The 57,671-nt window shown below is 70.5% G+C and carries 42 protein-coding genes and 3 pseudogenes; 23 read left to right on the top strand and 22 right to left on the bottom strand.

The genetic code is table 11. The annotated features are described in order from the left end of the window. Positions 1-279: 279 nt before the first annotated feature. A complete protein-coding gene (locus tag NPS70_RS27025; RefSeq protein ID WP_256527072.1) occupies positions 280-1,209 on the bottom strand; it encodes a MurR/RpiR family transcriptional regulator in 930 nt (309 codons plus the stop codon). 108 nt (positions 1,210-1,317) lie between these two features. Here NPS70_RS27025 and NPS70_RS27030 point away from each other — a divergent pair, with 108 nt between their 5' ends. The 8 genes from NPS70_RS27030 (at position 1,318) to NPS70_RS27065 (ending at position 10,469) form a co-directional block, all read left to right on the top strand. After that, positions 1,318-2,457, top strand: coding sequence for a C45 family peptidase (locus NPS70_RS27030; protein ID WP_256527073.1), 1,140 nt, complete (start codon positions 1,318-1,320; stop codon positions 2,455-2,457). Positions 2,458-2,497: 40 nt separating this feature from the next. Next, positions 2,498-4,144: an ABC transporter substrate-binding protein gene (locus tag NPS70_RS27035; protein ID WP_256527074.1), complete on the top strand. Its 1,647-nt coding sequence runs from the start codon at positions 2,498-2,500 to the stop codon at positions 4,142-4,144. A gap of 6 nt (positions 4,145-4,150) precedes the next feature. Then, positions 4,151-5,104 carry an ABC transporter permease gene (locus NPS70_RS27040; protein WP_256527075.1) on the top strand — a complete coding sequence of 318 codons (954 nt, stop codon included), beginning with the start codon at positions 4,151-4,153 and terminating at the stop codon, positions 5,102-5,104. After that, positions 5,101-5,955 (top strand): ABC transporter permease, encoded by an 855-nt coding sequence (locus tag NPS70_RS27045; protein ID WP_256527076.1) that lies wholly within the window; start codon positions 5,101-5,103, stop codon positions 5,953-5,955. Before NPS70_RS27040 ends, NPS70_RS27045 begins: the two co-directional genes overlap by 4 nt. A 6-nt stretch (positions 5,956-5,961) precedes the next feature. Continuing rightward, on the top strand, positions 5,962-6,981 hold the full coding sequence (locus NPS70_RS27050; RefSeq protein ID WP_256527077.1) for an ABC transporter ATP-binding protein: 1,020 nt from the start codon (positions 5,962-5,964) through the stop codon (positions 6,979-6,981). Next, a complete protein-coding gene (locus tag NPS70_RS27055; RefSeq protein ID WP_256527078.1) occupies positions 6,978-7,808 on the top strand; it encodes an ABC transporter ATP-binding protein in 831 nt (276 codons plus the stop codon). Before NPS70_RS27050 ends, NPS70_RS27055 begins: the two co-directional genes overlap by 4 nt. Positions 7,809-8,071: 263 nt before the next feature. After that, positions 8,072-8,749, top strand: coding sequence for a macro domain-containing protein (locus NPS70_RS27060; RefSeq protein WP_256527079.1), 678 nt, complete (start codon positions 8,072-8,074; stop codon positions 8,747-8,749). Between the two features lie 85 nt (positions 8,750-8,834). Beyond that, the gene (locus tag NPS70_RS27065; protein ID WP_256527080.1) at positions 8,835-10,469 is read left to right on the top strand and encodes an ADP-ribosyltransferase domain-containing protein; all 1,635 of its coding nucleotides are present in this window, start codon (positions 8,835-8,837) and stop codon (positions 10,467-10,469) included. Between the two features lie 48 nt (positions 10,470-10,517). Here NPS70_RS27065 and NPS70_RS27070 read toward each other — a convergent pair whose 3' ends face one another. Beyond that, positions 10,518-10,664 (bottom strand): hypothetical protein, encoded by a 147-nt coding sequence (locus NPS70_RS27070; protein WP_256527081.1) that lies wholly within the window; start codon positions 10,662-10,664, stop codon positions 10,518-10,520. 454 nt (positions 10,665-11,118) lie between these two features. Between NPS70_RS27070 and NPS70_RS27075 the strand changes: the two genes are divergently transcribed. Beyond that, entirely contained in the window at positions 11,119-12,234 is a 1,116-nt protein-coding gene (locus NPS70_RS27075; protein ID WP_256527082.1) for a sugar ABC transporter substrate-binding protein, read from the top strand. Positions 12,235-13,391: 1,157 nt separating this feature from the next. After that, positions 13,392-15,008, top strand: a complete 1,617-nt coding sequence (locus NPS70_RS27080) for a sodium:alanine symporter family protein (protein ID WP_256527083.1) — start codon at positions 13,392-13,394, stop codon at positions 15,006-15,008. A 99-nt stretch (positions 15,009-15,107) separates the two neighbouring features. Here NPS70_RS27080 and NPS70_RS27085 read toward each other — a convergent pair whose 3' ends face one another. After that, positions 15,108-16,757 (bottom strand): CdaR family transcriptional regulator, encoded by a 1,650-nt coding sequence (locus NPS70_RS27085; RefSeq protein WP_256527084.1) that lies wholly within the window; start codon positions 16,755-16,757, stop codon positions 15,108-15,110. Between the two features lie 318 nt (positions 16,758-17,075). On the opposite strand from NPS70_RS27085, the gene NPS70_RS28795 reads away from it, so the two are divergent. Next, positions 17,076-18,557 carry an NAD(P)-binding protein gene (locus tag NPS70_RS28795; RefSeq protein ID WP_256527085.1) on the top strand — a complete coding sequence of 494 codons (1,482 nt, stop codon included), beginning with the start codon at positions 17,076-17,078 and terminating at the stop codon, positions 18,555-18,557. A 193-nt stretch (positions 18,558-18,750) separates the two neighbouring features. Here the strand turns inward: NPS70_RS28795 and NPS70_RS27095 are convergent, their stop codons facing one another. After that, entirely contained in the window at positions 18,751-19,257 is a 507-nt protein-coding gene (locus NPS70_RS27095) for a methyltransferase domain-containing protein (protein ID WP_256527086.1), read from the bottom strand. On the opposite strand from NPS70_RS27095, the gene NPS70_RS28800 reads away from it, so the two are divergent. Beyond that, the gene (locus tag NPS70_RS28800) at positions 19,211-19,315 is read left to right on the top strand and encodes a CGNR zinc finger domain-containing protein (protein WP_256527087.1); all 105 of its coding nucleotides are present in this window, start codon (positions 19,211-19,213) and stop codon (positions 19,313-19,315) included. The genes NPS70_RS27095 and NPS70_RS28800 overlap by 47 nt on opposite strands. Before the next feature lie 207 nt (positions 19,316-19,522). Here the strand turns inward: NPS70_RS28800 and NPS70_RS27105 are convergent, their stop codons facing one another. The 10 genes and pseudogenes from NPS70_RS27105 to NPS70_RS27150 all read right to left on the bottom strand — a co-directional run. Continuing rightward, complete coding sequence (locus tag NPS70_RS27105) at positions 19,523-20,677, bottom strand: S1 family peptidase (protein ID WP_256527088.1); 1,155 nt, start codon at positions 20,675-20,677, stop codon at positions 19,523-19,525. A gap of 91 nt (positions 20,678-20,768) precedes the next feature. Continuing rightward, complete coding sequence (locus NPS70_RS27110) at positions 20,769-21,728, bottom strand: glutathione synthase (protein WP_256527089.1); 960 nt, start codon at positions 21,726-21,728, stop codon at positions 20,769-20,771. Then, positions 21,725-22,570: a hypothetical protein gene (locus tag NPS70_RS27115; protein ID WP_256527090.1), complete on the bottom strand. Its 846-nt coding sequence runs from the start codon at positions 22,568-22,570 to the stop codon at positions 21,725-21,727. The genes NPS70_RS27110 and NPS70_RS27115 overlap by 4 nt, the downstream gene beginning before the upstream one ends. An 8-nt stretch (positions 22,571-22,578) precedes the next feature. Continuing rightward, entirely contained in the window at positions 22,579-23,616 is a 1,038-nt protein-coding gene (locus NPS70_RS27120; RefSeq protein WP_256527091.1) for a hypothetical protein, read from the bottom strand. A 60-nt stretch (positions 23,617-23,676) separates the two neighbouring features. After that, positions 23,677-27,495 (bottom strand): hypothetical protein, encoded by a 3,819-nt coding sequence (locus tag NPS70_RS27125; RefSeq protein WP_256527092.1) that lies wholly within the window; start codon positions 27,493-27,495, stop codon positions 23,677-23,679. A 3-nt stretch (positions 27,496-27,498) separates the two neighbouring features. Further along, complete coding sequence (locus NPS70_RS27130) at positions 27,499-31,086, bottom strand: hypothetical protein (RefSeq protein WP_256527093.1); 3,588 nt, start codon at positions 31,084-31,086, stop codon at positions 27,499-27,501. 59 nt (positions 31,087-31,145) lie between these two features. Further along, complete coding sequence (locus tag NPS70_RS27135; protein WP_256527094.1) at positions 31,146-31,868, bottom strand: N-acetylmuramoyl-L-alanine amidase; 723 nt, start codon at positions 31,866-31,868, stop codon at positions 31,146-31,148. Beyond that, positions 31,865-33,001, bottom strand: a complete 1,137-nt coding sequence (locus NPS70_RS27140; protein ID WP_256527095.1) for a ferritin-like protein — start codon at positions 32,999-33,001, stop codon at positions 31,865-31,867. Before NPS70_RS27140 ends, NPS70_RS27135 begins: the two co-directional genes overlap by 4 nt. Positions 33,002-33,067: 66 nt before the next feature. Next, positions 33,068-33,805, bottom strand: a complete 738-nt coding sequence (locus tag NPS70_RS27145) for a BTAD domain-containing putative transcriptional regulator (RefSeq protein WP_256527096.1) — start codon at positions 33,803-33,805, stop codon at positions 33,068-33,070. A 711-nt stretch (positions 33,806-34,516) separates the two neighbouring features. Then, positions 34,517-35,155, bottom strand: a pseudogene (locus tag NPS70_RS27150) (transposase family protein); the annotation flags it as partial. A 186-nt stretch (positions 35,156-35,341) separates the two neighbouring features. On the opposite strand from NPS70_RS27150, the gene NPS70_RS27155 reads away from it, so the two are divergent. The 7 genes from NPS70_RS27155 (at position 35,342) to NPS70_RS27185 (ending at position 41,622) form a co-directional block, all read left to right on the top strand. Then, positions 35,342-35,911 carry an SRPBCC family protein gene (locus NPS70_RS27155; protein ID WP_256527097.1) on the top strand — a complete coding sequence of 190 codons (570 nt, stop codon included), beginning with the start codon at positions 35,342-35,344 and terminating at the stop codon, positions 35,909-35,911. Positions 35,912-36,697: 786 nt separating this feature from the next. Further along, the gene (locus NPS70_RS27160; protein ID WP_256527098.1) at positions 36,698-37,153 is read left to right on the top strand and encodes a MauE/DoxX family redox-associated membrane protein; all 456 of its coding nucleotides are present in this window, start codon (positions 36,698-36,700) and stop codon (positions 37,151-37,153) included. Beyond that, complete coding sequence (locus tag NPS70_RS27165; protein ID WP_256527099.1) at positions 37,150-37,455, top strand: mercury transporter; 306 nt, start codon at positions 37,150-37,152, stop codon at positions 37,453-37,455. Before NPS70_RS27160 ends, NPS70_RS27165 begins: the two co-directional genes overlap by 4 nt. 31 nt (positions 37,456-37,486) lie before the next feature. After that, positions 37,487-39,058 carry a radical SAM protein gene (locus tag NPS70_RS27170; protein ID WP_256527100.1) on the top strand — a complete coding sequence of 524 codons (1,572 nt, stop codon included), beginning with the start codon at positions 37,487-37,489 and terminating at the stop codon, positions 39,056-39,058. Beyond that, positions 39,055-39,876 (top strand): methyltransferase domain-containing protein, encoded by an 822-nt coding sequence (locus NPS70_RS27175; RefSeq protein ID WP_256527101.1) that lies wholly within the window; start codon positions 39,055-39,057, stop codon positions 39,874-39,876. The genes NPS70_RS27170 and NPS70_RS27175 overlap by 4 nt, the downstream gene beginning before the upstream one ends. 85 nt (positions 39,877-39,961) lie before the next feature. Beyond that, positions 39,962-40,555, top strand: a complete 594-nt coding sequence (locus tag NPS70_RS27180; protein WP_256527102.1) for a hypothetical protein — start codon at positions 39,962-39,964, stop codon at positions 40,553-40,555. A 668-nt stretch (positions 40,556-41,223) separates the two neighbouring features. Next, positions 41,224-41,622 (top strand): hypothetical protein, encoded by a 399-nt coding sequence (locus NPS70_RS27185; protein ID WP_256527103.1) that lies wholly within the window; start codon positions 41,224-41,226, stop codon positions 41,620-41,622. Positions 41,623-42,194: 572 nt separating this feature from the next. Here the strand turns inward: NPS70_RS27185 and NPS70_RS27190 are convergent. Then, a complete protein-coding gene (locus NPS70_RS27190) occupies positions 42,195-42,452 on the bottom strand; it encodes a hypothetical protein (protein ID WP_256527104.1) in 258 nt (85 codons plus the stop codon). Between the two features lie 980 nt (positions 42,453-43,432). On the opposite strand from NPS70_RS27190, the gene NPS70_RS27195 reads away from it, so the two are divergent. Then, positions 43,433-45,205, top strand: a complete 1,773-nt coding sequence (locus NPS70_RS27195) for a S8 family serine peptidase (RefSeq protein WP_256527105.1) — start codon at positions 43,433-43,435, stop codon at positions 45,203-45,205. A gap of 602 nt (positions 45,206-45,807) precedes the next feature. Here the strand turns inward: NPS70_RS27195 and NPS70_RS27200 are convergent. Continuing rightward, positions 45,808-45,957, bottom strand: coding sequence for a hypothetical protein (locus NPS70_RS27200; RefSeq protein ID WP_256527106.1), 150 nt, complete (start codon positions 45,955-45,957; stop codon positions 45,808-45,810). A gap of 794 nt (positions 45,958-46,751) precedes the next feature. Here NPS70_RS27200 and NPS70_RS27205 point away from each other — a divergent pair. After that, positions 46,752-47,060, top strand: a complete 309-nt coding sequence (locus tag NPS70_RS27205; protein ID WP_256527107.1) for a hypothetical protein — start codon at positions 46,752-46,754, stop codon at positions 47,058-47,060. A 12-nt stretch (positions 47,061-47,072) separates the two neighbouring features. Here NPS70_RS27205 and NPS70_RS27210 read toward each other — a convergent pair. Next, positions 47,073-48,614, bottom strand: a pseudogene (locus NPS70_RS27210) (ISL3 family transposase). A 187-nt stretch (positions 48,615-48,801) separates the two neighbouring features. On the opposite strand from NPS70_RS27210, the gene NPS70_RS27215 reads away from it, so the two are divergent. Beyond that, positions 48,802-49,587, top strand: coding sequence for a S1 RNA-binding domain-containing protein (locus NPS70_RS27215; RefSeq protein WP_256527108.1), 786 nt, complete (start codon positions 48,802-48,804; stop codon positions 49,585-49,587). Positions 49,588-50,328: 741 nt separating this feature from the next. On the opposite strand, the gene NPS70_RS27220 is transcribed toward NPS70_RS27215, so the two are convergent. The 5 genes from NPS70_RS27220 to NPS70_RS27240 all read right to left on the bottom strand — a co-directional run bounded on the left by NPS70_RS27220 (position 50,329) and on the right by NPS70_RS27240 (position 57,082). Then, on the bottom strand, positions 50,329-51,015 hold the full coding sequence (locus NPS70_RS27220) for a hypothetical protein (protein ID WP_308315055.1): 687 nt from the start codon (positions 51,013-51,015) through the stop codon (positions 50,329-50,331). Next, a complete protein-coding gene (locus NPS70_RS28805; RefSeq protein WP_256527109.1) occupies positions 50,957-52,552 on the bottom strand; it encodes a ricin-type beta-trefoil lectin domain protein in 1,596 nt (531 codons plus the stop codon). The genes NPS70_RS27220 and NPS70_RS28805 overlap by 59 nt, the downstream gene beginning before the upstream one ends. 386 nt (positions 52,553-52,938) lie before the next feature. Beyond that, positions 52,939-54,222 carry a hypothetical protein gene (locus NPS70_RS27230; protein WP_256527145.1) on the bottom strand — a complete coding sequence of 428 codons (1,284 nt, stop codon included), beginning with the start codon at positions 54,220-54,222 and terminating at the stop codon, positions 52,939-52,941. Positions 54,223-54,227: 5 nt separating this feature from the next. Then, positions 54,228-55,040: a hypothetical protein gene (locus NPS70_RS27235; RefSeq protein WP_256527110.1), complete on the bottom strand. Its 813-nt coding sequence runs from the start codon at positions 55,038-55,040 to the stop codon at positions 54,228-54,230. Beyond that, positions 55,037-57,082: a right-handed parallel beta-helix repeat-containing protein gene (locus NPS70_RS27240; protein ID WP_256527111.1), complete on the bottom strand. Its 2,046-nt coding sequence runs from the start codon at positions 57,080-57,082 to the stop codon at positions 55,037-55,039. Before NPS70_RS27240 ends, NPS70_RS27235 begins: the two co-directional genes overlap by 4 nt. A 67-nt stretch (positions 57,083-57,149) precedes the next feature. Here NPS70_RS27240 and NPS70_RS27245 point away from each other — a divergent pair. Beyond that, positions 57,150-57,451 (top strand): annotated as a pseudogene (locus NPS70_RS27245) (transposase); the annotation flags it as partial. Positions 57,452-57,671: the final 220 nt, after the last annotated feature.

Consider the following 57,671-nt stretch of genomic DNA (forward strand, 5'->3'; position numbering starts at 1 on the left):
CCGGTGAAGGTCCACTCGTGTCCATCGGTGCTGCCGGGGGCGGGACGCCCCACAGGATGCGCCGCCGAGCGCCGAGCTCGTAGCGGATGGAGCGATGGACAGGCCCGCGGTCACCCGGCGGAAGGTGCTGCCGGGGGCGACGGGGTCATCCAGCCGGGCCTCGGGCGCGGCGCCGCACGTGACCCCTTGGGGCGCAATCAGAAGGGGGGCTTCTCCGGCCGCCTCCAGCGGATGAGGCCGCGGGGACGGAGGTGGGCCCGCCAGGGCCGCCGGCCGGGGTCACCCGCGTCTGTTCCGCTGCTCCCCGGACGCCAGCAACTGCTCCCGCAGCGCGTTCAGCTGGTGGGAGTGTTCGACCGCCGAGGTCTCGTCCAGGGTGGTCAGGGCCAGCAGGAGGGTGTCCGCCATCAGCAGGCCGGTCAGGGCATCGTTGGTGTTGCCCGTGGGGGTGTCGGGGGCGAGGAGCACCGCGTCGGCGCGGTCGCCGAAGGCCTCGCTGAGTTCGTCGGTGACGAAGACGACCCGGGCGCCGACCGCCCGCGCCCGCTCCACCAGCAGGCTCAGCTCGTACAGCTGCCGTCCGGGCTGGAAGATCACCACCGCGTCGCCCTGGCCGAGTGCGAGCATCGGGTCGGCCAGGGCGAAGCCCGTGGCGCCGACGAAGCGGGCGCGGCGGCCGATGCGGCCCAGTGAGCGGGCGAGGTGGCGGGCGGCCAGCTCGCAGGCGGCCACCCCGTAGCAGAAGACCTCACGCGCCTCGGCCAGCGCGTGGACCGCCCGTTCCAGGGGCTCGGTGTCGGCGAGGCGCCTGCACTGGTCGATGCGTTCCCGGGCCTCGTCGAACACCTCGTCGCGGATCTTGGCCAGGTCCTTGCCGACATGGGCGATGCGCTTGGCCAGCCGGACGTCGGGGGCCTGCCCGGCGGTGAAGTCGGCCGCCAGTTCCCGTTTGAGGTCGGGCAGGCCCGCGTAGCCGAGGCGCTGCAGGGCCCGGACGACCGTGGCGTTGCTGGTGCCGGTGGACGAGCCGAGGGCCTGTGCGCTGGCGAACATGATCTGCTCGGCCGGCGCGCTCACCAGGTACCGGGCGACGTCGCGCTCCGAGGCCGACAGGCCGTCCCACAGGTCACGGACCCGTGCGCGCAGGCGGGTGATGCCTCCGGGGGCCGCGCTGCCCGGCACGCCACCATCCGCTTCTGAAATCTCCATTACAGCTCTTGACTCCCACGGTTCCGGCGTTACTCTCTGAACATCGCATTCCAGGAATCAAAATTCCTGAAACAGAGGTTACCGCACGTCTTCGCGAGGAGCCCCTCCATGAACACCACCCTTCCGGTCGTCGAGATCTCCGGGACCCCGTCCCAGCGGGGCCGGCAGTACGGAGAGGCCGTCGCCGTCCAGCTGGAGGCCGCCCTCGGCTACTACGCGGAGGCGTTCGGCCTCTCCTCCGGCCTCACCTGGCAGCAGGTCACGGCCCGGGCCGCCCGCTGGCTGGAGCCCGTCCGGGACCACGCGCCCGACCTTCTCGAGGAGATGCAGGGCATCGCCGACGGAGCCGGGCACGACCTGCTCGACATCCTCGCCCTGAACGCCCGCGGCGAGGTCATCTACGACGACTCCTTCATGCGGATGCGCGCCGAGGAGGAGGCCCCCGAGGGCTGCACCTCCTTCGCCGCACTGGGCGAGGCCAGCGGCAACGGCCATGTCTGGGCCGGCCAGAACTGGGACTGGCGCGCCGGAGTCGCCGACACGGTCGTCATGCTCCGGATCGTCCAGCCGCCGAAGCCCACCCTGCTCATGCAGGTCGAGGCCGGCCAGATCGGCCGCCAGGGCGCCAACTCCGCGGGTCTCGCCCTCAATGCCAACGGACTCGGCGGACGCTTCGACGACGCCGTAGGACTCCCGCAGACCGTGATCCGGCGCAGGGTCCTGGACCAGTCCACCGTCACTGACGCGCTGGACGTCCTGTTCCGAACCCGCGCCCACATCGCCAGCAACGCCCTGCTCACCTGCCGGGAGGGCTTCTCCATCGACGTCGAGACCACCCCGGCCGGGCACGGCTGGATGTACCCCACCGACGGGCTCCTGGTGCACGGCAACCACTACCAGGCCGGCGTCCCCACCGCCCTGGCCGCCGGCTACCGGCCCATCGCCCCCGACTCCCTCGTGCGCGTACCGCGCGCCGAGGAGGGCCTGCGCGCACTGCGCGAGGCCACCGGACCCGACGAGTCCCGCAAGCTGATCAAGCAGGCGCTCTCGGACCACCTCGGTTTCCCGGGGTCGCTGTGCACCCACAGCGACCCCCGACAGCCTCCCGTCAAACACTGGGAGACGCTCGTGTCCTCCTGCGTGGACCTCACCGCGGGCGACTACCACGTCACCGCCGGCACTCCCTGTGACCGCGAGTACCAGCACCTGCCCTGGAACCTCTACGACGGCCCCCACGCCCCGAAGTGATCGAGCCACGTCCCTGTACTTTTTGCTCAGGAGTACTGCCATGAACCTCAAGTCCTGTATCGCAGCCGCCGGCGTGGTCGCGGCCATGACACTCACCGCCGCGTGCAGCGGCGCCGACACCGGCACGTCCGCCGGGGGCGACGCCAAGGTCGACGTCACCAAGCTCAAGCTGACCCCGACCACCCCCGCGGCCCACGGCGAGGTGGACACCGTCGACTGGATGCTCGAGGACGAGCCCGAGTCGCTCGACCTCGACACCCGGGGCGGCAGCGCCGGCCGAGCCGTCCTCACCAACGTCTGCGAACGCCTGTACCGGCTCCAGCCGGACATGTCGGTGAGCACCTTCCTCGCCGAGAAGGAGAGCAGACCCGACGACCGGACGCTGGTCCTGACCCTGCGCGACGGCGTCACCTTCCACGACGGCTCCCCCATGACCGCCGACGACGTCCTCTACAGCCTGCGGCGCCACGCCGAGCCGGAGATGGAGCAGTCGGACGAGTTCCAGCACGTCTCGAAGATGTCCACGACGGGCCCCGGCGAGATCACCATCAAGTTCAAGCAGCCCGACGCACTCTTCACCAAGGCCCTCGCCGGCGACGCGGGACTGGTCTACAACCGCCGGCTCGTCGAGAAGGCGGGCAAGGACTTCGGCACCCCCGGACAGGGCGACGCCTGCTCCGGACCGTACGAGCTGACGAGTTGGAGGTCCGGCGACTCCGTCACCATCACCCGCGCCGACGACTACTGGGGAGAGAAGCCGCTCACGAGGAAGGTCGTCTTCCGCTGGGCCGCCGACAGCGCCCTGGTCAACGCGCTCACCACCGGAGCGGCCGACGGCACCTACGCCGACTCCGTCAACACCGCGGCCGCCCTCCACGGCAAGGACGGAATCGACGAGTACTTCGGCCCGAGCACCGCCACCCTCGCCCTCATCCCCACCGAGCGCGGCGGTCTCGCCGACCCCGACATCCGCCGGGCCCTCTCCCTGGCCCTCGACCGCCAGGGCATCGCCGAGTCCGGCTACGGCGGACTCGTCGAACCCTGGGGCACCCCCGTCGGCTCCGGATCATGGGGCTACGAGAGAGACACCTTCGCCGCCGCCCAGAAGAAGATCACCGAGGCCCCCGCGAGTCCGGACGCCGAGGACATCGCCAAGGCGAAGGGCCTCGTCGAGAAGGCTGAGAACGCCCCCGACGGCCCCATCGTGATCGGCACCGACAGCACCCAGGGCCGCCTCGTCATCGCCAACGCCGTCCGCGCAGCCCTCGCCCGGATCGGGCTGAAGGGGGAGATCAGGACCGTGCCCTCGGCCGAGTACGGCGAGTTCTACGGCGACAAGGCCGCCCGCGCCGACATCGACGTCCTCGTCGCCGACTGGTACATCTCCAAGAGCGACCCCATCGGCCTCTACGACAACGCCCTGTCCGGCAGCTCCGACAACTGGGTGGGCTTCCGCAGCGCCTCCTACGACCGCAAGGTCGCCGAAGCGCAGGCCGCTCTGGACGACAAGCAGCGGGCCGCCCTCGTCGTGGACATCCAGCAGGAGTTCAGCGACGCCAAGGTGTGGATCCCCATCGCCCAGCAGCCCACCGCCCTGGTGATCAATGACGAGCTGACCGGCCCGCCCGCCTCCATGGCGTACCTGTACTACCCCTGGGCCGCCGACCTGGGCGCGAAGAGAGGCTGACCCACCATGATCGTCGCCATCGGCCGACGGCTCGCGGGGATCGTCGCGACACTGCTCGCCTCGTCCTTCGTGATCTTCGCCGCCGTGTACGCGGCCCCGGGTGACCCCGCCGTCTTCCTGGCCGGGGGCCGGGACAAGCTCACCCCCGAAAGGCTGGCCGAGGTCCGGGCCCAGTACCACCTGGACGAGCCCATGGCCGTCCAGTACGGCCGGTGGCTCTGGGACTGCCTCCACTTCGACCTCGGGCGCTCCCTGAAGTACAGCGACCAGGTCTCCGACCTGCTGGCCTCCCGGCTGCCCACGACCCTCGCACTGGTCGGCTACGCCACCGTGCTGTTCGTCCTGCTGGGCGTGGGCGCCGGGGTGCTGGCCGCGGTCCGCCGCGGTACCTGGATCGACTCCGCGGTCGTGGGCGGCACCACCCTCGCCGCCTCCGTCCCGTCCTTCGTCGGGGGGATCGCGCTGGTCGCGGTCTTCGGCGTCCGGCTCGGCTGGTTCCCGGTCAGCGGCAGCGGCAGCGGGTTCGCCGGAACGGTCCACCACCTGACCCTGCCCGCCATGGCGATGGCACTCGGCGCACTGGCCGTCGTCAGCCGAGTGACCCGCCAGGCAATGGTCGACGCCGGCACCGCCGACCACGTGGCCGTCGCGCGCGCCGCCGGACTGCCCGAACGCCACATCGTCCGCCGCCACGTCCTGCGCAACGCCCTCGGCCCCATCGTCACCATGTGCGGCCTGGTCACCGCGGGCATGCTCGCCGGAACCGTCGCCATCGAGACCGTCTTCGGCCTCAGTGGCATCGGCTCCCTGCTCGTCGGCGCCATCAACAGCCACGACTTCCCCGTCGCCCAGGCGGTCCTGCTGCTGATGGTCACCTCCTACATCGTGGTCACCAGCGTCGTCGACCTCGTCCACCCCGTGCTCGACCCCCGGCTCAAGGCCGTGAGGAGCCCCGTATGACCGCCGTCCCCGTCGGCGCCCTCCCGACCCCCGCGCCACCCCGCGCCCGCCGCCCCTGGGCCGTGATCTCGGCCGCCGGCTTCCTCGGCCTGGTGGTCCTCGCCGCCGCCCTGGCCCCGCTGCTCGCCCCCTACGCACCCGACGCCATCGACCTGTCGGCCTCCCTGGCCGGAACCGGCGGCGACCACCTCCTCGGCACCGACGCCTCCGGCCAGGACCTGCTCTCCCGCGTCCTGTACGGAGCCCGCACCAGTCTGATCGCACCCCTGCTGCTGCTCCTGCTCGCCGGCGTCCTCGGTGTCGCCCTCGGCACGCTCGCCGCCTGGCGCGGCGGCTGGGTCGATGCCCTGGTGTCCCGGATCACCGACGTCATGTACGCCTTCCCCGGCCTGCTCTTCGTCGTCCTGATCATCGCGGTGTTCGGCGCCGGCATCACCACCTCGGTGATCGCCCTGGGGCTCGCCTTCGCCCCGACCATCGCCAAGTACACCCGCAGCGTGGCCCTCGGCGAACGCTCCAAGCCCTACATCGACGCCTACCGCGTCCAGGGCATGAGCGGACTGCGCATCTGCGTCGCCCACCTCGTGCCCAACCTCGCCCGCTCCGTCGTCGGCTACCTGGTGGTGCTGTTCGGCGAGGCCCTCATGAGCCTCGCCACCCTCAGCTACCTCGGCTTCGGCGCCCAGCCGCCCAGCTCCGACTGGGGGCTGATGGTGCAGGAGGGACAGGCCGCGATCGTCCAGGGCGCCCTGCTGCCCGCCCTCGTCCCGGGCACCGCCATCGCCGCCGTCGTGGTGGCCTTCAACATGGTCGGCGTCTGGGTCGCCGACCGGCTCGGCGCCAGGAGGTAGCGCACCATGCTGCTCGACATGGAGAACCTGACCCTGCATCTGCCCGGCGCCGCCCGCCCCGTGCTCGAGGACGTCTCCCTGCGCGTCGGCGCCGGTGAGATCGTCGGCCTCGTCGGCGAGTCCGGCTCCGGCAAGTCCACCACCGCCAAGGCCGCCCTGCGTATCCTGCCCGACGGGGCACGGGCCCACGGCAAGGTGATGCTCGACGGCGCCGACGTGCTGTCCATGTCCGACGCCGAACTGCGCGGGCACCGCGCCCGCACGGTCGCCATGGTCCACCAGGATCCCCGCTCCGCCCTCAACCCGGTCCGCCGCGTCGGGGACTTCCTCACCGAACGGCTCCTGCACACCGGCACCACCGACAGGCGCGCCGCACGCCGCCGGGCCGTCGAACTCCTCGACACCGTCGGCCTGGCCGACCCGGAACGCCGCGTCCGCCAGTACCCGCACGAGTTGTCCGGCGGCATGCTCCAGCGCGTCGTCATCGCCGGCGCGCTGGCCGCCGAGCCCCGGCTGCTGCTCGCCGACGAGTCCACCAGCGCCCTCGACGTCACCACCCAGGCGGGCATCCTCGCCCTGCTGCGACGGCTGCGCGACGAACGCGGACTGGGCCTCGTCTTCATCACCCACGACCTCCACCTCGCCGCCGCCTACTGCGACCGCGTCCACGTCATGTACGCGGGCCGTGTCGTGGAGGAGCAGCGGGCGGAACGTCTCTTCGAGCACGCCCGGCACCCCTACACCCGAGGACTGCTCGCCTGCTCGCCGGAACTGGGCGAGACCCCGCGCGCCCTGCTGCCGATCCCCGGGCGCCCGCCCTCCCTTGCGGAGAGCTTCACCGGCTGCCCGTTCTCCGCCCGGTGCCCGCACAGCGAACCCGACTGCGACTCCTGGCGCCCGGAGTCCGTGGCCGTCGAGGGCGGGGGCACGGCCGACTGCCGGCGCCTCACCGACCTGCCCGACCCGGCGGCGGCCGCCGCCCCCGCCCTACCACCGGCCGCACCGGCCGTGAGGAGCACCCAGTGAAGGCCGACGACCGGATCCCGTCGCCACAGGCCCCGCTGCTGGCGGTCGACGCGGTGACCAAGACCTACCGGCTCCCCGGTGGCGGCCGGCTGACCGCCGCCGACCAGGTCTCCTTCACCCTCCACCGGGGCGGATCCATCGGCATCGTGGGGGAGTCGGGCTCCGGGAAGAGCACCGTCGCCCGCATGCTCGTCGGCCTCGCCCGCCCCGACCGGGGCACCGTCACGGTCGACGGCAGGGATCGCTCGGCCGGTCGGCGCCTCCCCTCCCGGCGCGAGCGTCTCGCCCGCGCCCGCGAGATGCAGATGGTCTTCCAGGACCCGTATCTCTCCCTCGACCCCCGGCTCACCGCCCGACAGTGCCTGCGCACGGCCCTGCGCCTGCACGGCCACCCCGAGGCCGACGCCCGGGTCGGCACGCTCCTCGACCGGGTCGGCCTGGGCAGCCGGGAGGCGCAGGCCCGCCCGCACGAACTGTCGGGCGGCCAGCGCCAGCGCCTGGCCATCGCCCGGGCCCTCGCCGTGGACCCCGCGATCCTCGTCCTGGACGAGGCGGTCGCGGCCCTCGACGTGTCGATCCAGGCCCAGATCCTTCACCTTCTCGCCGGGATCCGGCAGGACACCGGGGTCGCGCTCGTCTTCGTCAGCCACGACCTGGCGGTGGTGGAGCACATCACGGACGAGGTCCTGGTGATGCGGCGTGGCACCGTCGTCGAGCACGGTCCGACACGCGAGGTGCTGAGCACTCCCGTCGACGCCTACACACGGCTGCTGCTGGCGTCGGTGCCGCGGCGGGGCTGGGATCCGGCGGCGGTCTCGACCGGTTGACCGAGACGGCTCCTCGGAGCAGATGGTGCTGTGCGCCGCGCGCACCAGGCGGCGCACACGGCCGGGAGCAACTGCAACTGGGGTCCGGGCACACCGGTGTCCGCATGGCGCACCGTCCACAGCGTCGTCCCGGCAGCGGCCCGGCTGGCGGCCGACCGTGCCTTGTGACGGCCGGTCATCGTGGCCGTCGCGTACCGGTGTTGTCAGTGGCGGCGCATAGCGTCAGGGGTGTTGGAAGGGCCGTACCCCGACAGGAGTGGACGATGGCTGAGGGCCGTGCGCACAGCGCGCTGAGGGTAGTGCTGACCGATGTCGACGAGGGCGTCGTGGAGGCGTGGCGGGCGGCGTTCGCCGACACGCCGGGCATCGAGATCCGCCGGGGCTCGATCCTCGACGAGGACGTCGACGCCTGGGTCACCCCGACCAACTCCCGGGGCCGGATGGACGGTGGAGTCGACGCCGTCATCAAGCGGTACCTCGGCGCGGGCATCCAGTTGCGCGTGCAGCGCGCGATCCGCGACCGGTTCGGAGGCAGTCTCCCGGTGGGCAGCGCGGTCTGCGTCCCCTCCGGCGCGACCCTCCCGCGCTACCTGATATCGACGCCCACGATGGTGCAGTCCTCGCAGAACGTCAGTGCCACGCTGAACGTGGCACTGGCCTGCGCTGCCGCGTTCCAGGCCGTCCACCGGCAGAACCGGAAGACGCCGGACAGCATCCGCTCCGTCGCGCTCGTCGGGATGGGTGCGCGGACCGGCCGCGTGCCGGCCCGGGCCTGCGCCAACCTCATGTGGACCGGATACACGCTGTTCCACGACCACTGGTTCGAGGACGACGACGAACTGCGCGCCACCATCACCGCGCAGCTCGCAAGCATCGAGCAGGAGCCGGTCGAGAAGCGGGTGCGCATCATGCCGCCGAAAGGGCATTCCTTTCGTCCCTGATCCCGCACCCACCGCAGAACAGCCCGCGGCCCCCACGACCGGCCACGCCCACCCCGCCAGTACGACCACCGGGAGCCCTGCCCCCATGAGCGACCACATCTCCGACCCGGCGGCGCAGCCCGACGCGAACGATCCGCTCGCCCTCACGGGACTCTTCAACGGGGGCGGGGAACCCTGGCTTCCGCTGCTCAGACCCGTCATAGAGGCGCAGCCGGACGCCGCCCGGTTCATCGGCCCGGGCCGCAGCCCGGAGGTCGTCCCGGTCCGGGAGCTGACCTTCCAGGCGCTCAAGCCCAACCCGCCGCACAAGTGGAAGGTCGTCGTCTTCGGCCAGAACCCCTACCCGCGGCCGGAGAGCGCCACCGGCATAGCCATGTTCGACAACACCTTCCACGACTGGAAGGACAGCCGGTTCGGCCGGGTCGTCAGCATCCGGTGCCTCATCAAGGCTGCGGCGATGTGGAAGTACGGCATCGTCAAGAAGACGCCCATCTCCAACGTACGAGCCCTGCTGAAGGAACACGAGACGGTCCAGCCGCCGGAGTGGTTCCAGGCGATGCTCACCCAGGGTGTCCTGCTCCTGAACGCCTCGCTCACCGCCAGCGGTGACGGCTCGATGGGCACCGACCGGCACACCCGGTTCTGGCGGCCCGTCGCCGAGCGGATCGTCGAGGAGATCCTCAAGGCCAAACAGGACGCCGACGAGGAGGACCGCGGCGTGGTCTTCGCGTGGTGGGGCGCCCACGCCCGCAGCCTGAAGAGGGTCGTGCAGCGCCTCGAGAAGAAGTACCCCGGTGTCGAGGTCCGGCACATCGACCATGTCAACCCGGCGGCCCAGGGCGACGTCTTCTGCGAGGGCGAGCACTTCGCCACGGTGAACGAGGCCCTTGCGTCACTGGGCGCCGACGGCATCGACTGGCTGCCGAGCAGAGGCTGGAACGACGGCCTGACGGCCGCCGACACCGGCGAGGGCGGCGCGGACGGCCACGTGGCCGCGCGCATGGGCGCCTTCATCGCCTCGACGATGGAACTGCACCAGCTCTACCTGGAGCGGTTGACCAGCGTCAGGGACGAGGGCCATGTCCTGCCGGCCATCAGCGGTGTGTTCGACACACCGCTGATGGGCTTCGAGGATGCCGTCGCCCCCGTCAGCGAGGTGCTGAGCGGGCTCGGCCGGCACATCGACAGATCCCACGCGTTCGGCAAGCGGCGGGCCGACGAGACGGCCGGCGGTCTGTCCGCCGACGCGATCGCCGCGCTGTACCTCTACACCTGTGAGTCCGGCTTCTACCGCGACATCAACGCGGTGCTGCGCTCCGCGGACCGAAGCAAGGTCGTGCCGTACCTGCCGTACCTGCGCCTGCTGTTCTCGGCGGTCTCGGGCCTTCCCGCCCACACCCGGCCGCTGTGGCGCGGTGTGTCCCTGGATCTGCGCAAGCAGTACCCGGTCGGGCGGACGGTCACCTGGTGGGGCGTGTCCTCGTGCACTTCCGAGCCCGGCGTCGCCCGCGCCTTCCTGGGCAGCCGCGGCAAGCGGACGCTCTTCGAGGTCACCCCCACGAAGGCGGTGGGGATCCGCGCCTTCTCCGCCTTCACCGGCGAGGAGGAGTACATCCTCGCGCCTGGCACCCAGCTCAAGGTGACCGATGTGACGAGCGAACGTGGCGGTCTGTGCACGGTGAAGCTGGCCGAGGTGGAGGCCGAGCCCATGGTGTCCTGACCTTCTGCTGGCCCGACCTTCCACCGGCCCGGAACGCGGGACTTTCGCTCAGAGGATGTACTGGCAGGAGGGGATGGGGGAGTTTGTGCCCACGGACAGGTGACGGATCCCGACGGCGCTGCTCAGCGGGGTGGACTCGTATGAGTCGTTGATGCTGCGGATGGAAGCGGTCGAGTTGCCTGCCGCCGTGTTCACGAGGACGACACCCTCTGGTGCGGGACTCTGCTCGGCGGCTGCTGCGGCCAGACGCGGCGGAACAGCCGTTCCGCCGAGCAGGGCGCGTCCGAGGGGGTGGTGGCGGGGGCTGCGGTGCTTGCTTGGCGGGATCGGTGGGCCTGTTCCGCGGTGATGTGCTGTGTGTGCTGGGAGGGCTGGAGGTGGTGAGGGCTTGTTCGTCGTCTGGTGGCCGCAGGGTCGGCGTGGTGTGTCGGTACCGGTGCGGGAGCGGGTGTGGCGGGTGGTTGCTGTTCCCGTGGCGGGCGCTCGGCGTGCCTCGTCCGGTGTGTAACTGCTTGAATGCGTGGTTACAGGGAATCACGTTGCCGTTACGTTGGCCGGGTACCTCTTGACGCTGCTCTATCCGACCAGTTGGATTTCGGCCACCTTGGCTGCAAATAGTGCAGCCTCTCAGGGAGGCTGGATTCAACCAATGAACGCACATCTGCGCCGTGCTGCCCTCGCGGCCGCCGTCAGCGCCGTGCTCGTACCCCTCGCGGGCTGCGGGGCCGAGGAGGAGCCGGGCGTGAGGCTGAGTGACGACATCGTCGTCGGACTGCTCCTCCCGGAGAACCAGGCCGCCCGCTACGAGCAGTTCGACAAACCGGTCATCGAGGAGCGTATAGCCCATCTCACCAACAACAAGGGCACGGTCCGCTATGCCAATGCCCGCAACGATGCCTCGCTGCAGGCGCAGCAGCTCGAATCGATGGTGGAGGGCGGCGTCGATGTCCTGATCGTGGACGCGGTGGACTCCAAGTCCATCGCCGGCGCGATCGAGAAGGCCGACGAGGCCGGCGTCCCCGTCGTCGCGTTCGACCGCCTGGCGGAGGGCCCGATCGACGGCTACGTCTCCTTCGACAACGAAGAGGTCGGGCACATCCAGGGCAAGGCCCTGCTGGAGGCCCTCAAGGGCAGCGGTTCGGGGTCCGGCCCGTCGAAGGGCAAGATCGTGATGATGAACGGCTCGCCGACCGACCCCAACGCCGCCCTGTTCAAGAAGGCTGCCCACACCGAACTCGACGGCAAGGTCGAGGTGGGCATGGAGTACGACACCCAGGACTGGAAGCCGGACAACGCGCAGGCCAACATGGAGGCCGCGATCGCCACCCTCGGCAAGGACACCGTCATCGGTGTCTACTCCGCCAACGACGGCATGGCGGGCGGCGTCATCACGGCGCTGAAGTCCGCCGGAGTCACCGACCTCCCGCCCGTCACCGGGCAGGACGCGGAGCTGGCCGCGGTGCAGCGCATCGTCGCGGGCGACCAGTACATGACCGTCTACAAGCAGTATGCGACCGAGGCGGACGCCGCCGCCGAGATGGCCATCCTGCTGGCCCGGCGCATGGGGCTCGGCGCCGCCGCGCACACGGACATCGAGACGCCCACCGAGGAGTCGGTGCCGACCGTGTACATCCCGGTCATCGCTCTGACCAAGGACAACATCGAGGAGACCGTGGTCAGGGACGGTCTGTACACGGTGGAGCAGATCTGTGTCCCCGAGGTGCTGGATGCCTGCGCGGAACTCGGTCTCGTCCCGGGAGCGTGACGGTCACGCGGGCCGCCCCCGCCGGCCCCCGTGGCGGGGCCGGCGGGGGCAGATGGGCCCAGGGGGCGAGGCGGCCGCGCAGGGATGGTGCGATCGTTGTCGAAGCCTTGTGGTGGTTGCCGGTTCCCGTCCTTCGCGCCACGCATCGCGCGATTGCTGCGGCGACGTGCTCCGCTGCGGGGTGTTGCCCTGAGCGCGTCCGCCCAGGACTGAGTGCGACGGCCTCGGGCTCCTGTAGCGGCGGGGGCGGCGGTCTCGGCCTCGTGCGGTGGCAGGTGGGTCGCGCCGTCGAGGTGCAGGTTCTGCACGCGGGCAGGCGCCGGGGCCACGCCCGTGGCCCGCGGCCGACAGGGCGGCGGTCTCGCCGGTTTCCACGAGCACGGCGGATGCTACTCGAGGTGCGGTCGGCCTGTGTGTGGGGGAGGGGGGAGAGTTCGGCCGGCCCGAGCAGTTCGACATGGTGTCGGGTCCGGGCCGCGAGGGGGGATCCCTGGTGGGCGGTGGGCTGACGCAGAAGTCGAGCCGGACGGGTTCGCTGCCTACGGCCCGTGCGCCAAGCCGCGATTCGTTGTCGATGTGATCGAGGTATGGACGGACAGGAGTGGTTTCCGGGCGTTCAGGCTGTACGCCTCTCTCTGCGTGGTAGTGGTCGGTGTGTGCAGGAAGGTGATTCGGCGGGTCTACGCGCAGCGCGGGGGCCGTCTTCTGGGGTAGGCCCTGGTCCAGGGTGCGGACCGTTCCGTGGCAGGGAGGGTGTCGCTCATCCGCGGGTGCGGGCATGCGCTGGTCGTGGGCGGCTCGCCCGTTGCGGGTGGTGACCACGCCGTTGCCGTGGATCCGCTGAACGGTGTCCTTGGGCTGGACTCCGGGCACGGTGGAGCCCGTACCGAACCGAGTGCTCGTGCAGTGTGCCCGCCCGCGCGCGTGCCGGCACCGGCCGGCCCAGCGGGACGCGTGCCGACGTGCTGACGTGCCGGCGTGCCGGTCGCGCGTGCCGGCCGTGCAGTGGTCCACGCCGCTAGGTTCCTCCCCGGTTCTTTGGCCGACTGCACGAAACCGCGCCGGCCGCGGTGGCCCTACGGTTCCCCGAACGGCGACACGAGGTCCGGGACTTCTCGACGGTGTCGTTGTCCCAGGCCCGGAAGAAGGGGACCGCAATGCCTCTGACACACCATCCTCATGCCGCTCCCGGAGAGCTGCCCGCACTCGCCCAGGGGGCGCAGAGCGGATTCCTCGGGACCGTGGAGGAGAAGATCAACGCGATATTCGATCCGATCGCCACCGGGCTGGGAGACTTCGTCTTCGGTGAGGTGTCCCTCTTCGGGATCAGCTTTCCGTGGATCGTGGCCTGGCTCGTCCTCGCGGGTGCGGTCTTCACCCTCTACTTCGGATTCATCCAGGTCCGCGGTCTCCGGCTGGCCCTGCAGGTCCTCCGCGGCCGGCACAGCCGCAAGGGCGACCCGGGAGAGATCACCCATTTCCAGGCCCTGACCTCCGCCGTCTCCGGAACCGTGGGCCTGGGCAACATCGCCGGCGTCGGCGTGGCCGTCACCATCGGCGGGGCGGGAGCCACGTTCTGGATGGTGCTCTGCGGACTGCTGGGCATGTGCTCCAAGTTCGTCGAGTGCACCCTGGGCGTCCGCTACCGCGACCACCACCCGGACGGAACCGTCTCCGGTGGCCCGATGCAGTACCTGCGCAAGGGCGTCGCGGAGCGGCTGCCCGGCCCTGCCGGCCGGTTCCTCGGGCGGGCCCTCGCGGCACTCGCCGCCGTCATGATCCTGCTCTTCGGGATCGGCGGCGGCAACATGTTCCAGGCCAACCAGACCGTCATCCAGATCCGGGACGTCACCGGCGGGGACGACGGCCCGCTGGCAGGCGACGGCTCGGCGCTGGCGCTCGGCGTCCTGCTCGCCCTGGTCGTCGGCTTCGTCATCATCGGCGGGATCAGGTCCATCGGCCGCGTGACCAGCCGCCTGGTGCCGGCCATGGCGATCGTCTACGTCACCGGCTGCCTCATCGTCATCCTCTTCAACATCACCGAGGTCCCCGCGGCCTTCGGTGAGATCCTCAGCGGTGCCTTCACCGGGGAAGGCGTCGTCGGAGGCACCATCGGCGCGCTGATCGTCGGCTTCACCCGAGCCGCGTTCTCCAACGAGGCGGGGCTGGGCTCCGCACCCATCGCCCACTCTGCCGTGAAGACCCGCTACCCGGCGACCGAGGGACTGGTCGCACTGCTCGAGCCGTTCATCGACACCGTCGTCGTCTGCACCATGACCGCGCTGACCATCGTCATCGCCGACACCCGGCTCTGGAACGACGCCAAGGCGGACTACGCGGCGAACGGAACCACCGTGGACGGCGTCACCGTCACGTCCTCGGCATTCGAGACGGTGCTGCCCTGGTTCCCGGTCGTCCTCACCGTGGCCGTGGTCCTCTTCGCCATCTCCACGATGATCACCTGGGCCTACTACGGCCAGAAGGCGTGGACCCACCTGTTCGGGAGGAGCAAGCTCAGCGAGCGCGCCTACCAGGCGGTGTTCTGCACGTTCATCGTCATCGGCGCCGTTCTCACCTTCGGCAGCGTGCTGGCGTTCACCGACGCCGTGCTGTTCCTCCTCGCGCTGATCAACATCATCGGCCTCTACCTGCTCGCACCGGTCGTCAAGCGGGAACTGGCCCGGTTCCGCACGGCGCTGCGCTCCCCCGAGGAGCGGGACCGCGAGCCCGCCGGGCCGGGCGGCGAACCGGAGGCGGCCGACCGGACGGCATAGAGCCGCCCGGACGTCCGGAACGATCCGGAGGACATCCGGTACCACCCCCGCGGGGGCTCCGGCAGGCGCGTGTGCGACCGTGCCGGAGCCCCCTCCCGGTCACCTGCCGGGCGGTACCGCCGTCTGCCCGGTCTCCAGCAGCAACTGCAGATGGGAGAAGAGGCACTGGTGAGGATCGGCGAGATCGATCCCGCTGACCGTCTCGGCCCGCTTCAGCCGGTAGCGCAGGGTGTTCGGATGGACGTGCAGCGACCGTGCCGCCGCCCGCACATTGCCGAGCGTCCCCAAGTACGCCAGCACGGACGGCACCAGACCGGACTCGTGCTCGGCCTCGTAGGCGAGGAGGGCGGTGATACGGGGATCACGCAGCCGCGGGTTCTGCTCCAGCAGCGCCAAGGCCTCGCTCAGCAGGACCTCGGACCGGACGTCGGCGATGGTGGCCACACGCCGTCCGCCGCCGCGCAGAACGATGTCGAGGACCTGGTCCGCCTCCGCCCGCGACTGGGCGATCGCGTGCAGCCCGCCGACCACCGAGCCGACGGCCGCGCGTACGTCCAGCTGCATCCGCTGCCCGGCCGCCCGCACGATCTCGCCCGCCAACGCGCAGGCGATGCTCTCCCCGGACTGCTCGGGCAGACCGGGGAGCAGCATGTAGACGCGTGAGTCGGCGGCGGTGACCAGAGACCGACGCCGGTACGCGGCCGCGTGCACGGAGATCAGGCTCGCCATGGTCGCCCTGCGCATCTCGAACGCAGGACGGCCGGCGTCGCCTCCCGCCGGCCCCGCGTCCAGGGCGAACGCCACCACGACCGCCGGTCCGTCCGGGTCGGCCCCGATGTTGTCGGCGAACGTCCGGGGGGCGATGTGCCCCTCCATCATCCGGCGGAACAGGCTCTGCTCGAACTCCAGGTCCGGCGAGGTGCCCGTACGCCGCCGCACGAGCTGCAAAGCCGCCGCCCGCGCGGCACCGACCAGCGCGTTCGCCGCGCCCGCCGCCAGCGGTTCACGGCCTTCCTGCACCCAGATGGAACCGAGCAGCCGCTCGTCGACGCGGATGCCGATGGCGAGCCGCCTCCTGATCCCCCGCTCGGGCCGCTCGTCGATGTGCACCACCTCGTCGCCGGCGCGCAGCCGGTCGAACACGCCCCACTCGCGCAGCAGGGCGAGGTAGTCGTCCGGGCCCTGCCAGCCGAGGATCGACAGCCGGCGCAGTTCATCGACTTCGTCGTCGGAACGGGAGTAGGCCAGGACACGGTTGGCGCTGTCCTCGATACTCACGATGCCGCAGGTGAGCGCGGCGACCGTCTGCGCGAGAGCGAACAGGTCGGCCTGCCGCCCCGCCTCCGGCACCACGACCCGCGCATCCGCGACAACACCCCGCGCCAGCGCGTCGAGCTGGGCCCAGCGGACCTCGGGACGCACACCGAGGACCACGACCCCGGTGTCCTCGGCGATGCGCTTCAGCTCGTCGAGGTCCTCGCCGTGCTCCGTCTTCAGCGCCACCACCGCAGCCCCCCGGCCCGCGGCCGCACGCGCGAGCCGATGGCCCCGCCGGCCCCGGCCGCCGATGATCAGCACCAGATCGCCGCGATAGGGATCAGGCTCGTCGTCGGCATCCAGGATGACGACGTCGTTGATCTCGACGTCGAGCCCTTCGGGCGCGGCGACCAGCCCGATGACCGGATCGCCGAGCGCGAGCAGCAGCTGCCGCACGACTGCGGCACCGGCAGACCTGACTGTGTCGTTCATCGTGACCACCTGTCCTGCACACGAGCGGGAGCGGATGTGCCAGGCGGGATCCACGTGGGGAGGGGCCGGGGCCTCTCGGCCTGGACTTCCTCACCGTGCGACCGTCCACCACGGGGCGTGATGTCGCGCGGCGCGGCGTGCCGGTGGGACCGACGGTACTCGGTGGGCAGGAGCACATACAACAGTCGGCGAGGCCCCCGCCCCCTCGTGCGATCGGCCAACGTCCACGGCGGCCCCCTGGAGAGGTGGACGAAGAAACCCGCAGGCGGCGCTCCGTACTGTCGAGGGGAGCTGGGCAACGATCTTCGAGGAGCGCCGGTGCCGGTACCCGAGCCATCCGCCCCCCGGCAGCGGGGCACCGATACGGCCGCCACCGGTCCCGGCGGCGGCCCGACGGGACGCCGGCTGCTGCTGGTCGGCGACGACGACCTGACGGCCGCGGTCGCCGACTACGCGACGGCCTGGGGTGCACGGGTCGGCCGCCTGCCCGCCCCGACGGCGGACGCGCTCGTCACGGCGCTGCAACCGGACGTCGACACCGTGGTGGTCGTCTCGCGGCAGGACATCCAGGCCCTTCGCTACGCACTGCTCGTCGAGCACGCACGTCCCGGGATACGGCTGCTGGTGACGCTGTTCGACCGCACGGTGGCCGGCGAGGTCGTTCGCTCGGTCCCCAACTGCACGGTGATCGGCATGACGGACGCCCTCGTCCCGGCTCTGCTCGGCCCCTGCGTGGCGGGCCGCCTGGTGACCCTGTGCCGCACGCCCGACGGGAACCGCCTGGGTGTGGCGAGTACGACGCAGGGCGCCCCGGACACCCCCGAGGAGGGCACGGACGGCATCCTGGACGGTCTGCGCGTGGAGTCCTCGCCCGAGGTCAGGACCAGCGCGCTGCGCCGGCTCTGGCACCGGGCGCACGCCCAGGTCAGGCCGCTGGACGGCAGCACCAACGCCCTGCTCCTCGGCCTTGCCGGACTGACCCTCGTGTTCCTGCTGGACACGGTGCTGGGCGCGCTGGTCCGAGGAGAGCCCCTCATCGCCGCCGCCTGGCATGCGGCGATGGTCCTGACCACGGTCGACGCGGGCGGGGCGGACGCCCACGCCCCGCCCTGGTACCTGATGCTGTCCACCGTGAGCCTGCTGTGCGTCCTCGGCTTCTCCGCGCTCTTCACCGCCGGTCTGGTCGACCGGATGACCTCCGGCCGGCTGACGGGCCTCGTCGGCGCCCGGGTGGTGCCCCGGCGCGGTCACGTCATCGTCGTGGGCCTCGGCCAGGTGGGGCTGCGGCTCTGCCTGGAACTCCAGCGGCTCGGCATCGGCGTGGTGGCGGTCGAACGCGACCCCCGCGCAGCGTGCGTCCCGGTGGCCAAGTCACTCGGCATACCGGTGATGTTCGGGCGCGCGGGCGACCGCTTCCTGCTGCGGAAGCTCGCGCTGCCCCGTGCACGCGCCATCGTCGCTGCCACCTCGGACGTGCTGGAGAACATCGCGGTGGCGGTGGCGGCCCGCGCCGTGGCCCCCGACCAGCGCATCGTCCTGCGGGCGGACGGCGACGAGGACGTGACGTCGGAGTCCCGGTACCTGTTCCGGATCGGCACCGTCTGCGACACCCACCAGGTGGCCGGCTCCTACATCGCGGCCATGGCCATGGGGCTCGCACCCTTGGCGACGTTCGCCATCGGCACTCGCATATGCGTCCTCCACCCTGATGGGCAGGTACACGAGGCCGCCCGGTGCGCCCGCACATGCACCGCCGACCCGCACACGCCACCCCCCACCGCCCCCGCCGTCGCCCACTGACCTCCGAGGCCCCGCCGGGCCGCCTGACCGGACGCCCGCCCCTGCGCGCTGGAACCCGCCGCCCGCCCAGGAGGTGCCCGGGTCCCGGCCTGGTCGTGGCGCTCTGTGGTGAGGACGCGCAGTCCGGCAGCGGCGAAGAGCTCGGCGTACTCCTTCAGGGGCCGGGCGCCGGCGATGCAGGCGGTGCGGGCGGTCAGCCCGCGCAGCTCGGGCGGGAGGCGGTCGGTGTCAGCGGTGACGTCGGTGGTGCCGAGGCGTCCGCCGGGCCTGAGGACGCGGGCGGACTCGGCTGCGGCACGTTCCCTGTCGGGGAAGTACACAGGGCGCACTCGCACACCACGGCGTCGAACACCGCGTTGGCGGTCAGGTGCTCGGCTTCTCCGGTACTGAACACGGCCCGGTCGGCCAGCCCGCCGGCCTCGGCGACGCCCCGGGCGAGGGAGGTGTTGGCCGGGGCGTAGCCGATGCCGTCCGCCCGCACCTCGTAGGTGTCGGCGAGCAGGAGCGCGGTGGTGCCGCGGCCCGAGGCGACGTCGAGGACCCGCATGCCCGGGGCGAGCTCGAGACGGTTGGCTAGGCGCCGGGTCAGAGCGGTGCCGCCGGGGTTCGGCGAGGACCGGTTCGGCCTGTGCCAGTCCCATGCCTGCGACCGGGTGTACATCGACCTCACCCGCAACGGCTCGCGCCGCTTCTGCGCCACCGGCTGCTCTTCGCGTGCCGAAACCGCCGCCTACCGGGCTCGCCGCACCACGTCCTGACGGCGACTTCCACCCGGGGCTCTGGAACAGCGCGCCGCTCGCGGGCCGTCGGTTACGGCAGGGGCATCGGTGGAGAGGAGCGCGGCGGACCGGGGCGGGACCTCACGGCCCGTGCGATCCGCCGGTGTGGGCTGGCGGTGACGTCGGGTTAGTCAACGGATGTCAGGTGAGCAGGTGCCGCGTGAGCTGGTCTCACGTGGGCACCCGTCACGTGAGCAGGTGGATGTCCATCGCGCTCAGTACCCAGTCGATCGGGTTGGCGAAGGTGTAGCCCGAGGCCTGCGAACCGGCGAACAGGAGTCCCACCGGGTTCAGCGGCGTCTCCCTGCCCCAGACGATCGAGCCGGAGTCCCCCGGAGCGCTGAACTGGTAGGCGGGGTTGCGGATCGAGAGCTGACGGTCGAAGAAGGCCAGGCGTCCTCCGTAGTTGATCTGGCCGCTCCAGGAGGTGGATTCGACCGCCGCGTAGGTCAGCTGCGTCGTGCGCCCCGACTTACCGACCGGGAGGCCGAAGGAGGCAGGGCGGGTCACGTTGCTGATCCGGAAGAACTGGATGGCGCCGTTGTAGATGTAGACCAGATCCGGCCGTACGCGGTCCGGGAAGCACCAACCGGTCGCGCAGTCCACGTAGTTCGGCTTGCCCACCAGGTTGATCACGGCGAACTTCTCCAGCACCGCGATCTGGTCGGCCGGGCAGGATCCGCCGTCGAGCCCGCCCGGCTGGACGATGCAGTCCCCGATCCTGGAGCTGTTCACCCGGGCGAGGACGTGGTTGTTGCTCAGGCAGAGCACCTTGTTCGCGGCGGCACCGCTGCGGCCGAAGGCGAGGCAGCCCAGGGTCCCCGCGGCGGCGTCCTGGTAGTGGTGCACGGAGACCCCGCCGGGTGTGGGACGGCTCCGGAACCGGTGGGAGAAGGCGTCGATGATCCCGCTGTGGACCACCCGGAGAGGTGCCTCGCGGGCGGCGTCGACGCCCAGCGCGTCCACCAGCGCGGTCCGCGCCTGGTCCACGGTCATCGGTTCCGCGACGTACACGTGCAGGACCTGCGTGCCCGGCGCGCTCTCGCTGTCCGGCTCCGGCGGGCCCACGGCGATGCCCTGGATGTTTCCGCCGCCGGACAGGCTCGTGGCGGAGAACGGTCCGCGGTCCTGCCGGGAGGTCCGCTCCCGTATCGCCTCTGCCGTGGCCTCCCTGGCCTCGCGTACGTTCCGCTCCACGGTGCCGTCGTTCGGTTCCAGCTGGGCCAGGCTCTCCGCCGACGGTTCGAAGGAGATCCCGGCGGCTTCGCCGGAGGCCCCTTGCCCTTCGGTGTTCTCGGGCGGAACCAAGTAGTCCCGTCCCTCGTTGTCCAGGCTTGACATGATGCGCACCCCGTCTCGGACTGACGGTTCTGAGCCCCGTGTCCGCCCCGCACGCGCCTGGCGCCCCCGGCGGACGTCGATACCTTCGACGCTACGCGCGAGGTGTCATCCGGGCGTCAATCCCGCGTGACACGCCCGTTCCGCGGCCCAGCGCGCGAGCGATCGCGCGAGCGATCGGCTGACCGGTGTGGGCCTCGTAGAAGCTGAACGCCGGACTGGGGTTGACCTCGAAGCAGAAGGCTTCCCCCTCGTCCGTCAGAGCGAGGTCGATGCCCGCCAGCGTCAGCCCCAGTCGGGTGACGAGGGCCGAGCACCGTCGGGCGAGCTCCTCCGGCAGCTCCCAGGAGGTCAGCTCCGTTCGCCCGCCGAAAGGGTGGGCGTACCGGTAGTCGACCTGGTCGGTCTCGACCCGGGTGGCGAACAGCTCTCCGTCCACCGCGTGCACGCGGACGTTGACCCCCCGGACGTACTGCTGGAACTGCACCGGGCACGAGCGGATCAGCGGAAGGCGCTCGAGCGCCTCGTCGTCGAGACGGCGGACGATCGACCGGACGGCGCTGATCGACTTGTAGACGACGTCGCCGTGGCGGGACAGGAACGCGCGGACGAGATCCGGATCGTTGGTGACCAGCGTCTCCGGTACTCGGAATCCCGCCTCGCCGATCAGCTGGGCCTGGTACGGCTTGGACTGGTTCGACGACGTCGCGGCGGTCCGGTTCATCACGCATCCCGGTGCGATCTCGATCCAACTGCTGAGGACGTCGTGCCACCACGCGCACCGCCGCACGGTCTCCTCGCTCGCCTGCTCCATCTCCGGCAGCATGCGCCAGTCCATGAGCCGGGTGTAGATGCCCGTCACGCTAGAGCAGTCGACGGCGTGGCCGTCGTCCAGGAGCCGTCCGTGGGCCCCTGTGCCGTCGACCCCGATGTCGAGGGGAGCGTCCATGAACCTCCGCTGGTGCAGGACGACATAAGGCAGTTCGAGCTGCCGGAGCGCCTCCGTGACCTGGGCGACCGGCCGTTCGCTCGCGATCCCGCAGATGACGATCACCGCGGCCTCGCGGACGTTCGGGGCTTGACCGGCCGAGGGGTCTCCAGCGGTAGCCGGGTGAGGTGTTCGTGCAGGGAGTCCAGGAGTGCGTCGCCTCCGACCCGCAGGTCGGGCATCGGGGTTGCCCGGAGGAACCGCACGTCACCCCGGTCGACTCCGCCGAGCCGGTCGACGTCGACCTGGTCGACCCGGTCGCCGAGATCCAGGTCGATGCCCAGGAGCTCCGCGTCGGCCAGCCGGGCGAGTCTTCGGCAGGCCGGCGCGAGAGCACGGACCGGATCGCCGCCGAAGACATGGTCGCCCAGGACCACGACCGTATGGGCCGTGGCCGTTGACGACGCGTCGCCTTCGGCCTCGTCACGCCCGTACGGGTGCGCCTCCGCGAGGACCCTGCTGGACAGCGAGAGCGGGGACACCGGCAGTCCCGCCGCGGACGCGAGCACGGTCCATTCGGCGGGGGAGCGCCACGCCCCGGACAGGCCACGGGGGCTGGGGCGATTGACCGCGACCGGGGCGACACATCTGAGCCAGCTGAGCACGAGCGCGCTCATCTCCTCCATGGCGTAGCAGGTGTCGGCCCGGGAGGCGAAGACGAGATGGTCCACGGGCGCCCAGGTCAGACGGTTGAGCAAGCCGTCGATGTCGCCGCTGGCGAGGGTCCGCCCATCGGGCAGAGCGATCTCGAAGCTCGCCCGGTCCTCGTCGACGCGGTGCGCGGACCGTGCCGAGCGGGTCAGCGTCTCCGGTTCCACGACGTCGATCGGAGCAAGACCGCGTTCCCTGAGGCCCTCGTACGCCCACAGCGCCGACCGGTCCTCCGGACCGCACAACACGAGCCACATGGCGGCCGCTACCGCTCACTCTGTTTCGACTGCTTCGCCTGCTGACCGGTCTGGCTCTCGTAGGTCAGAGCGCTCGTCGACAGGTCGGGCCGGAGTTCCGGACGGATGAAATGGATGAGATCGGAGACCGTCCGTTCGAGGTTGGCCAGCCGTTCCCCGGCATCGTCCCCCACCCCGCCCGGGTGACGGTCGCGGCCTCTGGCCAGTGTGTCGCCGGCCTTCATCAGCTCATGGGGTGCGTCCTTGTCCTCCTTCTCCTTCTCCTTGTCCTTCTCCTTGTCCTTCTCCTTCCACTTCCGCGTCTTCTCGGATCGCACCAGGGTGAGTGTTGTGTCCTCGGCGTCCACGACGTTGCACTTCAGCACGTAGGTGGCTTCGTCACGGGACAGTCCCGAGAAGGGAGTGCCGACGATGGTGTCGACCCTGATCTCCAGGCTTCCGCAGCCGTTCGGCGGAATGCCGGACGGCACCTTCAGCAGGGTGAAGCCGGCGCCCATGTCGGTTCCCGGTAGATCCTTGAACTTCAGCTCCGCGGTACCCACATTGGCGATGTTGGCCACGATGTTATCCAGCTGTATTCCCGCCACCTCGTGGCGCTCGAAGTGCCGTTGCATCGACGGCCGCGGCTGGTGCGTGTCGTCCGCGACGTCCGACGTCACCCACACGAAGCCGAGTTCCTCCGGATCGTTGTTCGTGATCCGTACGCGCCACAGGCGGGCGTCCTTGTTGGCGATGAACAGCTCCACCATGAAGATGTCGTGGCGTTCACGGGTCCACGAGGCCGTTCCGACGTGAGCACCGTACTCGTCGTGGATCGCACCTTCGCCCGGGGCGCGCGGGATGTCGGACATCTCTCCCGTCCCCGCACGTAGTTCGATCGTAGGGGCCGCGCCGCCGAGCGATTCGCAGTTCGAACCCACCGCGATGAGCCGCAGGAACATGGTCGACGCGTCGGAAGGCACCAGGAAGGGGACCAGTCCGCTCGTCGCCCGGTTGGCGAGTCGCAGGGGTCCGTCCTGGGGGAACATCTGGAATACAGGGTCCATGTCTTCACCCTCTTCGCTCGGTGGGGCGGTCGCCCGCCCCGGGCATGGCGGCCATCACGATCACCAGGTGCCCAGAGGAACGATGTCCGCGTAGACGAGCCGTCCCGGCCCGTCGACGACCGCGCCGGTCTCGCTCGTGGTGGACGGATGTGTCTCGAACTCCTGTACGACGAGGCGCAGGGGGCGCTCTCCGCCGACGGGGATGTCCAGCTCGCGCACCTGGCCGAGAGCGGCGGTGGTGCGGAAGATGGTGGTCCACCCGGCGTTGCCGAGGGCGGCGCCTTCCGCGGCCGTGCCGGCCTCCTCGAACGCCTCCGAGGCATCCGTGTGCGCCTCGTGCGCTTCCGAGGCGTCCGTCCGTGCAGCGCCGTCGCGGACCTGAAGTTCCGTCCGGACCACGTTCGCCCGGGGGCCGGACGGCCCGAGCCCGTCGACGGCCACGGTACCGCGCCCCGACGTACGGGTGACGACGAGCCGGCGGTGGGGAGGGAGCTGGAGCGGCTCCGTCTGGACGGAAGGGGAGAGCTGGGGCAGGCCGGCGATGGTGTGGGGCTGGTAGCGGGCCAGCGCCAGCCGGACGAACGGGAAGTAGGACGCGGTCACGACCGGGGAGAGGTCGATGTCGGCGTACCAGCGGTCGCCCTGCTCGTCGAACTTGAGGGGGTGCGCGATCACGCCCACTGTGCGCTGCAGCTCGGGGAGGTCGGCCCGTTCGAGGCCGGTCGCGTTCACATGGTCCTGCGTGAGGACCGCGGGCGGCTCGCCGGTGTTCCAGATCGGGTCGCGCCCCGCGACGCTGATGTGGCGCAGGGCGTCGCCGGGGGCGGACGTGGTCGGCCAGGTGAGGACGGCCAGCGACTCGTCGGGCCCGGTGGCGAAGCACGGTCGCTCCAGGAAGACCCGCAGACCGCCGGCGTGACGCCACCGGGTCATGGACCGCTGCCCGTCCGTCGTCCGCGTCCAGCGGAACGTCGGCACGGCGTACTGGAGTTTCGGCGCGGGCGGTCGGGCCGAGCTGGGTACGTCCGTGACCTCGAGCACCCCCTCGGCGAGGCAGGCGGCGGGGTCGGCCGCGACGGCCCGCGGGAAGCAGTCCTGGAACCGCGAGACCCCGGTCAGGTGATAGGTGACCCGGCGGCGACGGGTGTCACCGAACTCCTGACGGATCGTCGGGATCGCCTCGTGCTGCGCCAGGTGCTGGATGTCGTAGGAGCCCACGAGAGCCTGCCGTTTCTGCAGGCGCGGGGGATCGGGCCGCCGGTCTTCGAAGTCGGACCACTCCGCACGCACGTCGAGACGGCCGGTGCTGGGGATGTGGATCTGCAGGCCGTCGGTGCGCAACACGGCGCTGGTGTCCCCCGAGTCGCGCTGGGCGGTCAGCAGTCCGGCGGGGTCCAGCAAGGGCCGCTGCACGGCGTGCACGAGAGTGACCGTCCGGGGCGGTGTGATGAGGCGGTTCCGCCCCTGGACGATGTGCTGGAGCGTCTCGGGGTCGCTGGGGTCCACACCCAGCCAGCCGGCGATGCCGAACAACTGCACGTCCCGTGTCTTCGGACACGACGGGATGTCGAACGTCACTTGCTCCGCCGGACCGAGGGCGACCGTGAGGACGCGGTGGTTGGCGCACCTCGTCACTGTGCAGCCCGAAGGCGCGTCCACGAGGCGCAGGGCGATCGACTGGAACGCCGGCCAGTCACCCCGCCAGACCGCGATCTTGGGCAGGCCGGACACGTCTCCGGGATGGCCCGTCGTCGGGTCGATCGGCCGGGGCCGTGCGTTCAGCGCGACATGGGTGCCGCCCGGGTCGGCCAGCCAGGGGAGGACCCCGCCGGCCTCCGGGAGGAACACATAGGGGGCCGGCGTACCGGCACCGGCCTCCACGGTGGTGGCCCCGGTGACGTCCCGGACGTCGAGGTCGGCCCGTTTGGCGACCTCGAAGAGCCCGCGCACGTCGGAGACCAGGGCGTCGGGCCCCATCGCGGCGTCGAACCTGCCGTCGTGTTGCAGGGCCAGTTCGAGCGAGGACTTGGGAGCCAGGAGGAGACGCTGGTCGAAGGGACGGTGTCCGTGGGCGGCCGCGTAGGCGGCCACCGAGGTGTCGCGGTCGCTCCGGACGACCATGAGTTCCTGTGTCTCGCCGTCCGCCAGCCGATGTGTCGGTACGCATTCGGGCGGGGGCAAGGGTTCGAAGCGGTGGTGGGTGAAGGCCTCCGACTGCTCCTCGGTGAGACCCGCCTCCTCGGAGCGCAGTCCGCCGCCGGCGAGGTCGGCGATCCGGACTCGCAGGCGGTAGTCACGGCCGAACCGGAGCCGCGGCAGCGACCCGGGATCGCAGTCGACGACGGCGTCGAACAGCGGCGGCGGCCCGGCCTTGGTGTCGCCGGTGTCGACGACACGGTCGGGTCGTTGCACCACGAGGCTCCACCCGTCCCACCGTGCCACGGCCTGGTGGACGTACAGCGTGTCGTCCGCGCCGGCGCCCGTGGTGGCCGGGTCGGGCCGGACGTATCCTTCTTCGAGCAGACCGCGCGGTCCGCCACCGGAGGAGTCCTCACCGATCGCGACGCCGCCGATCGTGTAGCGGACCCTCCTCCGGGACAGGGAATACCACTGCTCGGTCTCCTCGTCGAAGATGTCCACCCGGTAGCCGCCCAACAGGTTGTCGGCCGTGAGAGGCGTGGAGGTGAGGCCGGTGGCCGTCGCACGTTCCTGTGCTCGTCGCAGCTGCTTCTCGTGCTCCCCCTCGCGGTCGCGTTCCACCAGCGCGAATCCCATGGAGCGCAGCGCGGGCAGGGCGCCCACGCCCGCACCGTCGTCGGAGGGCTGGGTACGGTCCGACGCGGCGGCTCCGACCATCCGCAGAACGGCACCGTCCACGTCGAACGGCATCACCTCGTACCGCGCGTTGCCGGAGGGCGCCACGCCGGCGCCGCTCAGAGGCAGCATCCCCCGCTTGAACTCGGTCGCGCCCGGCCCCGGGAGGGACACGGTCACGAAGCGCTGCCCGTCCAGCACGTAGGCCGTGCGCGGGGACAGGTCGTCCTGCGCGGCGTTGCTCCAGCCTGTGGGCGCGGAGGGGTCGGGATCCGGCCAGCTCGGCACGACCCGCAGCTCCTTCGAGCCGGCCTGTGCCAGTTCGGTGGCGGGTACGGCCAGATCGACCAGCAGACCGAGCGCCCGGAGCAGCAGGGGATGGTCGGCGAGGTAGGCGACCGTCTCGTGGAACTCGCGTTCCGCCGCCTGCGACGCGGACGTGAACGGTGTGAACGAGCCGTCGTCACGCCGGTAGAAGGCGTAGCCCTGCGCGAGGGCCGACCTGTATGTCGACCCTTCGGCCGGCTCGCCGTCCACCGGTGGCAGACCGGTCTGCCACGTCTCGCTGACGCGCCTCAGCGCCGTGCGAAGGCCGGCGTCGGCCTCCGGCGCGTCGCCGCGGTGCCTGAGGTGCGTGCGCGCGGTGGCCGCGTACACGTCTCGTACCTCCTCGGCGGCCTCGGAGGCTGGGAACGTACGGACGCCGCGGCCACCGTACGAGGTGTGCTCGTACGGGCGCACAAGGAGGCCGGGGGTGAAGAGCGCGCGCCAGGCCGCCAGCCGTTCCGTCTCCGAGAAGGTGATCGTCTTCTCGTCGGCGGTGACGTGGCCGACGCGGCGGGAGGTGAGGAGCCGCTCTCCGCGCAGGACGTCCAGCCGGACCGCTTTCAGACGTTCCGGCCAGCTCTGCATGCCGAAGTGCGACACCGTCGACATCGTCGCGGGACCGAGGAGGCGGGGTGTCAGCAGGACCGAGACCAGCCCCATCGGTTCGGACTCGCCGGGGAGCGGAACGGCCCTCCCGGCCGGGATCGCGGTCCAGACGAACTGTCGTTGTGCTGGCATGGGTCACTCCGCTGCGAAGGCACGGCAGTAGGTGTGCCACGGGAAGGACTCACCCTGCTGTCCGAGCGCGTCCTCCACGGACGAGGCGTGCAGCTCCGTCGACGATGCCGCCAGGGCCTCTTCCGGGCTGAACGCGAGGCTGGGGCCCTTGAAGCTCTTGTGGCACTCGAGGGTGACGGAGGTGGACCAGAAGGTCAGGTCCACGGTGATGACGAGCTTGGCCGATCCGTGCAGCACATTGCGGTCGACGTCGTACGTGAGGCTGATCGTCAGCTCCACGGACACCCGGATCAGCCCCAGGACCGACACGCTGCCGCCGATCCGCAGATAGCCGGTGATCTGGAGGGAGCCGCCCTGCTTGACGAACACGACACCGCCGAAGACGTGTACCTCCCCGGAAGCGACGACGAAGTCCATCGCCACGCCCGCACCGAACTCGATGCCGCCCACGAACCGTTGCAGGCCTCCGTCGGTGCCTCCGGCGCTCACCCCGAGTTCCAGATAGCCGCCGCCCCCGAACCCGGACACCGTCACCAGGAACGGCCGTTCCCGGGTGCCGAAGGCGAAATCGATCACGATGGGCCGGCCCTCCAGCGACAGCGTCAGGCCGATCTCCAGCGTGAGATTCTGGACGGTGAACACGCCCATGCCGACCGTCGGTACGGCGACGGCGTACGCCGCCTTGATCCGCGACGCCGACACGTCCAGGCGCGGCCCCGCGTCCCCTGTCTGCGGGATGAGGTCCATCAGCGTCTTGACGAAGTTCAGCTTTCCCGCGAGCCTGGCGTCCTCCAGGTCGAACGTGAGGCTCGGCCGCGCACCGGAGTCGGCCGTGAACCGCACCTTCCGGAAGGTGAGGATCACCAGGGCGGCGCTGCGCGAGGGGATCTCCAGCGCGAAGTCCGTGATCTCGCCGGTGGTGCGCAGGTCGGGACGGCCGTCGACGACCTTCGACACGACTTCGAGAAACACCTTCGACGTCGTGCCCGGACGGAACGGCTCGACGACCTGCGACAGGGACTCATGCCATGTCAGTGTCGCCGAGGGCGCGCTGGCCACGTCGGACCACGTGATCCTCGGACGGGTGGTGATCACGGAGACGACGTCGCGGAGGGGGACGACGCCGAACAGCTTGGCGTCGGCGTCGAACAGTTTCTTCGGATCCGTGGGGAAGGGGGCCGCGACGGTCGGCCCCATCGTCCGCGAGATCTCGCTCACGGTCATGTTGGGGGCGGCGAGCATGCCGGTCCGCGCACCGGTGGACGCGAAGTTGAGGACCTTCCGTTCGAGAAGAGCCAGCATCACCTCGGGTGGCTGGGCGCCCGGGGAGGTGCCGACGAACGCCTTCGAGAACTCGGCGGGCATCGCGGCCGTGGACCCGAGCAGCTGACGAACCGCCGGCAACGCCACTTCCATCCGGGTGACCTGGGGATGGAACCCCACCCCGGTGGAGGAGGGACGGGCGCCGACGCCGCCGAACGACATCGCGTGCACTTCCTGGACCGCGCCCTGGAGCGGCTGCGTCGCCGACTGCATGGCGAGCGGGATCCGGCGTCCCACCTCCGACGCCGGGCGCCCCAGGTCGCGGTGGACCCCGGAGCGCGGGCCCCGTGCGTACGCCGCGTCGAGGGCCGACGCGCTCGACGTGCCGGTCGCCGCGTCGTCCACGAACAGGAGAGGCAGCCGCAGGTCGACCACGTCCCGGCCCGCCCGGGCGTGGGCGGTGAACTCGACCGTCGCGCCGCCCTGCGCGGGCCAGAACGCCTTGCTGGGCAGCCAGTCCGGCGTGTCCAGCTCCGTGACCTGCTGGGGTTCGATCGTGACCTGCTGGAACGGGAAAGCCCGCTCATGACTGCCGCCAGCGCCGATTCCGTATGTACGGGTCGGCTCGGTGACGATCAGGACGCGCTTCACGCGCAGCGCCGCCACGGCGGGACTTCCTCGGTCGAACCGGCGCTCCGCCATCTCGACGTACGACGCGCGATGGCCGAAGGGGAACAGCGCACCGCGCTGGAGGACCCGGACGTAGTAGTCGCGTCCCATGGCGGCGTGGTGGCTCCAGTCCAGAGTCGACCAGCTCGCCGACGACGAGAACCACGCTCCGTAGGCGCTGAGGATGAGCCGGTCCACCTTCACCGGCGTGCCGGGGTTGCTCACCCCGAGTGCGGCGATGGTGCCCACGTGCGGGCCGAGCGGGGTCGGCAGCGCGGACGAGTCGGGGAGGGCACGGTAGGGCCGCGCCGCGAGCGGCTCACCCTCCACGGGTCCGTCGACGCGACTGTGCCAGAGCTCGGTGGTGCCCTGGCTGCTCGGAGCGGGCAGGGCGCGGTGCGCGCAGTGCGTATCGGGCGGCAGTGCAAGGAGCAGACGCGAAGGCAGCTCCAGCCTGCTCCCGCCCTGTTCCGGGGTGTCCGGCCCGCCGATGGGCGTCAGCCGTCCCATCGCCTCCAGCACCCCGTCGACGGTGAGCGGTACGACCTCCTGTCCGAGGGCGAAGTGCAGCCGCGAGGGGCCCGCCAGCCGGGCCTGGCTCGACGTCCCCGACTCGAGCACGGTCTCGGCCGTGTGCTGGGGAGGGAACTCCACGGTCAGCCGGGCGTCGGCGCTCGCGGCCACGACCTCGACCACGCCGTCGGCGCGCATGCGCTCCCGGAGGCCCGTCCCCCGGACCGTCAGAGCGACGAGGTCCTCGGGCCGCAGGGCATGGTAGCCCTGCGTGTCCGCCCAGACGTCGACCAGCTGCCAGTCGGACCAGGTGCGCTCGAACCACCGGTGCATCAGCGCGACGCCCGCCCACACCGCGAACACGTCGGTTCGCCCGTCCCCCGACGACACGGCGGCGAGCCGCGCGGCGGTGCCACCGCCGCCTGCCTCGGCGAGATCGCCTCCGAGGTCCTCCCAGCCCGGCCGATCCGACTCCCCGCGGTGCCACAGCCCCTTGCGGCCGACAGTGAACAGGTCCCGGCCCGTCGCGGCGAAGCAGCCGGACGAGGCACCGTCCTCGGGAGCGCTGCCGAGTTCGTCCCAGTCGTCGGACCAGCCGTCGGAGAACCGCCGGCGCAGGAAGCGGTGCCGGAGCACGTCGGACACGACGAGGTCGAACCGGCCCGCTCCCGCGGACACGGCCTGGAGCGGGCCGGAGGCCCGCAGTCCCGAGGGCCGTGCGGAAGCCGTGCCGTCCGACTGCCAGTGCACGATGTCCGAGCCGTCACCGTCGTGGAAGAGGACGTGCAGGTCATCGATGTCGGTCGCCGCGGCCGTGCAGCCGTCCGTGACCGGGCTCCCGGCGAGCACCCCCCGGGACTCCCACTCCGTCCAGCCTCCGTCGGCGTAGCGTCTGTGCTGCATCTCGCGCCCGCCGACGAGGGCGAACACCTCGATCCGGCCGGGGCCGGACGATGTCGTGGTGAGCCAGTCGAAGCCGGCGGGGGGCTCGGGCGACGACCATGGACGGCCGAGTGTGTGCCACGCGCTCCATGCCCCGTCGAACGTCTTGTGCCACACGCCGCCGTCGTCGGTACCGAGAAGGATGTCGAGCCGTCCGGGAGCGGGGGAGCAGGCGGTGAGCGCCTTTACTGTGTAGCTCTTCATGGGTCGTTACCTCGGCTTGAGAGGGCGGTGGCCCGCGGAGGCGGACGAGCGCGGGGTTGCTACAGCGTCTGGTAGACCGGTGTCGTGGGCTTCGTGAACTCGACGTCCGGTACGGATTCGACCAGGCGGCTGGAGTCGTCCTCCACGCGGTTCACCCAGTAGTCCCACGGGAAGCACGGCCCGGGGTCGGTGTGGTCGTTGCCGGGCACGTCGCGGTGCCTGCCGAATCCCGTGAACCAGCCGCGGGTGTCCGGGTCGGGCGGTACGTCGATCGGGATGCCGTACAGGGCGCACAGGTACGCGGACAGCTCCGCGGAGGGGTCGAGCATCTCCTCGGCCCAGTCGGCGGGGCAGGTGGCACAGGCGTAGCCGTACTCGTGCTCGATGCCGAGGTACACGCCGTTGCCCGCCTTGCCGTGCCAGGCCTTGTGGCTCCCGTCGCGGGGGTCCGCGGGGGCTGGGTCGGGCAGCGGGACCATCTGGACCCGGCGCCTGTCCCTTGCCACGGCGAAGTGCGCCGAGACCTGGGACGCCGGGTTCTGGAACCATCCCACGGCTCCGTCGTACCGGCCGGCGGTGTTATGGACGACGATTCCCTGGGGGACCATCGGGGTCTTCCCTGATCGGTGCGGACTGTTCCGGTAACCCGCTTTCGGCCTTGCCACTCCGGACAGGTTGCCGTGCATCGCCAGACCCTGGGTCACGTGACCCTCCGGGTCGTAGGGGTGTGTGGTGACCTCCCCGCAGGTCGGGCAGGTCACCTGGACTGTCGTGGTCGTCATGTCCGTCTCCTGGTCCCTCCGGGTCCCTCCCGGGGTCCGCGTTGCCCTGCCGCCGCGCTGCGCGCCTGGGCGTCGACGTAGCGGAACTCCGGTCCGTGGGTGTCGCCGCTGCCGTCCGGCAGCGGTGTGGCCAGCAGCTCCCGCGCCGGATGCCCCAGGAAGCGCATCTCCCGCACGGCCTTGTCCAGAAGCTGCGTCGCCTGGCCGGTGCGTCCTGCTTCCACGCCTGCTCCAGGAACTCCACCATGGCGCTGTGGTGCCGGTTGCACGTGTCGAGATGTTCTCGTGTCGGGGTTCGCGGAGGGCCCTTCCCGCGGCCGGCCACCGTTCGGCACGACGCCCAGGGGGTGCGTGGGGGGCATCGGGATCTCGGGCTTGGTGAAGTCCCACGTCTCCGGGTTCTCGGACACCTTCACGAGTTCGTGACCGTGGTGGATCTGCCGGAAGACGAAGAAGTGGGCGAGATCGCCGCTCACTCCGGGGTGAGGATTCAGAGGCGACGACGACGTCCTCTCTCCCTGTTCCTTGATCACGCCGATCGCGGTCTCGACGGCGCCCAGCGTGCCGAGTGCCACGAGGCTGCTCCCCGCCCCGTGGCCCGTCATCGGTCCGACCACCTGCCGAGCGCCGGTGATCAGCTCCGGATGGCTTCGGAACGCGGCCAGGATCGCTGAGTGGAAGGCGCCGGTCGACGTGTGCGCCGAGGTCGCCCGCGCGAGGGGCTCGTCGGGCTCCTCGATCCGTCCGAACAGGTCCGGCGACTCCTTCGTCAGCCCTCCGAGGAAGACAGTGGGTCCGGGCCGCACGCCGCCCGGCAGCGGACCCGGGTACTTCAGCACCGCGTGCACGTCGGCGGGACGGGGCTTGCCACCGATGGTGGTGAGCAGGTTGCGCGCGATGCCCGTGTGCGACGTCTCGTCGAAGACGATCGCACGCAGCGCGTCGTGGACGGGATGGTCGGACGCGGTCTCCTCGATCGACCACATCCCGCACAAGTACGGTGGAAGACTGGCGAGTTCCGGCAGGATCGCCTGCTGGAGCGACTCCTTCAGCCAGTCGGCTCCGCGGAACTCGGCCGACTGTTGCATCAGTTCGACGATCTGATTGCTCTCGTAGTCGAGCAGGGCAGTCATGAAGTACCTCCTGCCGGACGCGCTCCACCGCGGTTCCGACGGTAGGCGAGTCCCGTCACGCCGCCGTCATCGCCGCGTCAGCGGGATCATCCGGGAGAAATCGAGGGAGGGCTCGATGCCGAGTTCCTCCCGGAGCAGTTGTCGGTACGCGTGGTAGTGCCGGACGGCCTCGATCACGTTGCCCTCGGCGAGATGCGCGGACACCACGGCCCGGTGGGCACTCTCGCGCAGGGGCTCGATCCGTACGCTCGCCAGCGCGACCTCCAGCGCGAGGGCGGGCAGGCCCTGTCCGGCCAGCCTCTCCGACAGCGCTTCGAGCGCGTGCAACCGCAACTGGCGCAGCCATTCCCGTTCCGGGACGACCCAGTCGTCGTCCCAGCCGGGCAGCAGATCACCGCCGGTCAGCAGTTCCAGCGGTGCGGGAGGACCGCGGAGCGGCTCGGAGCCACCACAGGCTGAGCCGTGCAGCACGCCGAGCGCGCTCTCGGTCAGGGCGTGGACGTCCACGCTCACCGCGTCGGCCACGGCGATGCCGTCGCGGGTACAGCGGACGAGCGGCTCGCCGTCCCGGGGCAGCCTCCACAGTGTCGTACGCAGGCTTCCTCTGGCGCGCTCTTCCGGCACGTCGGGCCAGAGAGTGCCTGCGAGGGTGGAACGGCTGACGCATCCCCGTAGGCCGAGGAAGGCGAGCAGCCGTTGGGCGTTCCCGCACAACTCGACCGGCTCGGCATGGAATTCCAGCCGGAACTGTCCGAGCAGCTGCAACCGGGGACGCCGGAGAGGAGGGGAGGGGAGGGATTGCATCAGCCTTCCCGCGGGGTGGTTCGAGTAAGCGGTCTTCGAGTTCCACAGCCGCCTTCGATCGTACGTCCGACACGCCGCATCGTCTCGCGGATGTACCCGTCCACGGGTGGCGAGGGCGCGTGTCGAGGGGCACTCTGAACAGGGCGAAGCGAACAGGGGCGGCTCGAATCCGGCTTCCGTCCCCTCTGGCACTCGCGCCCACCGGGAGGCGACCGACCGTGGCGCAGAACATGATGAAAGGTCAACAGAACGACCTCGGCACGTTGATGGAACGAGCCGAGAAACGCAGTACGACGGTGCCGTTCGAGGTTACAACCGTGACGACGAGAACATCCCGGGGAATCTTCTGGTGGTGGATTCAAGGGGTTCCGGCTTCTCCTTCGTGAAATCCGCATCACGGAAAAGGAAAGGTGGGCGACGGTCTGATGGGGGTCCGGGTCCGCGAGGGGGCGACGGGTTTCCGGATGAGCCGGATACGCGCCGGTGAATCGCTCGTCCCGTTCGCCGTGGAGATGGAGCACCTCACACCCCCGTCGACCCCGGAACTGGCGGGCGTGCCGCAGCCTGCGGGACGACGGCTCCCCGCCGCCGAGGACATGGAGATGATCATTCCGCCGCCTGCCGTCGAGACACCCGGTGCGCCACGGCCCGCCAGGCCGAGCGCGGAGGGCGAAGCTCCGCGGAGGCTGATGCCTCTGCTCTCCTCCGTGGCTCGACGGGTGCTCGCGTGGCCGCGCGGGCACGGTTGCGGGTCTTGTCGGTGGGGATCAGATCCTGAAACGGCCTGCGTTTGATGCCCGTGGTCAGCCACGGACAGGCGCCCTGGCACGCGAGATCAACCACGATGGGAACGCCCTGATGCTCGCAGATCCGGATGATCCGGTGGGTGCGGGCGGCGGTCAGGTCGTGGGTGCTGCCCGGCAGGGCGGGCGAGAGCCACAGCAGTCGGCCGCCGGGATCGGTGACGACCTGCATGTTCACGCCGTGGCGCCGGTGTTTGTGGGAGTAGTCGGCCCGGCTGTCGCCTACCCGGTCGCACTCGGCGAGCGCGCCGTCGAGCAGGACGAAGTCGGGATCGTGGTCGCGCAGCGTCTTCAGCAGACCCGGTGCACGTGCGGCGAGAAGGTCGACGACCGCGCTGGTGTCAGCGTGGGCGGTACACTCGCTGATCCCGAACCCGACGGCGATCTTGGCCAGAGTGGTGTGCTCGCGCAGGTACACCAGTGCCACCATCGCGCGCTGGGACGGGCGGAGCTTGCAGCGCCGCTCGCCCTCACGGGTGACGATCAGCATGGTGACCCACTCCACGAGTGCGTGCGGCAGGTCGAGTGCGGCAGGACGGACGACCAACGAGGTTCCCGAGCAACGTGATTGAGACGTCAGACATCTCGATCAACAGCCCGGGGGCCTCGCTCGTTGCGCTTCACGGACCGTCACCCGATCGGTGGCCACATCGAAGAAGCTCACTGATCGGTGGAGATGCCCGGCCTAGCGTCGTACGTGAGACAGGGACGGACGCGTGGAGAGGTCGGGCCAATGGCATGGATCGGTGCTCTGGGGGCGGTGACCGTGGCCGGCGTGGGCGCGGCGGCCGGATATGTGGGGCTGGTGACCGGGGCACTGCCGCTGGATGTGGGGGTCGGACGGCGCACGCAGCCGCTGGGGCCGCAGAGTGCCGGCATCGCGGCGCCGCGTGAGGTGGTGTTCGACGTTATCGCCCAGCCGTATCTGGGGCGGGCCACCCGAGCGATGCGCGAGAAGGTCACGGTGCTGGAACGAGGCAGCGACATGGTGCTCGCTGCCCATCGCACCCCTGTGGCGGGCGGGCGGCTGGCGGCGACGACGGTGGAGACGGTGCGGTTCACCCGGCCGGAGCGGGTCGACTTCCGCCTGGTGCGCGGGCCCGTCCCGGCGGTTACCGAATCGTTCACCCTCACCGAGTACGAGTCCGGTACGCGGCTGGTCTATGAGGGCGAGCTCGCCACGGATCTGTGGCGAGCCGGGCAGTGGTGGGGCGGTCTGGTTGCCCCCCGGTGGGAGGCGACCGTCGCGGCCTCCCTGGCCGCGGTCCGGCAAGAGGCGGAACGGCGCTCTGGTCTGCGGTGAGCGGCTCGCCGGTACCGCTCGGCAGGCCGACGGACGCGGTGGAGTGCGTGCGGCGTGTCTGTTCGCACTGAGAGGGAAGGGCGGCGATGAGACATGGTGGCGCGGCCGAGTGGGCTGGCCCGGCGGGCCGGGAGGCAGCGGGAGTTGAGGCCGGCGCCGGGCGGCGCGCCGGCGCCTGAGGGGCTGGCCGCCTCCCGCGGTGCCCGGGGTCCAATGCGGGTGCGTGATCGAGTGGGCGACTGGCTGACCAGGGTGCTCACGAGGGCGGTCTTCTGCTGGCTGCCTCCTCCTCACCGTTGACCGGCCGGGTGCGGGGTCGGCCGCCCCGCCGTGGTGCGTCCGTGCCCCTGAGCGGTCAGTTGCCATGGCCGAGGTCGGCGAGGGCGTCTTCCACGTCGCGGTGGAAGGTGGGGTAGGCGAAGAACATGTGCCGCAGCCGGTCGACCGGGATCTCCGTCCGGATGGCCACGACGCCTCCAGCGACGGATCCCGGCCCGCCTGCACGGCCGGCGCCGGGCGGTCGGAGAGGGTCTGCCAGCCGATCACGCCCCCGCCCACGAGCAGGAAGACGACGCCCTCGATCACTCCCGCGCCCTCGATGGCCTGCCGCCGTGACGGGCGGGGGGACTGTGGACCGTTCACCTGGCACCTCCCGAAACGGCTCGGGACACCGGCTCGCAAGGCGGGCGAACCCCGCTTCGCACCTCTGATCGTGCCCGGATCGAGAGGAGGGTTCGGTGAGCGCGCTTACAGTTCTCGCCCTCTGAAGCGGCCTACGGTCGGATCATGGTGCTCAGGATCGTGCTCGGGACGGTATACACGGCGATGGCCATCGGCCAGCTCGCCTCCTTCGAGCACATGCCGCGGATTCTGTCCGCGTACGGACTGTCGGCCGCCGGCGCCGCGACCACGCTGGCCGCGGCGCTGATCGCGGGGGAGCTGGTGTGCGGGGTCCGGTTCCTGGCCCGCCCCCGCTCGACGGCCCTGGCACCGGTGCGGGTGTACACGGCCGTCTCGGTGGTGTGGACGGTGCTGGCCGTGCAGGCGTACGCACAGGGCCTGGCGGTGGACAACTGCGGCTGCTTCGGCATCTACCTCACGCAGCGGCTGAGCTGGTTCGTGCTGCTCCAGGATGCGGCGACCTTGCTGTACGCCGGCCTGCTGGTCCGCTCCGCCCGCCGGGCGCCCGCCCCTTCACCCACTGACCGAAAGGAGGCGAGCGGTGATGTCGGCGTCCCGTGAACGCTCCGAGCTCGGCGGCGTGGCCCGCGGTCGCGGGTGCCGGGCTGCTGGTGGTGGTGTGCTGCGCGGGCCCGCTGCTCGTGGCCGGCGGAGCACTCGGCGCCGTCGGCGGGGCACTGGCCAGTCCCTGGCTGATCACCGTCGGTGCGGTCGTGGTGCTCGCGGGCACCGGCTACGCCCTGCACTGCCGGGCCCGTCGACGCCGGGGCGCCGGGCCGCAGGACTGCTGCCCGACCGTCCCCGCCGAGACCCAGCCAAATGAAGAAGTTGATGAGGTCGATCCGGGCGGCGACGCCCGCTGAACGCAAGCCCCCATGGAAGAGGAGTTCTTCGATGACCCAGGCGACGCCGGCGCCGAGGCGCAAGGCGGACCGGGACGAGGTGTTCGTGGAGTTCACCAAGTCGATCTGCCCGCTGTGCAAGACTCCCGTCGACGCGCAGGTCAACATCCGCGCGGACAAGGTGTACCTGCCTAAACGCTGCCGCGAACACGGGGAGTTCGAGGCGCTGGTGTACGGGGACGCGGCGGAGTACCTGTCCTCGGCGCGCTTCAACAAGCCCGGCACGATCCCTCTCTCCTTCCAGACCGAAGTAAAAGACGGCTGCCCGCTGGACTGCGGGCTGTGCCCGGAGCACAAGCAGCACGCCTGCCTGGGGATCATCGAGGTCAACACCGGTTGCAATCTGGACTGCCCGATCTGCTTCGCGGACTCCGGCCACCAGAGCGACGGCTACTCCATCACCCATGAGCAGTGCGAGCGGATGCTCGACGCCTTCGTCGCCTCGGAGGGCGAGGCGGAGGTGGTGATGTTCTCCGGCGGGGAGCCCACTATCCACAAGCACATCCTCGACTTCATCGACCTCGCCCAGGCCCGTCCGATCAAGAACGTCAATCTCAACACCAACGGCATTCGCCTGGCCACCGACAAGGCGTTCGTCGCCAAACTCGGCAAGCGCAACCAGGTGCCGGGCCGATCGGTGAACGTCTATCTCCAGTTCGACGGCTTCGACGAGCGTACGCATCTGGAGATCCGGGGCAGGGACCTGCGTACCTTCAAGCAGCGGGCGCTCGACAACTGCGCGGAGGCCGGGCTGACCGTCACCCTCGTCGCGGCCGTGGAGCGCGGCCTGAACGAGCACGAGCTCGGGGCGATCACCGAGTACGGCATCGACCATCCCGCCGTCCGCTCGGTGGCGTTCCAGCCGGTCACCCACTCCGGCCGGCACGTGGAGTTCGACCCGCTTCAGAGGCTCACCAACCCCGACGTCATCCGGCTGATCAGCGCCCAGCGGCCCGGCTGGTTCCAGAAGGGCGACTTCCTTCCCGTCCCGTGCTGTTTCCCGACCTGCCGCTCCATCACCTACCTCCTGGTGGACGGCGAACCGGGAAACCGCACCGTCGTGCCGATCCCGCGGCTGCTGAACGTGGAGGACTACCTCGACTACGTCACCAACCGCGTCATGCCCGATGCCGGCATCCGCGAGGCCCTGGAGAAACTGTGGTCTGCCTCGGCCTTCATCGGGACCGAGACGACCGAGGAGAAGCTGCGGGCCACCGCCGAGGCCCTGGACTGCACCGACAGCTGCGGCATCGACCTGCCCGAGGCCGTCAAACAGCTGAACGACAAGGCGTTCATGATCATTGTGCAGGACTTCCAGGACCCCTACACCCTCAACGTCAAGCAGCTGATGAAGTGCTGCGTCGAGGAGATCACCCCCGACGGACGGCTCATCCCCTTCTGCGCCTACAACTCGGTCGGCTACCGCGAACAGGTCCGCGCGCAGATGTCCGGCGTCCCCGTCGCCCCGGTCGCACCGAACGCGCTGCCCCTCGCGAGCCGGCTGACGACGACCCCGTACGGATCGAGAACCACCCTCACCGGGAGTGAGGAACTCCGGCCGTGACCCACGAGGAGATCAAGTCCTGCTGCGCGGACGCCTACTCCAGGGACATCGTCGCGATGCTGCTCGGGGACTCCTACCACCCCGGCGGCACCGCTCTGACCCGCCGCCTCGCCGACCGTCTCGCGCTCGCCCCGGGCATGCGGGTCCTCGACGTCGCCTCCGGCCGCGGCACCACCGCACTGCTGCTCGCCGACGCCTACCGGGTGCGGGCGGACGGCATCGACTACGCCCCGGCCAACACCGCCCTCGCCCAGGGCGCCGCCCAGGCCGCCGGGCTCGCCGACCGGGCCGTGTTCACCACCGGCGACGCCGAGCACCTGCCCTACGAGAACGCGGTGTTCAACGCGGTGGTGTGCGAGTGCGCGCTGTGCACCTTCCCCGACAAGCACCAGGCCGCCGGCGAGTTCGCCCGCGTCCTGGAACCCGGCGGACGCCTCGGCATCACCGACGTCACCGCCGACACCGACCGCCTCCCGCCCGAGCTGCGCGGGCTGAGTGCCCGCACCGCCTGCATCGCCGACGCCCGCCCAGCCGAGGAGTACGCCGAGATCCTGGCCGCAGCCGGGCTGCGCGTCCTCACCCTGGAGCGGCACGACCAGGCGATGATCCGCATGATCGACCAGATCCAGGCCCGCCTGAGCCTGCTGCGCATCACCGCACCGGCCCGCCTCGCCGAGGCCGGTATGGACCTGGACGCGGCCCCGGCCGTCCTGGACGCGGCCCGCGCCGCCGTCACCGACGGCGTTCTCGGGTACGCGCTGCTGACCGCGGTGAAGTCACCGGCCGAACGGCCCGGCGATCTACCGCCGGGTGCGTAAGTGCCCTCACATACCTGCCTGTGCCCTACGCCCTAGCGTCAGCGACGGGAACGGAAAGACGTGCGCAAGAGAGAGGACGATCACCATGGCCGCCACCGTGCAGGCATCCCCGAAGCTGGCTGCGATCCCCGTGTACGCTCCATGGGGCGCCGCGGCCGGACTGGTCGGCGGCATCGGGACGGGCATCTGGATGGCGGTGTCCCGCCCCGTCATGGACACCGCCATGATCACCATGGTCGCCGGTCTCCTCGGCTCCACCAACGCCTTCGCCGGCTGGCTGATCCACCTCTCGATCGCGCTCTTCGCCGGGATCGGCTTCGGCGTGCTGCTCGGCCAGTACGCCCAGAAGATGGTGCCCGCCGTCGCCCTCGACCTCGCCTACGGCGCGGTGTGGTGGACCGTCGGCGCCCTGTGGATCATGCCCGCCAACATGGGCGTGCCCGTCTTCACCTGGAACGATGTCACCGCCTCCAGACTCGGCGCCCACTCGTCTTCGGCCTGCTCACCGCCTACTCCGGCGTCACCCAGGTGGCGGGCAAGCGCACCCCCACGGCCGGAGGATGAACCCCGTGCCGCCCGCGTCACCCCTCGGCCGTGGCACCCCACCCTCAAGAACTGCGCGGCGCTGCATCGGTGCCCACGAGAACGCGGTGCCCTACTGTCTGGCCGACAGCGCTGACGCGCTGACCAACCCGGCACGGGGCGCCGCGCTGCCGCCCTGGGCCCCGGACGACGCGAGGAACCACACGCATGACCCACACCGGTGACGACAGCGAGAAACCCCGGTGCATCTTCAGGTGTCGCAGGCCGGACTGGGAACGTACACGGCGACAGCGAACGCCTCGGCCGCAGTGGAACGTTGGCCAGAATCATCGCTCTCTGTCTGATCGGCCCTCTGGCCTCGGGCGCCCCGTCGGCGCCTGTTGAAGCGACCGGACGAGCTTTTCACGTCCTGATTGCCCTGGCCAGACCCGATGGGGTCACTCAGCATGCCTGCCGAGCCGCCACAGGGGTTGAGCCAGAGCCACGGCGTGTGCACAAGGCCAGGACACTGCGGGTGGTGCGGCGTCGAAGGCGAAACGCTCGTAGACGAAGCTCTGCTTCCTCGCGATTGCGAAACGTGGTCTACACACCCTCTCGTAAGCCTCCTCCACGTCGGTCGGCATGGCCTCGGGCTTCAACATCGAGGCCCCGACGAGGCGGACCAGAGGACGGTCCTCCTCCAGGCAACCGTCACCCCCGAAGTGGTAATGGCGCAGAGCCCGAGCAAGCACATTCACGCTGCGCTGGAGCGGTGTCGCCTCATCCGGGTCCGCCTGGAATGAGAGCCATCGCTCCGAGGGCTGCATGGGCGAGCAGTCGGTCGGCGCGACCTCCGGTGAACTCGCCGGCACCTACCGGGGCGAGAGCGATGCGGAAGGCGTGACACTCACCCTGAACGCCTCGGAGTCCGAGCCGGGCAGCGGATCGGTCACCGTCGAGGGCTGGCCGGTGGGCGACTGGTACCGCAGCGAACTCGGCGACACCTTCGACGGCTCCGGCACCTGGTCCGTCGGCCAGGGCGGCACCTCGGCCACCGCATTCGCCCGCCTGTCCCTCTCGTTCACCGCGCCGAAGCGCTTCCTCGACGGAGACACCCTGAACTCCCTGTCGATCGCCGAGAGCGACGGACACGCCTCTCTTCTCTACGCTCAGGACGCCCCGGACGTCTGCCCTGCATTCCGGCTGCGGCTCCAGGACGGCTGAGGCCGCGTCGCTGAGCAGCCGATCGTGGTCGTAGAAGCACCGGCTGGTGACCCCAGGTGCCCCGTGCGACCACGCAGCCTCATTCTCTGGTCCCGCACGTGGGCCAGAGCGAGCCGCTGAAGAGCTACATCGTCCGCAGGATCGCGGCCCTGCTGGGCATGGCGCCCGTCAGTGGTATGGCGACCTACGGCCTGCTGCCCGGCAGCCGGACGCGCCGCCCATGCCCGCGGGGGCGTCAGCACGTGCGGACGGGCCCGCCTTGTTCCGCCTCGCTGGGTGGTCCGTGCGCGTACAGTACGACCACGGGCGGTTCGCCCCGGCCACCCTGTACCGGGTCGGCTGCCGGTGCTCGTGTCCGTGGCCGCCCACAGCGCCGAGGGCGCGGATCGTCGACGGGGCTCGGCGGAAGGGGCGTTCACGGCCGAACGGCGCAGGCGTGTCGTGGACCTGGTCGGGGCAGAGGTCGGTTCCCGAGGCGGCGAAGTGGCTTGCACGGCTGCCGAGCGGGAGACTCACGCACGCGTGGCCCACCTGCTGGATGCCGAGCGCGCGCAGGACCGATGGCGGGGGTGTCAGCTGGCGGCGTCGGCGGTGGCGAGCGCCCGGCCGTCGGCGGAGACGCGGAAGATGCGGATCCGGCCCTTCTTGAGGATGGATAGCACCTCGGAGGGCTGGGTGGGCGAGTAGAGGATCTCGCCCGCGTAATAGCTCTTCATGGGTGCTGCGGCCGCGATGGCTTCCATCTCCTGACCGTTCAGGTCACAGAAGATGTCGACCTCGGCAGGGCACCAGGTCCGCTCGGCCTCGTCGTCCGATGCGGCGTGCTTCATATGGTGCGCCTCCTCGCGTCGTCCCGGGGCCCACGGCGGAGGTGCGGCGCCCTACACCGGGCCGGCCAGCGCGTCGCTGCTGGCCAGACAGTAGGACACCGCGCCGTGGACCGGGCCTGTGCGGGGCGACGCCACGCCCCCACCCGGGGTAGTCCTGCCGGCCACGGACCGGGGCGCAACGCCAGCCCCGTGGGACCAGACCGTGAGCGCCGGGCGGTCCCCGGGGGCCCGGTCCGCACCGTCGGCTCGGCCCGTCCTCGGGGCGCCACGGCCGCGCCTCGACCGGCTCCTGAGGAGTGTTCCCCCTTCCGAACCTACGCCGCCGCCCTGCCCGGCCACGGCGGAGTGGGCCTAACGCCGCATCCGGCTGCTCCAGCAGGCCGGACACGGCGACGACACGTGGCTGGACAGCGTCGTCGCCGACGCACCACGCCTCCACGGCGCCGGCATCGAGCACGCCGACCGGCAGCCGGTGATATACCACCACATCGCCGCACTCGCTGATGTGCTGGCTCACGCCAACCCCGCCTTGCGCCCGGACATGAGGGAACCTCCCAAGAGACAGTTGGTCGGCCGCGGTTCGCGGCGACGACTCCATGGTCGTCCGGCGGCCATCGCCCGGGCCTGAGCACTCCTGCTCATCCGGCGTACTCAGCCGGCCGAGGCGGTGCCGGCCTCCGTCGTGGCCACCACCCGCCCGCCGTGACCACCACCCGGCCAGCACGCACCGCCCAAGGGCCGGACGGCGTACCGGTTTACCGCCGCCTCCTCGGGCGACCCGCCGTATCCTCCGCGCTTGCACCCATAGTCATGATTCGTCTCCGATAAACGAACTCCTCCGCGGCAAGAAGTACTTCCGCAACCAGCCGCGTGCATGACATCTTGCGTCCATCACTTGTTTCGTACGACCCGGCCTGACCACCGGGTCTTCGGAGGACGCATTGATACCCCACAGATCCAACCGCTCTCGGCGTGCCCTCGTGTCGGCCGCCGCACTCGGCGCGGCGCTCGCCTTCGGGGCGCCCGTAGCGCTTGCCGACACCGCCCCCGTCTCGCCTTCCGGTAATGACGCCCCTTCCTCCGCGGCGGCGCCTCAGGCCGCGACCGCCGCTTCCCCGAGTGCGACCTGGGTAGCCGGCACCCGCGCGTACCTCGTGATCACCACCCCGGGCGACACCACAGCGGTCCGCAACGCGGTGACCGCCAACGGCGGAACGGTCTTCCAGTACTACGACGCCATCGGTGTCATCACCGCCCACTCCGCGTCCGCCTCCTTCGCCGCCACGATGCGTGGTGTGAGCGGGGTTCAGCAGGTCGGCGCCACTCGTACCTCCGACGTGCCGGCCGACGCCTACAACCCGGCGCTGCCCGCCAACCCGGCGCAGTCCACGACCGCTTCGGGCGAGCCGGTCCGCGCCGACATGACCCAGATCAAGGCCGACCAGGCATGGGCCGTCACCACCGGCTCCGCCTCCGTCAAGGTCGGCATCCTGGACACCGGTGTGGACGACCAGCACCAGGACCTGGCGCCGAACTTCAACGCCGCGGACTCCGCGTCCTGCGCGTACGGCAAGCCGGACACGCGAACGGGCGCCTGGCGTGACATCGGCACCCACGGCACACATGTGGCCGGTACGGTCGCGGCTGCCAAGAACGGGAAGGGAGTGATCGGCGTGGCCCCGGGCGTGAAGATCTCCTCGGTGCGCATCGCCGAGCCCGGCAGCTCGCTCTTCTTCGCCGAGAACACCATCTGCGGCTTCATGTGGGCGGGTGACCACGGCTTCAAGGTCACCAACAACAGCTACTACACCGACCCGTGGCAGTTCAACTGCCCGGACAACGCCGACCAGGCCGCGATCATCGAGGGCGTCAGGCGCGCCCAGGAGTACGCGGAGGGTAAGGGCTCGCTCCAGGTCGCGGCGGCCGGCAACTCCAACATCGACCTGGCCAACAAGACGACCGACACCGAGAGCCCGAACGACTCGACGCCGGTCACCCGCACCATCACCAACGCGTGCCTGGACATCCCGACCGAGCTGCCGGGCGTCGTCACGGTCTCGGCGATGGGCACCACCGCGAAAGCCTCCTACTCCAACTACGGCCTGAACGTCATCGACATCACGGCCCCGGGCGGAGACGCCACCGGCATCTACAGCACCCTGCCGGGCGGCAAGTACGGCTCCAAGAGCGGCACCTCGATGGCCGCGCCGCACGTCGCCGGCGTGGCGGCGCTGCTGGCCAGCAGCAATCCCGGTATCACTCCGGCACAGCTGCGCGACAAACTGACTACCCAGGCCAACGACATCGCGTGCCCGTCGGACAGCCGCTGCAAGGGGACCACGGCCAAGAACGGCTTCTTCGGCGAGGGGCAGGTCGACGCCCTCAAGGCCGTCGTCAGCACCCCGCCGCCCGGGACGTACTTCGAGAACACCGCGGACTTCGCCATCGGTGACTACACGACCGTGGAGAGCCCGATCACCGTCAGCGGCGTGACCGGCAACGCCCCGGCAACCCTCAAGGTGGGCGTGAACATCGTGCACACCTACATCGGGGACCTGAGGGTCGACCTGATCGCCCCGGACGGCACCGTCTACACGGTCCACAACCGCTCGGGCGGCAGCACTGACAACCTCGGCCGGGTCTACACCGTCAACGCCTCCGCCGAGGTCGCCAACGGCACCTGGAAGCTCCGGGTCAACGACAACGCCCGTGGCGACACCGGCAGGATCGACTCCTGGAACCTCACCTTCTGAGAGACCGCCCTCTGCCGACGACTCGTCCTGGGACGCCGCCTCGTTTCCTTGGTGTCGGGCCACGCCGGGCGACGGCGTGCTCGCCGGCCGGGCAAAGACGCAGAAGGGGCTGGCCGCAGCCCTGCCCGACGCGGTGGTTGCTGTAGCCGCCGAACATCCCCGCACTCTTCGGATGCGGGGATGTTCGGCTACGGGCCGACGGCCGTGATTCCACCGCCTCGCCACACTGCCCCGTCCCGCTGGCTGACCAGCAGATCCCTGACCGCCGTCGACCCGAAGGACCCTGGAGAACCCGACCACCGCGCCGGGTCTCCACCATGTCCGAACACACCGAAATCGCGTCGGCCAACCGACAGCGGCCCCTCAGTGACGCCTCATCCTCTCAACCGAAACGGCGAGGCTAGGGCGAACCGAGACGCAGTGGCCGCTCAACTGGACCGGGTCACCAGGCCGGGGCGGGCCTTCGTGGGGGTCTGCGCGACGACGGGGGTGGCGCTCCGTCGAGGTGACCGAGAGGGGGCCCTGGACGGTTGCCCCCTTCACATATTCTGTTTGGGGCGGGCCACCCTTTCTCTTCTCCGGCGGTCGAAGAGTTCTCCTCGTCAGCAGACGATGTTGTGGAGCTTGGAGTTCTTGATCTTGCCGGCGGGCTTGTCGCCCCTGTACGGGGCCACGGCCGCGTAGTAGACGGCAGACGAGCACTTGCCCGACACGTTCCAGGAGATGGACGTCGTGACGCCCGTGAAGGTCACGCAACGCTCGCCAGATGTGTGCCAAACCCACCCGCGGAAGGGGATCGGGTAGCCCTGGTAGAGGCCGAGGCAGACCTTGTTGTACGAGCTGCACTTGCCTGCACTTGCCTTGGCGTAGACCTTGTTGGACTTCTTGCTGTAGGTCAGCCCTGTCACAGAGTACGTGCACTTCGCAGCGGAGGCCGGTGCGGCCTGGGCCGCCGAGATCGTGCCAGACCCTGCGAGAACGGTGAGCGCGACCGTCGAGACCGCGAAGCCTCGTCGGACGTTAGGTAGGTGGAGCCAGTTGGTCAGCAATTGGTTTCCCTCCCTCTGTGGCTGCCGGACCTGTTGTAGTCAGCGTCAGGTAGATGGGACGGCAGCTTCGTGTGTGATGCTAGGCAGACGCCAACTCGTGGCGAGTGAACTTGAGGTGTATTTGAGCGAGGCCGGACAAAGTGCTTATACCGGCTCCGCTTATTGAGCACCGGTGGGCGCCACCGTGCCGGATCACCTCTCGCAGCGCTGACCTCCACGGTCATTCTTCGGTGGCGCAAACAGCCGTCCGTCAGTGAGCCTCTTTCATCCTGTGCTGGAGGGTGAAATGGGCTGGTCAGCAGGTGTGGTGACGAGGCAGGGCCCCTTGTCGCTGGCGTGGTGACTCCACTCAGCACACCGGCGACCGAAGGGGCCCCAGCGAGTGGGCTGATCTGACCGGCCCCCTGCCGGGGCGACTGCGTACGCAGATCGAAGAAGTCCGGCAGACCGCCCGTCGGCCCTGGCCGTTGCCGCACCCCCCTGAGGACCTCCTCGCCATGGGGGTCACCGGTAACGGCGACTACCTCTTCTGGGTCACCCAGCTTTCCGGGGCACCGGACCACTGGACGATCTCCGTCAGCGAGGCCTTGCGCGCCCCCTGGTTCACCTACAACGGGACCGTGACCGCGTTCCTCGTCGACGTGCTGAGTGCAACCGTGCGCATCCCGATGTTCCTCCCAGGCCTTCTCGACGGCGGCATCGCCTTCACCCCGGCGCAACTTCAGAGCACCGCACCGACCACGGCCCCCCCGGGCATCTGTCACGGGACCGTAAATCGTTCGGGTCTGTTCCGTAGTCGGTGGTGACGGAGGGTGTGGTCAGCCCAGGAGGATGCGGTGGCGTAGGAGGGGAAAGCTCGCGCGGCCGTACATCTGGCGCTTTATCAGCTTGGTTTTGTTGTTGACGCCTTCGGTGCCGCCGTTGTGGTGCGGCAGGGTGAGGGCGGCGTCGACTGCGGCGCGGTCCTTCTCGAGGCCCCTGGTGAAGGCATGCAGGTGGGGCAGGTCCTCGGTCTGGGCTGCGGTGATCCAGGTGCTCAGCAGAGCGGCATTGCCGTCGGCGGGATCCAGTAGCGCTGCGAAGCCGTGGATGAGATCGGCCAGAGCGGTCATCTCCTGGCAGGCGGTGCGGGTGGTCTCGATACGTTCCCGCTGATGGTCCTTGAGACGGTCGGGGCGGGTTAGCAGGTAGCAGGCCAGGCGCCGGGGCGAGAGCGCTGGCCGGTCGGCCTCAACACGGCCCTGGTTGATGTAGCGGACCAGCAGGTTCGAGCTGCCGGTGTAACCCAGGTCCCTGATCTCCTGGAGGAGATGGGTGACGGGGACGGCCGGGTCCTCCAGCCGTCGTTGGCGCAGGTTATCGCGGTAGGGATCCACCAGGGTGGGGCGGTACTTGGGGGCGCGGATGAGGCGCTCGGGCTCGGCGACACGGTCGTAGCGCTTGACGGTGTTGAGAGCCAGGTTCAGGCGGCGCGCGCACTCCATTAGGCTCACTCCGCGCTCTCGCAGGGCGTGGACCTGCTGCCAGCGCTCGCGGGTGGTGGCGGCCTGTCTCCCCTCGGCCGAGGGCGGGGCGGCTTTCGCCCAGCAGATGCTGTGGGCGGCGACCTCTTTGCGGACGGCCTCGGCGATGTTGTGCCACAGGTGCCAGCGGTCGCTGATCTGGACCGCGTCGGGCAGGGCTCGGCGGATCGCCTCGGCGTAGGTGGCCGATCCGTCCCGGCACACGGCCTCGATGCCCGGATGCCCGCGCAGCCAGGTTTCCAGGGTGGCGGCCTCGCGGCCGGGCAGTACCTCGACCCGCTGGCCGGTCTCGGCGTTGATGATGATCGTGGCGTAGCTGTGCCGGCGTCGCAGGGCGAAGTCGTCGACCCCGATCACCCGCGGGAACCTCACCACCGGCAAGGGCACCCGCCTCAGCAGCCGTAGGGCGGAGGCGTACGACACGGGCATGGCCAGTGACCGGGTGAGCCGGGCGGACGCCCGGCCGCATAACTCCTTGACCAGCTCGGAGAGCTGGTTGGTCAGACGTGTGGTGCGGCGCTGATGGCGTTCCAGGAGCCCAGGGACCTGCTCTCGGAAGGTCTGCCGACCGCAGTCCCGGACCGGGCAGACCAGCCGTCGTATCCTCACCCGGACCACGACCTGTCGGCCGTCGACCGGCACATCCCACACCGTCCGGCCGTGATACCCGTGGACCCTTCCCGTCAGCACCCTGCACAGCGGACAGGGAGCGGGAACCTGCCCGGGTCCGAGCCGAAACCTGGACTGTCTCGCCACCATCCGCCACATCCTCGATGACCAACGGCGACAACCCCCAAACATCGTCCCCACAGGTGCGTTCGCATCATGCACGCCCAATGATCACAGGCGGGCACTCACCGTCACCACCGACTACGGAACAGACCCGTTCGATTGACAGACCCCCCGACGTTGAGCCGTGACAAGCTAGTTGGAACCTGGTCACGAGAGTTGGAACAAGTGCGGCCAGCCGCCGACTAGGCTCACCTCCGTGCCCGAGCCAGCCCCCGCCCCTCGTCTGCAGTCCTTGATCAACCAGCTCAGGCCGGGGGTGGTGAGAACGGTGAAGGTCACCGGGTTCGACGGAGCGGATGTCCTGGTGAAGCTTGTAGATGCCGAAGGAGAGGAGACCGAGATCGGTCGGATTCCCCGGCAGGAGGCGTCGATGCGTCGGGTGGAGCATCCATCCGAGCTGCTCGACGTCGGCCAGGAGATCAACGCCGAAGAGATCGGACGCTGGCGCGAAGGTCAGCTTCACCTGTCCGCCAGGGCGTGCGAGATCCCGTCCTTGCGGTCCTTCCTCCTCGCACTCGAACGCGGGCAGGTCGTCGCTGGGACGGTCTCCGAGGTTCACAACTTCGGGGTCTTCGTTCACATCGACGGCGAACCAGATGGCCTGTGCACCGGCTTCATCCGGGTGCCGGACCTGACGTGGGGCTGGATCAACCACCCCTCCGAGGTCGTCGAAGCAGGCCAACGAATCACCGCCGAGGTGATCATTACCGAGACGCGCACCGGGCAGGTCACTCTCTCGTCGAAGGCCCTGCAGGTAGATCCACTCATTCGGTTTGCGGATCAGGCAGGCCAAGTTCTTACCGGGCCGATCACCAAGATCGTTCCTTTCGGCGTGTTCGTGCGGCTTGCTCCGGACGTAATGGGGTTCCTTCACCTCTCAGAGCTGACTGACGAGCCGATCGAGACCCCGGATCAGCTTGTCGACGAAGGCGAGCTGATCACGGTGAAGGTCACCGAGGTCGACCTCCAGCGCCACCGCGTGCGGCTGGGCGCCGCCGGCGAGGCGGACAGAACCTGAGGGCTGTCCCGTTACTCCCGACGGCCCGGTGGCAGAGAAGTGTCGGAGCGCTCTGAGACACTCTGGTCCGTGCTGATCAAGGGATACGACCACGCGCCGCTGGTCGCGGGTGAGTGGCTGCTTGAGCGCGCCGGGTTCTGGTCCAATCACCTGCTGACCATGTGCCGGTTCGCCTCCGGTGAGGCCCGGCCGGCACCCGAGTGGTTCGGTGTCGACGGCGCCGACACGGATGCCCTGTCCGAAGTCCTCCTAGACGACCAGGCATGGCTGGCGTTTCGCGTCCCGTTCCAAGGAGGGCACAGCGCCATCGTCATCTACCGGAACCTCATCGGTGACTTCGGGATCGACTACCTGCTGACCCAACCGGATTGGCATCGGCCAGAGGCCCTGTCCAGTTATGACGGCGACTGGTGCGGCCCGGGCCTGTCCTGGCGCAACATCGTGCACATCGCCGAGACCCCGGACCTGGCCGCACCCGGCGTGCACAACACTGCGGCCCGACTGCTGCTTCTGGTGCCGTTGCTCGCCGCCGACGATCTGCCGCCGGAAGCACCGGCACGGGTTAGCGCCGCCCTCACGGCCATCGGAGCACCCGACGACTCTGCTCAGGACACGGCTGACCATCTCCTTCGTAACAGGCTGCCCGCAGCCAGTCGCCGCCACGGTGGTGCCGACTCCCCTCTGAGCGGCGGCAGCCACCGGCACACTGGGTCAGGCCCGGATGAAGCGGCCTGTTCCTGGTCAGTCCCGGCGGGCGCCCTGGATGATCCGGTCGATGACGGCTGCGGCCCGTTCCGGGTATCCTTCCAGCCACTTGCCGAGGTGTTCCTGGACGGCCTGTTCGACGCAGGCGCGCACTGCGGCGTTACCCAGCCAGCCGCGCGTGGAGCCCTCGAACTCGGGATGGTCAAGCTTCACCGACACGACCGCTGTCAGACGTTCGCCGATCCGATCGGCGTCGAGGTCGGGATCCGTCGCAGCCAGCAGCCGTCGCTCCCGTGCGTATGCGGTGACGGCGGCCGCTACCCCGTCGCGGAAGCCGCGCTCGTGTGTGCCACCGTCAGTGGGCCGGCTGTTGGCGAAGCTCCGGACCCGCTCGTCGTGGGAGGCACGCCAACGCAGGGCCACCTCCACCGTCCCCGCCATCCGCGGCTCCTCCCGCTCGAAGCCGATGATGTGCGGATGAACGGGTTCCTCCTTCTGCTCGTCAAGGATCGCCACGAACGCCCGCGCGCCGTCGGGGTACCGGAACCGCGCCGACCGGGACTCGCCCGGGAGGCGCCGATCGGTCAGAGAGATCTCCAAGCCCCGGTTCAGCAAAGCCAGTTCCCGGAAACGCTCGGCCAGCCCGTCGAACGGTGGAGAAGGCTCAGTCCCGCTGTGCGGTTCCTGTGGCCGTGATCGGACCGGCGACCCAGCGTTTGTCACCCACCGTGGAGCTCTCCTTGAGCTCCAGGGGACGGACTTCGTCGGTGTCGTCGCCGACGGGGACGATGACCTGGCCGGTTCGTGGCTTGGAGTGGATCTCCCCGTTCTCACCGATGACGAAGGTCATCCGTGATCGCTTCTCCGGGTCGTCGCTCGTGCATGGCCGGATCCCCACGTCCGCGGTGTCTCCGCCGACCTTGAGGCAGAATCCTGGGTCGGCCTCGTTGTGCAGGTGTCCGTCGGTGTCGAACTTCCATCGCTGGGTGGTGCCCGAACCGCACGGAGCGGCGACGGCGTTGACACGTTTGCCCACCACCTGGTTCTCCACGTCCAGGCACAGCCCGGTGGCCGCATGGACGATCTGGGAGGGCTTGCCGAGGGGAACCGGCGAGGGAGGTTCCCCTTCCGGATGCGGAGTCGGATCGCCCGACGGCGCTGTGTCGTGGGAGCGGGAGGGCGTGGTGGACGGGGTCGGGTCGGCCGACCGGCTGGGCTCGGGGCCCGCGAGACCGCTGAGGTCCCAGCTCTCGGGCAGGACGTCGGGAGCCGCTACCGCGGCCGCCGTGGCCACGGCGACGATCGCGGCGATGCTGCCGACGGCCTTGACGGTCCGGTGTTCCCGCACGGATCGATGGGCGGGTCGGGGACGGCTCAAACTCTTCAGGACCTCGACCAGTGCTGTCGGCACGTCGAGCGGGGTCTTCTGGCAGTCCGTGCCGAGGACGGTGCCCTGCTCGGACGACGTGGTCTCAGAAGTGGTGCGCATCGGGACGCGCTCGGTGTAGGCGGCGCCGCCCCACAGCAGCAGTCCCTCGGCCAGTAGGAGCCGTGGACCTGCGGACATTCTCGTGAGTCTGGACAGCAGGCCCGTGCAGTTGGCGCAGTGGGCCAGATGCGCGGCCAGGTCCGGGTGCGGGGTGCCGCCCCGCTCCTGAGCGGCGGCCTCGATGATGCGCTTGAAGCCGCGGCATTCTGCTGTGCCGCGGAGCGACAGGTGCTCCTGCACATAGGCATCCCGCATGGCGACCTGGGCCTTGGCCGCGAGATCGGGGACGGCGTCCGAGGTCGCGCCCAGGTGTGTGGCGACTTCGGAGTGCGGCTCGTCGTCGACGACGGAGTACCACAGGGCGGACCGCAGTCGATCCGGCAGCTGATAGAAGGCGCTGGCCATGGCGTTGGGCGGTTCGGACGCGCTGGTGAGGTGCACCGTCTGCGCCCAGGCCAGGAAATCGGGCTGTAGCCGGCTCCGTCGGTCATCAGCGGCCCAGGCGAGCGCGGCTTCGCGGACGTGTGTCAGCGCGTGGTGACGCCAGGTCCCTGACGGGTCGACTCCTTCCCGGACCTCCTCCATCGCCCGGGAGAACGCCTCTCCGGCGAGCCGTCGGCCAGCCCGATCGCTGGTGGTGTGCAACTGCGCGTAGGCCGCGACGGCGGGCAGGTGTCTGCGTTGCAGCTCCCGGATGGCCTGCCCCTCGGCGTCGGTGCCGGAACGAAGGCACTCGACGAGGTCGGTCTCGGGGAGAAGGCCGGGATCCACCCTTTCCTGGGGAGGGTGTCCGTCTGCCGTGTCCGAATGCGTCACCACAGGGCCTCGCTTCCTCGAATCTCCCGCGCCGGGTGGGCAAGGGCTCACATGCACGAGAACGTCCTGGCACGGCCGGGCCTGCGCCCAGCCGGAGGGTGATCTCATACAGAGGGCACAACCCTCATACGGCTCCGGCATGCGCACTGTTCAGCTTCACGTGGGCACCCGACGGAGCTGGTCCACCGAGAGCGGGGTCCGCCTCGACGCGTTCCGCTGGCTGCACCGCTACAACACCCGACGTCGCTCACCCGCTCCGGGCCGATCCGCCCGGTCGGCTCGCGGACCTTCGGGGCGATGTTGCCCATGACGGCCGGCGGACCCCCCGGCCGGGCGCGGCCTCATGCGACGAGCAGCCCGATCCCGCCGAGGGTGTAGCCCATCATCAGGGCCAGCAGGGGGATCTGGCCGGCCACGGCCCGGTCCGGGGGGAGGAGCCGTACCGACCGGTCGTGCGCGGCCACGACACCGAGGACGTGCCCCGTGACGACAGCGGTGACCTGCAGCGTGGCAAGGCCGTCGGGGCCGAGGGGTCCGTCCCGTGCGGCCACCGGGCCGTGACCCGCCGCCGTCATGACCGCACGCGGGCCCTCCGTGGTGAACAGCGAGAAGTAGTGGGCGACGAGATAGCCCACGGCGATCGGCAGCAGTGAGTGGGCGAAAGCGGAGAGCGGCTGGGGCACCGGACCGGCGGTGAGGCGGACGGCGCCCGCGCAGACACCGTAGAGAGCGGCGATGGCGACCACGGTCCCCACCAGCCCGAGGGAGGCTGTCGTGGTGGGGCCCACAGGCGAGGTCTGCAGCATGGCGATCCACGCAGGCGCGTCCGACACGCCGTCATAGGCGGTGCTGCCGAGCAGCACACACATGACGCCCACGAGCCCGGGCGCTTGGGGAGTGCCGTCCAGGCCCTGCAGCGGACTGCGCAGGACGAGCTGCCCGTCGGCCCTGCGCCCCAGCGGAGCCAGCCGGGCGAGGAGTGCGGAGTAGACGTCGAACGCGTCGCACCGGTCGAACCAGTGGCTGCCGAAGATCGCCGCCCCGGTCAGCTGTACGGCCGCGTAGGCCAGCAGGAAGAGGAGCAGGGCCGTTCTCGAGGTGGGGGAGGGGGAGGCCAACTCCAGCCACGTGAAGGCCAGCAGGCCGGCCGCCGCGGGCCAGTACCCGAGCCGCCGGGGCAGCCGTGCGCTTCCCCTGCGTGGATCACGGCGCGCCGTCCGGCAGCCGAGAGCATGCAGCGTGCGCAGCGGGTTCAGCAGCCGCCACACCGGGCCGAACAGCAGTGACGCGGGTACGAGACCCACCCAGAACAGGACGTAGACCATTGCGGGTGCCGGGTTGCGGTCGGCGTCGTCCGGGCCCAGCAGCAGATGAAGCAGCATCACGGCGGCAGCGGCGAGCCCCAGTCCCCGCGCCGCGCCGCGCAGGACGTGCGCTTGCGCCGCACGCTGCACCGGGACCGGCAGAGGGCGGCCGACGCGGTCGCCCCGGAAGCGGGGGGCCGGCCAGAGCAGTCCCAGGGCGAGGAAGGAGACGAGCAGCGCGGCGAAGGCTCCGGCGTATGCGTGGAAGGCGGAGACCGGCAGGTCGTGGCGGGCGCCGACGCCGTGGGCGAGCGAGGTCAGGGCGTTCACCGGACGGCGAGCTGCGTCAGCACGAGGCCGGACCGGTGGGTCTCCACCTCGTACAGGCCCGACCGGTCCAGGAGCACCTCAAGGGTGGCGGTGCGGCCGGCCGTGAGCACGGCCGAGCGGTCCACTCCGTGGACGTGCAGTTCGTCGTCGGTGTCGCTGGTGACGTGGAGGGTGAGCCGTTCGCCCTTCCTCAGCTCGACGCGTCCGGGTTCCGGGCTGACGACACCTCCTGCGACGGTGATGTCGAGCGTCCTGCCGGCAGGCTTCTGTTCCTGGTCCGGCCCCGAGGACGGTGGCGCGGTACCGGACAGGGGCACGCTGTCCTGGACCGGTTCCCCGTCCAGAGCCCACACGGTGTGGTCGTCCGCGTGCAGCCTGACGGTGAGCATCTGCGAGCCGGCGGGTACGTCGGACGAGGGCAGATGATGCCGATCGCCGTACACCCGTGCGACCTCTGCGCCGTCCAGCAGCAGACGAGCGTGGCCGCTGCCCAGGACCGCCGCCCCGCCCACGCTGTCCGGGCTGAAGCGGAATCGTCGGACGTCGAGCCGGATGTTCCATCCGTCGTGCGTATCGGCCCGGACGGTCACGGTGACGGCGGGAGCGTCCTTGGCGGGCACCTGCCGGAGCCGCTCGTGACGGCTTTTGCCCTCGGCGGGCAGCAGCGTGCCTGCCGGGCCGGAGACCGTGTCGTGGTTCGTTCCCGGCCTGTGGTGGGTGTCGGGGCGCTCCGTGCACCCGCCGACGAGGACGAGAAGGCCAAGGATGCCGGCCGTCCCGAGCGCGCGGGCCGGTCGCCGCCCGCTCACGGCATCACCCGGGCGGTGCGGCCAGGGGCCGCTCCGGAGGAAGATCCGGCGCCGGCCGGCCGGGCCGCGGCCACCACCGCCCAGACGACCCAGACCAGCCCCAGCAGGCCGCGCGGCCACGCCGGGCCGAGCGGTGTCCACGGGATCATGAGCACCGCCTGGTCGAAGGCGTCCAGCAGGGTCAGCAGGCCGAGCATCACGGTCGTCCAGCCGAAGAGGCGATGTGTGCTCCGCAGCGCGAGTCCGGTGACGGCCCACCAGGTCCCGAGCAGCAGCAGGGCGAGCGGCGGTACCACCGTCGGGGCGAGCGCGGTCGTCTCCCCGGCGACGTCCAGGGCCAGACCGGCCGCGCCGAGCGCGGTCACCGCGGTGACCCAGCGGTTCCGGCGCAGTCTGCGCCACCACAGCAGTCCACCGACCGCCGCGAGCACGACGGCGATGCCGAGAGCGAGCTGCACCTCGACGCGTTCGATCCCGCGGGCCCCGTACCAGTCGCAGCCCACGGGCAGCCGCCGTTCCCTGACGCTGTACTCGGAGCACACCATCAGCTGTGCGACCTTCACCGGTTCACCCACGATGCGGTGCGAACCGCCGGACACCGCCCCCGCCCTGTCGCCGCACCGCGGAAGGGTACGCGGGCTACTGCCCCGGACCTCCTGCCAGCAGTTGCCCCGTCCCTGGCCGTCCCACCAGACATCGGTCGCATTGGGGCGGGCCCTGCCGTCCTTCGTCGTGCCGAGGCGGTTGGCGTGGAAGCGGTTGTGGTGCGAGGTGTCGGCCTGCCGCGACCAGGCTTCCTCGCCGCGGACGAACGCGGGGACGGCGTTGAGGTGGAACGCGGTCCGCCGGTGTCCGTAGACCCAGTTGTCCTCGAAGACGTTCCAGTTCCCTCCCGCCACCAGGACTCCGGTGCCGGGCGGCACCGACGTCTGGGGACAGACGACGCCCCGCTCGTAGCCCCGCTCGGCGGGCGGCCGGTCGCACGTGCCGTCCTTCACATATCGGTAGTAGTCCTGGTTGTTGTCGTGGATGAGGTTGCGTTCGAACCTGGCGTGGTTCTGCGGAAGGCCCGGGTGACCGGGGAACGCACTGTCCATCGAGGCGCCGGCCATGTTGTTGTCGAACTCGTTGTCATGGGCCCAGACCGAGTCGCCGGCGGTCCCCGAGTAGCCGAGCAGGTTGTGGTGGCTGCGGCAGCCGGTGATCTCGATCGAGTAGCGCGGTACGTCGTAGCCGCGCCCGGCGTTGATGTCCGAGGCGCTGCCCGGGTAGATCCCCGAGTCACCGTTCCCGTACGACTCGCAGTCGCGGTACAGGCCGTGGTCGCTGGCGAAGGTGAGGAAACCGTACTCGTCGTTCCAGCGGGTGAGTACGGTGTCGATGACGAAGCCGTCGACTCCCAGTACGTACAGCGAGTTGAAGGTGGTGCGCTGGGCGGTGAAGTTTCGGAGGTAGATGCCGTCGGAGCCGTCCGCGCGGATCGCGTTGAGCTTGCGGTAGCCGGCGTCCACGACGACGTCACGAGGGTCCGCCCCGGTGCCTTCGATCTGCAGGTCCTGCTTCCCGAGAACGGCAACGAGATTCTGGTTGTGGGGGCACTGCTTCTGCTGCGCGTAGGACAGCACCTGGTAACCCAGCGCCGCCCTGGGGGCCTTGAGCCGGGCACACCTGCCCGTCGGCTCCGGCTGCGAGGGCTCCTCCTCGTAGCGCCCGGGCAGGACGGCGATGGTCGTTCCCGGCCTGTCGGCCGCATCCACCGCCTGCTGCAGGTGCCGGAAGCCGTCACGCTCGCAGCGCTCGTACAGCCGCAGGTTGCGCTCCCGCAGTGCCGCCGGGAACCGGGCGATGCGCTGCTCGAAGTCCGTCCTTCCGGTCTTGCAGACCAGCAGGTCCGGCTCACCCTCGCGGTAGACGGGTACGCTGCCCGATCCGTCGGGGAAGGCGACCTCACGTTCTTCGTGGGCCTGTGCACCCGGTGGCGCGCCCAGGAGAACCGCGCCTGCCGTGCAGAGTCCCACCAGCATTCGACGTGTCCACGTCATTAGCATGGCGTGCAAGCTAGCGCTTGATCCGTGTACAGGGAAGGCGTCCTGTGGTCGAAGACGTCGGCGCGGCGGGGCGCGACGGCCGCGCCGTCCTCCCGGGGCCGTCCGCCCCGGCCGGGGCGACGAAGCAAGGGCATCGCGCACACGATTCCCGAGCGGGCCGACCAGGTCCGCAACCGGGCCCGGCGAGGCAGCCGGGGAGGCCGCCCGTCGGCCTTCGACCGCGAGGTCTACAAGCACCGCAACGTTGTTGAGCGGTGCTTCAACCGCTTGAAGCAGTGGCGCGGGATCGCCCCCCGCTACGACAAGACCGCCCAGTCCTACGAAGCAACCGTCGCACTCGCGTCACTCCTGATGTGGGCGTGACATTTGACGACAGAACCTAGGAGGCGACACGGGTCTGTTTGCGCCGTCGGCGTAGGGCACGCTGGGCTTGGGCGCGCGCATTTGAACCCAGCCTCGGTGGCGGGGTAGGGCCCGGGGCTGTCGTCGGTGGTCCGGTCGGTGGGCAGCTGCGGCTCCGCGATCATGTGGCCGGTCCCTGTGCTCTGTTGCAACCCGGTGCAATCCAGGTACGGGCCTGCCG

This window comes from Streptomyces sp. C10-9-1 (assembly GCF_024497955.1).
GTDB lineage: Bacteria > Actinomycetota > Actinomycetes > Streptomycetales > Streptomycetaceae > Streptomyces > Streptomyces sanyensis.

Bases quoted from the DNA above. Each gene is read 5' to 3' on its own strand.
- NPS70_RS27145 (WP_256527096.1), bottom strand. From the start codon at position 33,805: ATGCAATCCCTCCCCTCCCCTCCTCTCCGGCGTCCCCGGTTGCAGCTG.
- NPS70_RS27120 (WP_256527091.1), bottom strand. From the start codon at position 23,616: ATGGACCCTGTATTCCAGATGTTCCCCCAGGACGGACCCCTGCGACTC.
- NPS70_RS27180 (WP_256527102.1), top strand. From the start codon at position 39,962: ATGGCCGCCACCGTGCAGGCATCCCCGAAGCTGGCTGCGATCCCCGTG.
- NPS70_RS27030 (WP_256527073.1), top strand. From the start codon at position 1,318: ATGAACACCACCCTTCCGGTCGTCGAGATCTCCGGGACCCCGTCCCAG.
- NPS70_RS27170 (WP_256527100.1), top strand. From the start codon at position 37,487: ATGACCCAGGCGACGCCGGCGCCGAGGCGCAAGGCGGACCGGGACGAG.
- NPS70_RS27105 (WP_256527088.1), bottom strand. From the start codon at position 20,677: ATGTCAAGCCTGGACAACGAGGGACGGGACTACTTGGTTCCGCCCGAG.
- NPS70_RS27060 (WP_256527079.1), top strand. From the start codon at position 8,072: ATGGCTGAGGGCCGTGCGCACAGCGCGCTGAGGGTAGTGCTGACCGAT.
- NPS70_RS27025 (WP_256527072.1), bottom strand. From the start codon at position 1,209: ATGGAGATTTCAGAAGCGGATGGTGGCGTGCCGGGCAGCGCGGCCCCC.
- NPS70_RS27205 (WP_256527107.1), top strand. From the start codon at position 46,752: ATGGGGGTCACCGGTAACGGCGACTACCTCTTCTGGGTCACCCAGCTT.
- NPS70_RS27190 (WP_256527104.1), bottom strand. From the start codon at position 42,452: ATGAAGCACGCCGCATCGGACGACGAGGCCGAGCGGACCTGGTGCCCT.
- NPS70_RS27075 (WP_256527082.1), top strand. From the start codon at position 11,119: ATGAACGCACATCTGCGCCGTGCTGCCCTCGCGGCCGCCGTCAGCGCC.
- NPS70_RS27130 (WP_256527093.1), bottom strand. From the start codon at position 31,086: ATGAAGAGCTACACAGTAAAGGCGCTCACCGCCTGCTCCCCCGCTCCC.
- NPS70_RS27135 (WP_256527094.1), bottom strand. From the start codon at position 31,868: ATGACGACCACGACAGTCCAGGTGACCTGCCCGACCTGCGGGGAGGTC.
- NPS70_RS27050 (WP_256527077.1), top strand. From the start codon at position 5,962: ATGCTGCTCGACATGGAGAACCTGACCCTGCATCTGCCCGGCGCCGCC.
- NPS70_RS27160 (WP_256527098.1), top strand. From the start codon at position 36,698: ATGGTGCTCAGGATCGTGCTCGGGACGGTATACACGGCGATGGCCATC.
- NPS70_RS27125 (WP_256527092.1), bottom strand. From the start codon at position 27,495: ATGCCAGCACAACGACAGTTCGTCTGGACCGCGATCCCGGCCGGGAGG.
- NPS70_RS27140 (WP_256527095.1), bottom strand. From the start codon at position 33,001: ATGACTGCCCTGCTCGACTACGAGAGCAATCAGATCGTCGAACTGATG.
- NPS70_RS27155 (WP_256527097.1), top strand. From the start codon at position 35,342: ATGGCATGGATCGGTGCTCTGGGGGCGGTGACCGTGGCCGGCGTGGGC.
- NPS70_RS27040 (WP_256527075.1), top strand. From the start codon at position 4,151: ATGATCGTCGCCATCGGCCGACGGCTCGCGGGGATCGTCGCGACACTG.
- NPS70_RS27065 (WP_256527080.1), top strand. From the start codon at position 8,835: ATGAGCGACCACATCTCCGACCCGGCGGCGCAGCCCGACGCGAACGAT.
- NPS70_RS27240 (WP_256527111.1), bottom strand. From the start codon at position 57,082: ATGACGTGGACACGTCGAATGCTGGTGGGACTCTGCACGGCAGGCGCG.
- NPS70_RS27115 (WP_256527090.1), bottom strand. From the start codon at position 22,570: ATGTGGCTCGTGTTGTGCGGTCCGGAGGACCGGTCGGCGCTGTGGGCG.
- NPS70_RS27080 (WP_256527083.1), top strand. From the start codon at position 13,392: ATGCCTCTGACACACCATCCTCATGCCGCTCCCGGAGAGCTGCCCGCA.
- NPS70_RS27045 (WP_256527076.1), top strand. From the start codon at position 5,101: ATGACCGCCGTCCCCGTCGGCGCCCTCCCGACCCCCGCGCCACCCCGC.
- NPS70_RS27035 (WP_256527074.1), top strand. From the start codon at position 2,498: ATGAACCTCAAGTCCTGTATCGCAGCCGCCGGCGTGGTCGCGGCCATG.
- NPS70_RS27185 (WP_256527103.1), top strand. From the start codon at position 41,224: ATGGGCGAGCAGTCGGTCGGCGCGACCTCCGGTGAACTCGCCGGCACC.
- NPS70_RS27085 (WP_256527084.1), bottom strand. From the start codon at position 16,757: ATGAACGACACAGTCAGGTCTGCCGGTGCCGCAGTCGTGCGGCAGCTG.